This is a genomic window from Pseudomonas tremae (assembly GCF_023278125.1).
Taxonomy (GTDB): domain Bacteria; phylum Pseudomonadota; class Gammaproteobacteria; order Pseudomonadales; family Pseudomonadaceae; genus Aquipseudomonas; species Aquipseudomonas tremae.
Map to the genome: position 1 here is coordinate 3,365,448 of NZ_CP066270.1, position 57,671 is coordinate 3,423,118.

Consider the following 57,671-nt stretch of genomic DNA (forward strand, 5'->3'; position numbering starts at 1 on the left):
GCTTTCTTGACCCGTATCAACAGGGACTTCAATGAATGAGGCACCGTGACGGCACCTTGCTGCTATTTCACACGATCATCATAGAAGACCTCACATGGGCTCATGGCTTGGCAACCTTTCACTGAAATACAAATTCTGGGCCGTCAACGCGGTCGCCTTCGTCACCACGCTGTTGCTGGTGCTGTACGCCTTGCAGGTGGAACAGCAGGCGCGCGCGGAAACCTCACGCGAAGCCGCGCAATTGCAGGCCCGCCTGCTGGCTGTGTGGCCTGCTGAAACGCCGCTGCCTGCAAGCGACACGCTGCTGATCTACAACAAAGGGCAGGCCCCCGAGCTGAACTCGATCACCCTGCCGGAACTGGCCAACGCCAGTGACTGGGTGATGCTCGACAAGCGGCTGGGCGACCGCGTGCTGAGCGGCGCTCAGATCGTCTCTGCCAGCAATGGTCAGCACCTCGCGGTTCTGGCCTTCACTCCCACCTTCCTGGAGACGCTTGAGGCTCGCTTCGCGCATTACGCCGTCGCGGTTTTCGTGTTGATGATGCTGATGCTGTGTGCGTCGCAACTGCTGATCCGCTTTCTGCTCAGCCAGCTCAATGCGCTCAAGGACGTGATGCTGAATGTCGAGAAAACCGGCGACCTGGCGGCACGTGTCGCCAACCGTAGCGATGATGAGGTCGGGCAGATGGCCAAGGCATTCAACGCGATGCAGGCCGGGTATCAGCGGGTGGTCGATACCGTTTCGCAAACTGCCGGACGTCTGGATCTGGGCACCGCCCAACTGGCGGCGGGCATGAAGGATGTGCGTCAGGGCATGCTGGGCCAGCAAAGCGAGACTGATCAAGTGGCGACCGCGATCAACGAAATGACGGCCACGGTTCATCACATCGCTCAGCACGCCAGCACCACCCGCGATCAGTCGCAGACCGCCGATGCGCTGGCAGGCAGCGGCAAGGCAGTGGTCGATCGCGTGCAGGTGTCTATTGCCGGGCTTTCCAGCGGCGTGCAGCAGACCGCCGAGATGATCCAGCGCATGGCCGAGGACAGCCAGAAGATCAATGGCGTGGTCAATGTGATCCACAGTATTGCCGAGCAGACCAACCTGCTGGCCTTGAACGCTGCCATCGAGGCGGCACGCGCCGGGGAAATGGGCCGGGGGTTTGCCGTGGTGGCCGATGAGGTGCGCAACCTGGCCAGACGGGTACAGACTTCGACCGACGAAATCACCACGATGGTCTCGACCTTGCAGAACGGCACCCGCGATGCAGTGGATTTTATGCAGGACAGCTCGTTCAAGGCGGATGAATGCGTGCAACAAGCCAAAGAGGCAGGCGAAGCGTTGGCAGCCATCGCAAGCGCTGTGGCGAAGATGCGCGAAAGCAATACGCAGATCGCCGTTGCGGCCCAGCAGCAGAGTCAGGTGGCCGAAGAAATGAATCGTGCGGTCGTGAGCATTCGCGACGTCACCGAGCGCACGGTAATCCAGACGGTGCAATCCGCCACCACCAGCGATGAACTCGCCACCCTGGCAGGCGAGCTGAATGCCGCTATCGGCCAGCTCAAGCTGTAACAGGCTATCGACGCGATAGACAGGCTTGCCTCGTCAGTCAATACACGCAGGCCTATTCTTCAGGCATTGATTGAACGATGCGTTGAAGAGGACAGCATGATGAACAAACCACTTTCCGGTGTGCAGATGAACCCATGGCGTGATACCAGCGCCGATCAGGTGCATTCGACCAGCGTGGCCCTGTACCTGATCGCCGTGCCGCTGTTCATTCTGGCGACACTGCTGATCTTGAACGGCCTGTTCTCCGAAAGCCTGTCGTCCGTCGCAATCGGCGTGATCGGGATGGTTGCGGCGCTGGCCTTCCAGCGAAAGGACGCTGCCCGGATCAGCCAAACACAGTCACGGTCTGACGACTGATCGCTATCAGCTCACCCTCCGGGCTCCACAATGCAGCAGCGGTGTGACCATAGCCGTCACGCGCGTGCTCGATGACTGCGCGATAGCTGCACCACTGTAATGTGTCGAGCACCGGCTGCGGCTGCACGAACTCGATGGTCCAGGTCAGCGAACTGCCTGGCGCCGGTTTGTTCAGATGCGGCAGCACCGCTGGCGGCCAAGTATCGACCAACGCCAGGATGTGCGCCTCGCTCACAGGCTTTGCGTGTTCTTCACGAAACCGCACATAGCCGCCGATCGCAGGTGATTGCGTATTGCTGAACGGCATGCCACCCAGCGCCCAGCGAATGTCCATGAAGCGTAGATAATCGGGCATCACGCCGCTGGCAAAAGGCAGCTCCGGACATTGATCGACAGGTTTCAGGTCTGGTGCAGGCTCGGCGGCGACGGTAATCATCGACTCGCGGGACGCACCGAAGCTGCCCTGTATCAGCGTCATCACCTGACCATTCTGCATCGCGCGGCCCAACACCTGACTGACGGCCTTGCCATGGCGCAGAATATCGACCTCGAATGAAACCGGCACACCTGGTTCGGCAGGCCCCACGAAGGTGATTGCCAGCGAGCGAATCGGTCGCCCTTCCGGCACTTGGGCACGCATGGCTTCATAGGTCAGAGCAGCCATGAGCCCACCGAAGCAGGCACGCCCCTGCGACCACTCGGCAGGAATGGTCACAGAGAGCGGGTTGTCACGGATTGCGTCGATCAGTTCAGAAAAAGTCATGGTGGTTCCACCGGCTTGAAAGGCGATTGATGATAACCATCCTCTTACTGACTGACAGGGTACATATCGGCCATTCTTGCGGCTTGATGTTGCGCCGCGCCCGCAAACAAGTAACAGGCACGTGGCGTCAGAAACACGCTTTGGCAAGTCGCTTGAGCGAGGCCTCTGCCTTGCGCTCGGCACGCACGATACCGATCTGCCAGCCGGGTATGCACGGTGCCAGATCCGGCTGTTCTCCAGCCTGAGCAAGCCACTGCAGGTGATCGTGCCAGTCACCGAGTTCGCTCTGGGCAGACTTCAGCCGGGCCTGCATGTTTTTTGGCTGATGACTGAGTTCGGGATAGGCTTCGGCGGCATAACGCACGCGCTTGATCAGCAGACGCAGGTCGTGTCGATCATGGTCCGGTTCGGCTATGGCCACACGCAGCTTGCGCCATTGTTTGTCCATGCGCTTTTCAACGGTCTTGCGCAGCCCGCGCAACTGGCCTTGGCGCTGTTGCAGGCGCAATGAGGCGGGAAAGCCATCGATCAGGCTCAGCAGCCGGCTCAGCTCACCTGATGTAGCCACCTTCGGACAGGCATCGGCCAAGTGCTGGCTGCGTTTGAAGGCGGCTTCGTTCAGCCCCTGTTCTTCCAGAAAAGAAGCCAGTACCTGCATGTCGCGCAAGGGCGTGGTCAACTGTCCTACGGCCTTGGCGGCCTCTTCCAGCGCAGCGGCAGCCGGTATTTCTCGCAAGGGCCGCAATACACTGCGCAGACGGCGCACAGTGGTGCGCAGATCATGCAACGCTTCGCTGTCTGTCGACACCGCCAGACGCGCCTGACAAGCAAGCAGCTTGACATCCAGCGCGAGTATTTCGGCGACCAGATGATTCACCATTGACGACATGCTGTTCCCCTTCGACAAAACCATTCATGAATGCCTGTCCGTGACGGCTGACAACCGCCAGGGCAGACGACGGCGCAACGTCCTCAACGCTTGTTTCAAACGACTCGCAGAGGCAAGTCGCCCGGCGTAACGTTGCGCCTGAAACTCCAGAACGAAGCCTTCGATGGCTTCGGCATGCTGCGGAAAGAACAGCGCCGCACGACTACCGAAGGCCGCTGCGCCCTCGCCTGGCATACGACGCAGACCGTGGCGAGCCAGCAAGCGTTCAAATGTGTTGAACAGACGAAGCTGCGCATCGCTCTCGCGCAGCCACGGCTTGAACAGCCACAAGGCGATCAAGCCCAGCGAAAGCAAGGTTCCCAGCACAAAAACCGGCGCCTGAAAGCCCGAAAACCAGCGCCCGAGAATGTGTAACTGTTGTTGTCCCTGATAGCCAAGCACCCAACGCTGCCACCCGTAATTGAGGCTGTCCCAGCTCAGACGCACAGCATTGACCCAAGGCACATTGCGATAACGCAACGCTGAAAGCGGCGAGTCCTGGAGGAACGCCTCGTCAGCCGCCAGTGCCTGCTCCAGCCCTTGTTCAATGCGCTGTGGCGCAACCGCAGCGGTAGGGTCGACAGTGCGCCAGCCAACACCTGGCTGCCAATACTCGACCCAGGCGTGCGCGTCGAACTGGCGCACAGTCAGATACTGCCCGTCGGGGTTAAGCTCGCCGCCTTGATAGCCGGCCACCACCCGCGCCGGAATGCCTGCCGCACGCAGCACAAACGTCATGGCCCCGGCATAGTGGGCGCAGAAGCCTTGGCGGCTGACAAACAGGAACTCATCGATACTGTCACTGCCCAGCGGGGCCGGCTTGAGGGTGTAATGGAACGGTTGATCGCTGAAGTACCCGAGCATTGCCTCGACCAGCGCATCAGGCTTGGCGTAACGGCGGCGCAGATCATCGGCCCATTGGCGGGCGCGATCGTTGCCTTTGGCAGGCAATTGCAGGTTCTGGCGCTGAACCTGCTCGTTTGGCTGCGGGTCGCGAATGCTCTGCGGCCACGAGCTGACTGCATATAACAGCGACTGCTCTACGGGACGTCTGCGTTGCAGGCGGAAATCGCTCATCTGCCTTACGTCGGGCAAGGCAGTTTCGGCCACATCAAGGCTCAACAGCCAAGGTCGGCCGCTGGCTTCCATGACGATGCTGTAGGCCAGCGGATCGCCGCGTTTCTCCCACTGCGGGATCTGCACGGTCTGGGCACGTGCTGACTGTGACCAGCGGCGTCCGTCAAACTGCTCAAGGGTCAGGCCACGCCAGTACAACTGATTACGCGCCGGTATCGGCCCGTCAAAACTGGCGCGAAACACCAGCGCAGGTGACTTGCTCAACTCGGCCATATCGCCGGGCGCCATGTTGTCGGACAGGCCGGTAACGCCCTTGTTGCTCGGCTGCGGCAATGACCATAGCGGATCCAGCCTGGGGAAGAACAGGAACAACAAGAGCATCAGCGGCACTGCCTGGGCCATCAGTTTGAAAGCCAGCTTCAACGTGTCGTATGATCTGCCCGCGAGATCGGACTGCTGCAGACCGATCAGCGCCGCCAGCAGCGCGCCGACAGGCAGTACACTGAAGAGCGCCCACAACAGATTGTCTTCAAACAGATAACCAACTGCCACGCAAAAAAAACCGAGAAAAATCAACACCCGTGCATCGCGACGATTGTTCATTTCGAGCATTTTCAGGACGAACGCTGCGACCAGCAGCGCAGCGCCCGCGTCCAGCCCGACCAGGCTGCCGCGCGCCAGGTACACGCCACCCGCAGTGCCCACCAGCAACCCCGACTTGACCCAGGTGCCAGGCAACCGCACGCGCATCCGCATGGCCTGGATTCGCCATAACGTGCAGCCCAGCCACAGGATGATGATGGAAGCGGGCACATGCAGCGCGAACGGCAACACCACCAGTGCCTGCGCCAGCAACAGCCAGACAAGACTGGCCCGGGGGATCGGCGCAATCGGCGGCGCAGCGCCTGCCTTGCCGCTCATGATCGGTAGCCGTACAGCGCCAGTGCGCGCAGGCAGGCTTCGCGGTGTGCGTCACCGCTGCCCATCGTCGAGAGGAAGCCCGGCAGTCGCAAGGCGAACGGCTGACAGCGCCGAGACAGCTCAAGTACCCAGTAACACAGCCGCGACAGCCGGTCTTCGATATTGCCGCCAAGCGCCATGAAATCCAGGCAAACGTCATGGCCGCTCAGATCGGTGAAATCCTTGACCAGCAGGCCCTGGCCTCGCGAGTACGCTTTCCAGTGCAGACGATTGCGGTTATCGCCCGGCTGGTAGACGCGAAGGCCCTGGTAATCGTCTACACCCGCGCCTTGAGTCGCATGCCCCTCATTCTCGCTATGAGGCCGACCGCCCTTGAGCAGCGGCATGGCGCCAGCCAACGGCCGGGGATATATCAACGCACTCTGCTGCAGATCCAGCCAACTCCAGGCACGGAAGATGCCCAGCGGGAACACGCTTTCGACCCGCAACCTGGGCGCATGTAGCCAGCCACGTTTTTCGGCAGGCAGCGTCAGTTCCAGAGCAGTCAAGCCGCGCGGGAGTACGTCGCCCGGCTGCAGCGCAGTGGCGGTCCAGCCCAGACCAACTGCGTGATGAGCCTGGCCGGCGCTTTCCAGCCGCAAATGCAGCTGCACCGACTCGCCAACGAACACCGGGCGTGCGACACCTGCACTGAGAATCAAACCGCTGATGTTGCGGTAGGTATGCAAGATGGCCAGCACACCCACTGACAGCAGCAAGAACGTCAGACCGTAGGACAGACTGTTCTGATAATTGATCGCCACCAGCAGCATCAGTATCAACACCAGCGCAAAGGTCATGCCGGTCCGCGTCGGCATGATGAAGATGCGCCGGTGATCAAGTGCAATTCGCGACGCCGCAGGGATGCGTTTCACCAGCCAGCGTTGCCAGAGCGGTTTGAACGGCTGGATCAAAGCGCAGGCACCTCGCGCAGCAGCCACTGCACCAGCGAACCACCGCCATGCCCGGTCGGGTCACTGCGCTCGCGCAACCGGTGTCCGACCACCGAGGGCAACACCGCCTGCACGTCTTCGGGAATCACGTAATCACGTCCCGACAACATGGCCCAGGCCCGCGCCGCTGCCAGAATCGCCAGGCTCGCCCTGGGTGACAGGCCGTAGGCAAACTGCGGCTGGCTGCGTGTTGCATCAACCAGACGCAGCACGTAATCGACCAGCGCATCACTGGCCCGCACCTGGCGTGCCTGCGCCTGAAGCTCGCCCAGCAAGGCATGATTCAGAATCGGCTGCAGACGCGGCAACAGCTCGCGGCGCGACTCGCCGAGCAGCAAGGCTTTTTCGGCGGCTCTTGCGGGGTAGCCCATGGAAATGCGCATCAGGAACCTGTCCAGCTGCGACTCGGGCAAGGCAAAGGTGCCCCCGGAGCTGAAGGGATTCTGGGTGGCGATCACGAAGAATGGATCAGGCAACAGACGGGTTGCGCCTTCGATGGACACCTGCCCCTCCTCCATGGCTTCCAGCAGGGCGCTCTGACTTTTGGGTGTGGCGCGATTGATTTCATCGGCCAGCACAAGCTCGGCGAAGATCGGCCCTGGGTGGAAGGTAAACTGCCCACTGTCCCGGTCAAACACCGAAGTGCCGAGGATGTCGCCCGGCAATAGGTCAGAGGTGAACTGAATTCGCTGATAGCTCAGGCCGAGAATTTTCGCCAGCGCATGGCTGAGGGTTGTCTTGCCCATACCCGGCAAGTCCTCGATCAGTAAATGCCCGCCGCCGATCAGGCACGTCATCGCCAGTCTTACCTGCGCTTCCTTGCCCAGCACCACCTCGTTGATGGCACTGAGGCACGCATCGAGTTTTCTACCCATCGAAAAGCCCCTTCCGGCAACTGCTTCATAATTATGGGACTGCAAGCGATGCCAAACGTCCGAACACTCTACGTTGAGAGTAGGCCGTTTCGCTAAAGTTGGAAGGGATTTGATGTGATGCTGGATACTCTGCGTCAGCTTTTGATTCTGGCCGAAGGCCGTGGGAGCGGGCTTGTCCGCGATCTGCCGGGAACTGGCAGTAGAATCAGCGGATACGGTAAATCAAGTGCAACCGGGATGGCAGATTTCAGGCCCGCCTCGCCCTCATCGCGGAAAAGTTCGCTCCCACAAAAGTCAAAAGCGCTCTGCGTCCGCGATGAAAAGTACAGCGCGGACGCAGAATCAGCCATTAACGGCCAGCGCGGGATTCGCGGATGTAGAAGCGGGCTTTCTCGGCTTTCTGAGTGCAGCCTTCGAAAGCTTCGAACTGTTGCTGGGTCTTGGCGCCGGTCAGCAGCGACAGGGCTTTGGAGTAGCTGACGGTGCCGGCGAAGCCTTCGGCCTTGGCCAGATCAAGTTCGTGCCAGGCAGCGTCTATTTCAGTCGCGCAGCTGTCGCGATACCCGGTCTTGCCGGCACAACCTGCAAGAACCAAAACGAGCAATGGCAGACAGATCAGGGCTTTCATGGGGTGTTACCTCAAGAGTAAATACGGAGTGTGCGCCTTTGACGGTCCGGCGTATCAAAAGTGCCGTGCCACAAGGGCCGTAATCGTTGTTTTCATCTTCCAGCCGCTAGCCATCGGCGAGCAGTCTATACCCGATACCTGCCTCGGTGATGATGAACCTCGGCGCGGTCGGATCATCGCCCAGTTTCTGACGCAAATGCCCGACTACGATACGCAGATAATGGCTGTCTTCGGTGTGGGTCGGGCCCCAGATGTCCTTGAGCAACTGCTGCTGTGTAATGACTCGCCCAGGGTGCCGCGACAATTGCGCCAACACGGCGTATTCCTTGCGGGTGAGTGCTACTTCCTGCCCATCGAGCAATACGCGGCGGTAAGCCAGGTCGACAGTCAACGGGCCGAAGCGCAAGGCGGCGTCGGGCTTTTCACCGCCCGAGACCTGCCTGAGCAACGCCCGGACCCTGGCCAGAAACTCCTGAATGCCGAAAGGTTTGGTCACATAATCGTTGGCCCCGGCATCCAGCGCCTGAACCTTCTGAGCCTCGCTGGCGCGCACCGAAAGTACCAAAACCGGCACAGCCGACCACTCTCGAAATTCGCTCAGCACTTGCTGCCCGTCCATGTCCGGCAGGCCGAGGTCGAGAACCAGCAAGTCCGGTTTGCCCAGTGCAGCCTGAGTCAAACCCTCCATACCGGTAGCTGCTTCGAGCACTTTGTAACCCTGGGACACGAGGCTGATCCGCAGAAACTTACGAATCTGCGGCTCGTCGTCGATGACCAGAATCGTCGCGATCTGACTCATGCCTGAAGCGCCGTTGCAGCGCTGCAAAGCCGCACTGACGTAACCGATGTTCTCAAACAGTTTCCTCCACTTCACCGTCCGGCTGCGCCTGTAACGGCAGAAACAACGTGATACGCGTGCCCAGCCCGTCGATACCGTCCTCGACAGCCAGTCGCCCGCCATGCGCACCAATCATACCCTGACAGATCGCCAGCCCGAGCCCGGTGCCCTGCCCTCCGCGATCACCGCGCGCAGCGGTGTAAAACATGTCGAAAATCTTCGCCCGCTCATCCTCGGGAATGCCAGGCCCTTCATCACTGACCGAGAAAAACAGCTCGCTGTCGACGACGCCGGCCGCCACTTGCAAGCGCCCTTCGACAGGAGAAAAGCGTGCGGCATTCTCCAGAACGTTGACCAGTGCCTGCTCGATCAACGCTGCGTGGACGTACAACAACGGCAACTCGCCGGGCACCTGTGTGCTGACCTGCAACGGAGCCAATACCGCCCGCAGGCGATTGAGCGCGCTGCCTACGATATCGGCAGGCGACACCCAATCTCGAGCCAGCTTCAGCGCGCCGTGCCCAAGGCGTGTCATGTCCAGCAGGTTCTGAATGTAACGGTCCAGGCGCTCTGCCTCGTCGCGGGTGCCTTCCAGCAGTTCGCGACGATCTTCCAGGGGGATGGCCTCGCCCAAAGCCAGCAGGCTGTCGATGCTGCCGCGCATTGAGGTCAGCGGGGTGCGCAGGTCGTGCGACACCGACGCCAGCAAGGCGCTGCGCAGTTGTTCGGTTTCGCCGTGCAGGCGCGCCGCCTCGAGCTCCTGCGCCAGTTGCGCACGTGCCAAGGCCTGGGCGAGTGGCTGAGTCAGTGCGGCAAGCAGCCGCCTGTGCTGGTCAGTAAACGACTGCCCTTCCCGTGCACAAACACCCAGCAAGGCCAGCGGTCCTTCTTCTGCGGTAATCGGCCACCACCACCAGCGACCTGACGGCAAAGTGCCTGTACCGCTGCCTGCGGGCTGGTCGTGCTGCCACGCCCAGTCGGCAGCGGCGCGCTCGGCCTCGGAAAAGGTCAGCGGCCCCCCGGTTTCGACCAACCAGCCGCCCTGCCCGTCTCGCCCCACTAAACACAGGTGTAACTCTTTCCAGCCGGAAAAATGCTGCTCGGCGGCATTGAGTACTGCCTTGCGGTCAGTGGCTGCGGTCATTTTGCGCGACAGGTCGAGCAACTCGCTGGTCTGTTCCTGCGTATCACGCAAGGCTTGCAACTGCCGGCGCTGGCGTGCCGCCAGCTTGCCGGTCAGGGCTGACATAAGCAGGAAGAACAACAGCGTCAATACGTCCTCTTCGCGCTGGATGTTCAGCGAGAAGCTCGGCGGAATGAACAGAAAGTCATAGGCCAGAAACGACAGCCCGGCGCAGGCCAATGCCGGCCCCATGCTGCTGCGCACCGCCACCAGCAGCACTGCAGCCAGAAAGATCAGCGATATATTGGGCAGCGCCAGAACGCCTGCAACTCCCCAGGCCACCAGGCTGGCGATCAGCGTGGCAACGAAAGCCAAGCCGTAATCGAACCACACCACTTCGTGAGCCGGACGCGCGCGCGGCGGTTGATCAGGTAGCTCTTCGCTGTCATCGAGCACCGAGATTTCCAGCCCGTGCCCTTCGCGCAGCAAGCGTGCGGCGACACCGCCGCCAAATACCTTTCGCCGCCAATGCCGACGCGACTGGCCAACCAGCACCACGCTGGCGCGTCGCTCGATGGCGTGCTGCACCAGCGTCCTGGCGACCTCACCGGCACGTAACGATACCGCTTCGCCGCCCAGTCGCTCGGCCAGTTGCTGGGCACTTTGCAAGCGAGCACGGGATTGCTCGTCGAGAGTTTGCCCGTCATCCACGTGCACCGCGCTCCACGGCAGATGGCGACGCTGGGCCACTCGGCTGGCATGGCGCACCAAGCGCTCTGCATGGATATCGCCATCAATCCCTACCAGCATTCGCCCGCGCACGGCCGGCGCCGACTGACCCAGTTGTCGGTAGCCTTGCGCCAGATCGTTATCGACCTGCGCGGCAGCCGTCTGCATGGCCATCTCGCGCAGTGCAGTGAGGTTGGTCTGGGTAAAAAAGGCGTCGATGGCCGCGCGTGCCTGCTCCGGCACGTAGACCTTGCCGTCGCGCAAGCGCTCCAGCAGCTCGCGCGGCGGCAAGTCGATCAGGACCAGGTCGAAGGCTTCCTGCAGCACCCAGTCCGGCAGCGTTTCGCGCACCTGCACGCCAGTGATGCCGCGCACCTGATCATTCAGACTTTCCAGGTGCTGGACGTTGACCGTGGTGTAGACGTCGATGCCAGCAGCCAGCAGTTCCTGAATGTCCTGCCAGCGTTTGGTGTGCCGGCTGCCAGGCGCATTGGTGTGCGCCAGTTCGTCGACCAGCACCAGGCTCGGCGCGGCCTTGAGCAGAGCGTCCAGGTCCATTTCTTCGAGGGTCATGCCGCGATATTCAGTGCGCAGCAAGGGCTGCTGTGGCAGCCCGTTGAGCAATGCTTCCGTTTCCGCTCGGCCGTGAGTTTCCACCACGCCCGCCAGCACCCTAACACCCTGACGCAATTGCGCATGGGCTGCCTGAAGCATGGCGTAGGTCTTGCCGACACCCGGCGCAGCACCGAGAAAAACCTTCAGCCGCCCACGGCCTTCGCGGGGTAATTGGGCCAACAATGCATCAGCTCGACCGGAATCACTCACGTGGCTACCACCCTCTCTAAGATCAGTTACAGCGTAGCGACGCTGCTGCAATCAATGCGCAATTTGTTACAACTGCGCGTTGCGCGGTGCAGACGGTAACTGATTCAGGCTCATATTCAAGGTCAATACGTTGACCACCGGCGGACCGATGAGCGGGCGCTGGGTATTGGCCTCGATCAGCGCCTGTATTTTATCCATCGGCATTTGCCGGGCCGCTGCCACGCGGCTGGCCTGCCAGGCGATGGCTTCGGGTGACAAATGAGGGTCAAGACCACTGCCTGACGTCGTCAGCAAGGCCATCGGCACAGGCCCGGCAGCGGGGTTGGTCAGTTTGGCGGCGTCCTCCGTGACGCGTGTCGCCAGCGCCGGGTTGCTCGGTGCGAAGTTGCTGGCGCCGCTGGCCACGGTCGCAAAAGCACCTGCCGAGGGACGCGACTGGAACCACTCATCGCCGGTAAACGCCTGGGCGATCAGTGAAGAACCGCGCACCTTGCCCGTTTCGTCATACATCAGACTGCCATTGGCCTGCGCCGGAAACGCCACTTGCGCCACTCCGGTGACCAGCAGCGGATAGGCAACACCGGTAATCAGGCTCATCAACACAATCAGGCTCAGGGCCGGACGCACTACACTGGACATCTGCATTTCCTCAATAAGGTGAAGCTGCACGCCACCCGGCGTGCAGCACAGGCTTCAAACCAGGCCGAGTCCGACCAGCAGCATGTCGATCAGCTTGATGCCGAGAAACGGCACAATGATCCCGCCCAGGCCGTAGATAAGCAGGTTGCGACGCAGCAAATGCGCCGCGCTGGCGGCCTGGACGCGCACGCCGCGCAGGGCCAGGGGGATCAGCACCACAATGATCAGCGCGTTAAACACGATGGCCGAGAGAATCGCGCTCTGCGGGCTGGCCAGATGCATCACGTTGAGCACGCCCAACTGTGGGTAGATGGAGGCAAACAATGCAGGCAGAACGGCGAAGTATTTGGCCACGTCGTTAGCAATCGAAAACGTCGTCAGCGCACCGCGTGTAACCAGCAATTGCTTGCCGATCTGCACCACGTCCAGCAGCTTGGTGGGGTCACTGTCGAGGTCGACCATGTTGGCCGCTTCGCGCGCCGCCTGGGTACCGTCGTTCATGGCCATGCCGACATCCGCCTGGGCAAGTGCAGGTGCATCGTTGGCGCCGTCGCCGCACATCGCTACCAGACGCCCTTCGCCCTGCTCCTGGCGAATCCGTTCCAGCTTCTTCTCTGGCGTGGCTTCAGCCAGCACGTCATCAACACCTGCTTCGGCAGCAATCGCTGCGGCGGTCAACGGGTTGTCGCCAGTGACCATCACGGTGCGAATACCCAGCTTGCGCAATTCCTCGAAACGCTCGCGAATGCCCGGCTTGACCACGTCCTTGAGGTGAATCGCACCCAACAAACGACCATTGGCGCAGACCAGCAGCGGCGTGCCACCGGTCTTGGCGATCTTGTCGACTTCCCGTGCCAGTACCGGTGGCAGATCACTGCGCTGCAGGTTGACGAAAGCCAGCAACGAGTCCACCGCGCCCTTGCGGTAAACATGGCCTTGGTAGTCCACGCCGGACAAACGTGTATCCGCACTGAACGGCACAGCGGTGACCGAACCGAGGGTCGGCTCGTTCATCGGGTGCAGATTGCGCAGGAACTCGACGATGGATTTGCCTTCAGCCGTGTCGTCGGCAAGCGAGGCCAGCAAGGCGCCCTCGCCCAACTCCTTCGGGGTCACGCCAGGCGCTGCGTAGATGGCGGCACAACGGCGGTTGCCGAAGGTGATGGTGCCGGTCTTGTCCAGCAACAGCACATGCACATCGCCTGCGGCTTCCACAGCACGACCGGACTTGGCGATCACATTAAGGCGCACCAGGCGGTCCATACCGGCAATACCAATGGCCGATAACAAGCCGCCAATGGTCGTCGGGATGAGCGTCACCAGCAGCGCGACCAAAAACACCAACGGCAGGCTGCCGCCAGCAAAATGGGCGAACGGCTGCAAGGTGATGACCACCAGCAGGAAGATCAGCGTCAGGCCGATCAACAGAATGTCCAGCGCCACTTCATTGGGGGTTTTCTGGCGCTTGGCGCCTTCGACCAGCGCGATCATGCGGTCCAGCGTCGACTCACCGGGGTTGCTGCTGATGCGTATCAGCAGCCAGTCGGATACCAGTCGAGTGTTGCCGGTGACCGCCGAGCGGTCACCACCAGACTCGCGAATGACCGGCGCGGATTCCCCGGTAATCGCCGCCTCGTTGACCGCCGCGATACCTTCGATGACTTCACCGTCACCGGGGATCATTTCCCCGATTTCTACGCGCACCACATCACCCTTGCGCAGCTCACTGGAGTTGACCGTTCTGAAGCTGCCGTTCACGTCGCGGATACGTGCCTTGAGCCCTTCGCTGCCAGCCTTCAGGCTGTCGGCCCGCGCCTTGCCACGGCCTTCGGCCAGTGCTTCGGCGAAGTTGGCGAACAGCACGGTGAACCATAACCAAAGGGCAATCTGCACGCAGACCGAGGTTGGCACCTGCGGGTTGGGGATGACGCACAGCACGGTGGTCAGAATGGCAGTCAGTTCCACCACCAGCATCACCGGCGAGCGTTTGAGCTGACGCGGGTCGAGCTTGACGAACGCCTGTACCAGCGCCGGGCGCCACAGCGCAGCGATGCCGGTTCTGGCGGACTCGCTGGCGACCTGCGGTTCAGCGGCTTTTGCAGCATCACTTCTTACAGTGTCAGTAGTGCTCATGATCGGTTCCTCAGAAACCCAGGCTCAGGTGTTCGGCAATCGGGCCCAGTGCCAGGGTCGGCAGGAAGGTCAAACCACCCACCAGCAAAATGGTGACGGTCAGCAGGGTGACAAACAGCAGGCCATGGGTCGGGAAGCTGTTCTGGCCCTGCGGTGCGGTTTTCTTCATGGCCAGGCTGCCGGCCAGTGCCAGCACCGGCACGATATAACCGAAGCGGCCAATGAATATCGCAAGGCTGAGCATCAGGTTGTGGAACACGGTATTGGCACTGAAACCGCCGAACGCCGAGCCGTTGTTGGCCGTCGCCGAAGTGTAGGCGTACAGCAACTGACTGAAACCATGCGGGCCGGGGTTGCTGATCGCACCCGCCGGGCCCGGCAGGCTGGCGGCGATTGCGCCCAGCACCAGCACGCCCACCGGCATCACCAGCAGGGTCGCGACCAGCAGCCGGACTTCCTGCGCCTGGAGCTTCTTGCCAAGGTATTCCGGCGTGCGGCCAATCATCAGCCCGGCGAGGAACACGGCGATCAAGACGTTGAGCAGCATGCCGTTGAGGCCGACACCGACGCCGCCGAAGATCACTTCGCCGACCATCATGTTGACCAGTGCAACCATGCCGGTCAGCGGGTTGAGGCTGTCGTGCATGCCGTTGACCGAGCCATTGGACGCCGCCGTGGTGGCAACCGACCACAACACAGTGCCGGTGGTGCCGAAGCGGGTTTCCTTGCCTTCCAGCGGGGCGGTCTGTTCAACACCGGCTATGTTCAGCATCGGATTGGGCTGGTACTCGGCCCACAGAGACACCGCGCCGCCGATGAGCAGCAACGCCAGCATGCAGCCCAGAATCGCACGGCTCTGGCGCATGTCCTTGACGTAGTGGCCGAAGGTGAACACCAGCGCTGCGGGAATCAGCAGGATCGACACCAGTTCGAACAGGTTGCTCCAGGCAGTCGGGTTCTCAAAGGGGTGCGCCGAGTTGACGCCGAAGAATCCACCACCGTTGGTGCCCAGTTGTTTGATCGATATCTGGCTCGCCGCAGGCCCCATGGGAATGCTTTGATCGGTGCCTTGCAGGGTGAGCGCGTCGATGTAATGGGCAAAGTTCTGCGGCACGCCCTGCCAGACCAGAAACACCGCCAGCACGATACTGATCGGCAGCAGGCCATAGAGCGTGGCGCGGGTCATGTCGGCCCAGAAGTTACCCAGGCTTTGCGAGGAGCGACGACTGATACCTCGGCACAACGCGACCAGCACTGCCAGGCCCGTCGCAGCGCTGACAAAGTTCTGCACGGTCAGGCCGACCATCTGGCTCAGGTAGCTGAGCGACGCTTCGCCGCTGTAGGCTTGCCAGTTGGTATTGGTCACGAAGCTCATGGACGTGTTGAACGCCAGTGACCATTCCATGCCAGGCAGTTGCTGCGGGTTGAGGGGCAGCACACCTTGCAGCATCAGCATTGCAAACAGCAGGACAAAGCCTGCCAGATTGAACGCCAGCAAGGCCCACATGTATTGCTTCCAGGATTGCTCGGTTTTCGGGTCGACGCCGGAGATCCGGTAGCAGGCCCGCTCGACCGGCCCCAGCACCGGGCTCAGCCAGGTGCGTTCGCCTTCCATGACCCGATAATAGAAACGCCCCAGCAACGGCGCAGGGGCCAGCAGCAGGACCAGAAAGGCCAGAATCAACAGATAATCGTAACTGTGCATGATCACTCCTGACTCTGGTCGGCGCGCAACAGCGCCACCAGCAGATAGATGAACAGCCCGACTCCCATTAGCAGAGAGATACTATCCATAACGCTCATTGAATTTTCCCCATCAGGCAACAACCGATTACGGCGCAGGCCGCGTGGGTGGATTGTCCGCAGCATGGGTGTAAAGGCGCGAGAGCGACTGCACGCGCCGGGCGTAAAGAAGCTGTAAAGAAGCGCTGCAAGCCTGACGGGGCCATGCATGCGCAGGCATCAGCGCTGTCATTTATGTCAGGTTCGCGATAGGGGTTGTGGGGGTATCGTGAGGCAGCGATCTTCAGGAAAAGGACTTCATCATGCTTCGCGACAAGGGCAAACCACCCGGCTCCATCCCGCCCTCCCCCGACACTTCTACCGTTGTCCAGTTGACGATCAAGGAACGACAAGTCCTGGAATGGGTGGCGATCGGCAAATCTGCATGGGAGATATCACGTATTCAAGGATGTTCGGAGGCAACCGTACACTTTCATACCAGCAATATTCGCCGCAAGTTCGGGGTGACGTCGTTGAAGGCGGCGCTGGTGATGGCGATCAGGCAGGGGGTTATTTTGGTGGAGTGAATGGGTGCGTTGTCAGTCGGCGCATAGCGTTCAATTTTGCCCATTCTGACTAACAGACCAAGCCGCACGGTTGAGTACATGCGGCAGGTCAGAAAAGCCTTCTACATTCAAATACGCTTTGGAAGTGGGGATGGACGCGCAGCTCAATATAAAAAATCGCGACCCCTCACTTCAGAGGCATTCGGCAGATCTAATGTCCTCATACCAGTCATTGCATTTCTGCGTCCCATGTCAGACGGCTCAAGGATTGGCGACAATTTTCCAGAAACCTCCCTCATCTCGAGTTCAGAGTAATTCCTGTTGGATAATTCACGTGCTCTATACTCAGTTGCAGGTAGTTGTTCGGATCTCGAGCCTTTTACTAATTTCCTCACCTGCGTACCCGAAAGTTTATCTTTCCGTGTACCTAACCGCCTAGAGTTTTGCAAGACACCAGGTCTCTCAGCACTTTTGGATGCCGCTACCTTTGGGGGCTCTAAAACGTCTTTGCTTTTGTTCACTATCGGACTGTATTTATTTGCCACCACCGGTTGTTTTGGAGGCTTTTTTGCACTAATCCCAAAAACCCGCCTGAAAAACTTTCCTATGTTTATATGCCCCGTCGGATCCACCCGATTCACCGAATCCCCCTCACCATACGCATAAGCATTCAACCCACCCTCGCCAAACGGGCTCAAACTGTCCTGACTATGAAAGCGCATCAGCACCGGGTTATACGCCCGGTAGCCATTGCCCAGCAGCTGCCAGCCGGTATCGTTCTCGGTCAGTTCGCCATTGAACCCCAGGCCACCGGGAGGTTCATCGGAGCTGCGATGGCCGTAGGCGGTATAAGCGCTGTCATGCTTTGTGCCGCCCACCACTTCGCTCAGAACAGTGTTGCTCAGGGTGGTTGCCAACAAGCGCGTAGCCCCTGCGCCCTCGCCGCCTTGTAGCTCGGCCAACAGGCTAGCGCCGCCGCGCATGAACGTGCGCTGCAACTTATCGCTAATCTGGTTGGCGGGCTTGCCGTCCTGATAGAAACGCTGCTCGACACCCTGCGCACCCTCACGCGCGGCGAGTACATCCAGCGCGTCGTAACGGTAAGCGTCATCACGGTGTTTACCGGACATCGACGGACCACTGACTTCCAGCAAGCGACCCAATGCGTCGTAACGCAGGGTTCGACCCTGTTCATCCTGAGTCAGATTACCATCAGCGTCGTAGCTCAAGATCAACTCTGGATAATCTGCATGAGTGTTGGTAACACTCAACAACTGAGTAGGGTCGATCTGTGGGTCTGCATAGCAATACGTCGCTATATTGCTGCTGTCCGGAAACTCGGTCAGGACGCGGCTAAGATTGTCAAATTCGTCGAAGCGAAATACTTGGCGCTTTATCGACTTATGGTAGAAGTCCACAGGCAGTTGACTGCCTAAACATGTGTACGAGGCCAGCCGTCCATGTCTGTCATAGTCAAAATCTTCTTTGCGCAGCAGCACGCCACCTTCAACCAGCATGCGCTGTGTCATATGGTCATTCGCGTCATAGGCCTGAGTCATGACCTGCTGTACATCGCCAAGATCGAAGTCACGCTGCGTCTCACGGCCAAACTCATCGTAGGTGAGTCTGACCGCAACCTTGTTTGCGCCTTCCAGCGTTTCGATGTGACACGTCTGGCCCAGCGAGTCGTAAAGGAACGTCGACGTAATTTGCCCAAGCACGGTCTTGATCAGACGCCCTGCGTTGTCGTAAGTACACTTCTGGACCTGTCCGAGCACATCGGTGTATTCCATCAGCAGCCCCATCAGGCTGTAGCGGTACGACATGGTCCGCGTCTGCGTGTCAACGGTGCAGGTTTCGCTTTTCAGTTCGCCGGTGGAATAATAATCTCGCGTCAACGCCTGTTTCTGTTCCTCACAACTGCGCAGGCGCGCATCTTTTACATCGTATGCATAAGTGGCAGAAACCTCGCTACCCACTATCCTGCGCTGCATTGGCTGATCGCTTAATGAAGGAAGGTAGACATACTCGATGGTCTGATCGCTGGCCGTGAGCACGGTTTTAGGCTGAGTCTGCCCCGATTCAAATGTAAACACCTGTTCACGGCCTCCGGTTACCGCCTTATATCGGCGCTCAAGCCCGTCAAAGGATTGCAGCCCCAGAACGCAGTCGTCGACGCTGATTGCCGTCGGCAGGTCCTCAATGCTGTGCGAGGCGTACTCGCGCCGGATCACCGTGTCGTCTGGCAAGGTGTTTTCGATCATGCGATCAAACGCATCGTACCTGTACCGATTGACATGCCTCAGCGTATCGATTTCCTCGACAGTACGACCAAGCCCGTCGTAACGATAAAGCTGTCTACTGACAAGCTCCCCTTCCTGGGGAATACGCTCGACGCTTTCCGGTTGTTCAAACAAATTAAGCTGAGTGACCGTAAGACCGTGTTTTTCGGTCTCGGTGTGACTGGTCTGCCGCCATTCGCGCAGCACGGGGCCTGAGCTGCCAAGCTGCAGGTCTGTCTGCTGAAATGCCACCACCCCGTCCGGCCCTGTTTCACTGACCTGCTGACCCCAGTCGTCATAGCCAAAGGTGCTGGTCAGGGTCAGCTTCTTGTCGTTCTCGTCCAGCCAGTCGTAGCGCGTTTCTTGCTGCAACTGGCCACGCGCGTCGTACCTGGCTGCGTAGGTATCACGCATGCGTTTGTTGCCATCGGCACCATCGGCATTCTGACGCGTTTCGCGAAACACCCGACCCAGCCCATCCAGGTAGCTGCAGGTAGTCACGCCCTTGACGTCGGTGATCTGCTGATGCGCCGTCTCGCCTTCGGTGGCCACCAGTGTGTAGGCATAACGACGCGTGGCCTCATAATCGCTGCCCGGCGCAACGGTTTCGCTGGTGACCCGCTCCAGGGCGTCGTAGGTGTAGCGAATCTCCACTTTGGCGTCGTCGACGGTCAGCAGCGGCTCGCCATTGATCAGCGAGTGCTCCAGATTGAGGGTCCGGGTGTGGCTGTCCAGTGTGCTGCTCAGGGTCTGGGTGGTCTTGAGCACGGTTTCGGCCCGGCGAGCGTTCCTGCCCAGGCTAGCTTTTCTCAACGCTCTGCATGCTCTGCACTTTCTGCATGCTCTGCACTTTTTATGCGCTTTACCCTTTTTGCCGCCTTCTGCGGCGCGACTCAGGGACTTGCTGTAGGCAAAGCTGGTCAGGGTGCTGATGCCGTTGAGTGTGAACGTGTCCAGCAAGGGGCGACCGTGACTCAACACATCCTCCGGCTGCTGAATATAGAGGTGGCCGGTGGCGTGCAGGGTCGTTTCCGAGTCGCCCTGCACGCTGAGCAGCGTCTCGCGGGTGAGCACCAGCCAGGGTTTTGATGCGCCGCTGACCGGCGCCATCGCGTCATAAACAAAGCGGTTACGCAGCACCGGCGCGGGCTCGCCATACTTGGACTGCGCGGGGGTGACGGTGCGGGTCCGGACGTGACGCACGAAGCCTTCCGGGTCTGGCGGGCACTGAAACTCGCCCTGTGTTTCGCCTTCTGCGGGGTACCAGGTGCTGGTTTCGAGCACGCCGCTGGGCTGGAGCTGACGCGTCAGGTTGCCAAAGTTGTCGTAGTCGCTGCTGAGGGTTTCGTAGCGCACCTGACTGGCGTTGCTGCGCAGCGACCATCTGTTGGTGACGTTTTTGGGCTGCTGAAAATAAGGCGGCTGCTGATCGAAATCGGATTGCTCCAGAGCGTGATAGACCGTGCTGGTCTTTTTCACGTTATCGCCCTGGGTCGTGGTCTCTTCGGTCAGCAAATGAAAGCGGTTGAAACTGCGCTCGACAGTGCGTACGGGCTCACCGCTGACGATCAGGCTTTGCGTGGTGCCGTACTGGTAGTTGCCGCTGACCTGGTACAGGTTGTCTTCGCCGTTGTCTTCCCAGATCAGCCCGCTAGCGTTGTTGCCCAGAAAATTGTTGGTCTGGCCCGTACCGTGGGCACTGTAGCCATAATGGGTGCTGATGGTCGACTGACCGTTTCCGGGGTAGGTCAAATGCTCGGTGACCCTGCGCAAGGCCGGACGTGCGTCGGCATGGGGGAATGCATGTCCGGCATCGTGATAGCCCACGGTTTCCCGGGCACCGCTCGGGGTGTAGGCCTCAGTGATGCATAACAGCCCGTTCAGCTGTTGGTAAACGAAACGCCAGCAGGCCCCGTCGGCGGTGGGCAGCACTACCTTCGCCACACGAAAGTCAGACCCGGCCAGCTCCATTGTAAAGCGTGCGGGCAGCACCCCCGGGTTCAGGATGATTTCAATCTGCCACTTGGTGCGTGCCAAACTGATCAAGGTGCGCTGGCTGTCGCTGACGGACGCCAGGATCTGCTGGCCGTTGAACAGGTCGTAATCAAGGTAGACCGAACGCCCGTCGGGCGAGCTGATTTCGTATGGCAGGGCCAGGCGGTTATCGGTACTGCCGCCGGTACGTAGCCGTTCGACCAGCCCGGACTTGTGAACGATCCTGAAGGTTTCGTTACCGGTCTGATGAAGGTGAAAGCTGTCGAGTTTCTGCTCCTTCATCAATAGCCTGTCGCTGGTGCTGTCGGAACCGGTGACCTTGAACGACTCGCCACTGCTCAGCGAGAGCATGCGCGTGACGGGGTCGTACTGGGAAAGTTGCAGGTTCCAGCCAAAACCGTACCCGGAGTCGCGGGTATTGAGGGGGCTGAACGCCAGGGTGATGGGCACGAGGGGGCCGGCCAGGTCATTGGCCTTGAGTTCGGGCAGGCTGATGGAGGCGGTATACAGGCCGGTACGCGGATCGACCCCGCTGTTGAGGAAGCTCATGAAGTTGAAGGCGTTGGAGTGCAGTGAGGTGGTGGTGGACATGGGAGAAGATCCTGAATTGAGTATTGACATCAATGTCTTTTCACGGGGAGCAGTGGTGGAGCATCCACTTGAATCTGTACGCAGGACGTGCGCTTCTTCATGGACTCTCCAGGCTTTTTATAGCGTTCCATCAACCTGATCCCGGGGGCAACTACCGAGCCGATCGGTGCCGTAGCGATGTCATCAAGATCGATCAGGCTAACCGTCGATACGTCTTCTTTTATAGTTCGAAGGTAGACCCAGAAGTAATTACCGTCATCGTTGCGGTCGCACGAGTAATCATCGAACAAGAGGATGTTTGAGGCGGAAGGTGCGTGTTCAAGTTCAAGCTTTATTGCTTCATCATTATTGCAATGAGCATTACCTTTGAATACGTAGTTTTGAGTTTTAAAGTCAAGGGTGCAATGATGTTCACCGTTAGCACCTTCAAGTGTAAGTTTTGCGGGCTCTGCAGTGTTTGAGTCTGATGCCGCATTGGCCAAAGGAGATACCTCAATAATCAGACAGCTTATTCTGTCGGGCTCAGGATGGGTATAAGCGTCAGCCCCCACTAGTCTTACCCCGGGAGTGACTACGCTGCCAACACTCAATGTTTTAAGGTCTTCAATTCGGATAAGTCCATTGTTCATCTGAGGGTCAGTGGTTGTGGGGTTTTTTATAGTCAAAAGCTCCCACCAACCAAAAGCGACATCAGCACCTGGAATACACCTTAAGGGTAGAGTCTCTAGTTGGCCAGGCTTAGGCTTTCCATTTAAAAGCCATAGTTTTGTAGCAGAAGGAACATTATTGAGTTTGAAGAAACCTCCGCCGCGGAGCTGCTTGCAAGGGTAGTCGTCGGTTGATTTGTTAGGGAAGTGAAAAGTACCTGAGGCCGCTGGAAAGGTGCATTGCGGGGTACCATTTGGTAAGTACAACGTTATAGTCCCGTCTGCTTTTACATTGGGGTTTTCTTGCTTGACCAAGGCACCCGAACACCCTGCTAAAAACGCAAAAATGATAAAAAAGCTCAGGAGTTTTATTGGGGGTTTCATAACGTGCCTCTGGTGTTTAAATAGGTCATGAGGAAGTGTGCGAGCTTTAAGTTAACACTCATATTGAATTATATGACCTAGCACTTGTACTAGGTTGGCAGCGTGGGCTTTCAGACCTATACCTTGATGAATGCTTTGATTATCAAGAATGGTGACGCGTACCGAATGTCGGTGCGCCGTAAATATGGATGGAACCAAGCATATGGACAGCTCTCTACCCGTCGTACAACTAAAAGAATCACACGCGCTTGCGCTGGACACCACAGATAAACCTCTCGGAGGCAGCTATACGCTCGTCGTCGCACCTTCCGCGCGCACGAGCCCAGGCGGTAAGGTTAAAGTTGCCTGGCAGGGATTTTCTTCTGACGGCTTTCGCGACGAGCTTTTTTCCGACGAGCATATTGTGACGGCCAGTGATCAGATACTCAGTTGGGTGCTGGACCCGACGCATGTTTCATTTATTGAAGGTGGCACTGCACAAATGAGTTACCGGGTAGAGTACTCGGATGATCCGGGTGAATTTTTTGACTCCGACATACAGACAATCGATATTAACCCCACTTCTGCCCCACGCCTGACAGCCTTTAGTATCGACAATCACACAGGAGGTCCTGTTGACCCTGTGGACTACCCGCAAGGTATGAATCTGAACGTTGATGTGTACCCTGACATTCAGGTCGGTGACTGCGTGTTGTGTTATATCCAAGGCGGGCCGGGCGAACCGCAAGTCATTGACTATCTGCTGATCGACCAGTCGATTATTGATAAAGGCACGTTCCAGTTCACTGTGGAGCAGCCTTGGCTGGAAAAAATATAAACGAGAGAGCTGTCTTTGAATATCAATACGCTCGTTACGGAAAAGCTGAATCCTCGTACGCACTGAACATTGAGATTAAAGAGGCGTATCTCTCTATGCCACCCATTATTGAAGGCGCAGAACCAGGGGCGCCAGGGCCCCCTGTTCGGTCGCACAAAAAGGTACCCTCGCAAGGCTACATTAGTGCTATGTCGTTAAGGGCCGGAGCACGTGTAAGGATTCCGCCCAGCGAGGAGTTAATGGACGGCGACACAGTCGAGGTTCAATGGCAAGGGTTCGGCACCAGTGGACAGTACGTTACGAGCGTTTCCGAGCCAGAGGACGAGGGTCTGTTTTTGATTCCAGCCAGTGCGGTGCCAGCCAACATGGGCAAGCACGTTAATGTGCTCTATCGGATCAACCGGCCGGGCAAAACGCTCATCACCTCTGAAGTATTTATTCTGCTTATTACCCCTTTGCCCACCCACAACTACACCACCGTACAGTGCAGCTGTACCGACATCGGTAGATTGCTGTTGAATTGCGTGCCGGAGTCCGGAGCAGTCGTGACGCTGCGAAAGTGGGTATTCATGGCCCCCGGCCAACGCGTTACCATTGAAGCGAACAGTGGGACAAGCGAGTGGCCGTTGAGCGATTTCCCGATCACACAAACGCATATTGACCAAGGCCAGATAACGGCAACCCTGAGCAAGTCTTTTCTGACGCAGCTGGGTGTCGGCGCACGTCTAATACTCAATGTGTCTGTCAGTTTTGATGACGGGAATTCGTTTACCAGGTTTCCCGCTGTGTCATTGGTGCTGGCAATTAAACAACCCGACAATCACGATGTTGAGTCAGACGTTTGTGTTCAACCACCCGCTGTAGACTACGCCACGACTGGCATGTCTAAAAAACAAATGATCGAATGGATGCAGGTAAAGCCGAGAACGATGGGCTGGGGGGCAATCCTGGTATTTAACCGAAAAGACACTAACACTGTTTTATTGCAGGAGTATATCAGTCGCTTCAGCACAGGCGACTACCTGGACCCTATTGAAAAGTATATCGCCACGACCGCGACAACTGGCCAGTTTATCACGGGCTACCAGATGGACTGTCCACGACTTTCATTTGAAACGGCCAACATTGATCGTGAAACAGCAGACGCCAAACTGACGATGAACGTCGTCGGTGGTACTCAGGTGACGTTTAACCACATCCCCGGCGGTAAAGAACCGACACGCATAGGTATCATCGACCCGCTTAACGGACCAGTCCTGACAATGGACCTGGAGCTGGTTGACGTACCGGGAAGCATTGACAGTGCTGGGAAGGTCGTCCTGGACCTGAGTAAAAGCAGCAATTTCAGCCTGAGCTTTTCCGATTTTATATTAGAGCAAGAAGCCGGAGGGATTTTTTTCAAAGAGTATTTCGAAAGTCTACCCGACAGTAAACGTGTGGTAACAATAAGTGAAATTACAAAGCATTCGGATGACGTCATAAAGCCCGAGACTTTCAAATTGCGTACCCAAGCCGCACCAGGGAGCAAAGAGCGCAATGCGGGCAATTATGGTGATGGATCAGTGTTGGTATTGGTTGCCATGGAAAACGAAAAATCCGGAGGCAACCCTGGTGCAGACTTTCCCTATCTGATTCCCAATGATACGCAGAACAGCGCAATACTCTTGATGAGTAACAAGCTGTTGTTGGAGGCCACTATTGGTGAGGCCATGGTGATGGTTGGACTCATTAATCCTGGAGCGTGGACAATAGAGCCAGAAAGTGCGGAATCATTTAAGATAATTCATCCGCAAGCCCCTCACTTTCACACATCCATCTCGTTTTTTGAACATGGGCAGTTTAATTGTAAAACAGAAACAACCTACAATACGTCGGATGCGGGAGCAGACAGAAGCGCGGTAGGGCGTATACAAAACGGCAAGATACATCTCGGGCTTAATATATCATCCCCCAAAGGTGTCAACACAGCCATTGCAGCTGAAGGCTGGCCTGCCAGCAAACACGCCTATAATGATGTAAAGACTGATATCTCCAAGAGCTGTGGTTATGAGGTAGACCGCGCATCGCATATGATAACGCCCACAGGGCTGACATCAATGAGTTCCGCGGTTTCCTTTCCAATTCATAAGCCACCTCCCGTTAATGATGGGGACGCTCAACAAGCATTTAGACAAGTCGAATCCCAATTTGTGAGTACATTGAAATCAATGTATGAAGACGATTTAGACTGGATACTGAAAAAACTGCCAGACATTAATATATTTGCCCTTCAATCTATTCTGTTCAAGAGCGGTGACTCTATCGCGTTCGATGAGGTAGCTCTCCCAGGCGATATGGCCGTCTTTGGTCATTTGGGACCCACCGTTACGCATTTCTCGATCAGCCCACTTGAAGCGGTGGTGGGTTTAGGCGACACGTTACCATTCACCACCACCCCCTCTACTTCAGGCGTGGCCTGGACGGTTAAGAGAATTGCTGGAGAGACAGGCTTCCCTGGGGGTGTGAATAAAGACGGGGTTTATGAGGCTCCACCCAGCCTTGGTGGAGCGCCCTTCATTCGGGTCAAGGTAACTGCGACGGTAGGCAGCTACAGCAGCTCGGCCCTTGTATCGGTAGTGGTCAGCGATATTACCGTCAATCCGGTTATTCAAACGTGTGGCGCATATCAAAAACGCTCACTGTCGGCAGGCAGCCGAGGCGCCGACACACTGACATGGACGCTGAAGACGCCGTCCAATGGCGGACACCTTTTAAATAAGGTAGGGTTTGAAAATACTTACACTGCACCTACGCCCGCTCCAGACGTACCTTACTTTGTTGAAGAAGTGGTAGTCGAAACTGAGGCCGGGAAAAAGAGGTCGAGTTACCTCGTGGTATTAAATGCCCCATCGGTGCTCAACATCACGAGAGACTTTTCCTACTCATCTGTAGAGCGTACAAAGTTAATTGTGAAAGCAGGTGTTACACTTCTGAAGCCTGAGGAAGTTACGTGGGAGATAATACTTGGCTCAGGCAGTATTGATAATGGCGTCTACACCCCGCCGTCGCCGCTTGAGCATAACTTTGTTTTAATAGTTGTCAGGCACACTGTGCTCACCAGCTTCATTGGTTCTATACTGATCCCTCTGCCGCTATTCGACTACCCGGAGGATACCGCACCCTTGACGCCTGAGTTTATGCCAGCTTGCCGCCCTATTTAAAGTAGCCGCTTTATTAATACAAGGAGTTTATCATGAGCCATTCAAGGGACGAGCTGTTAGTGTCCATGCGAGACCGCCCTTCAACATCCGACTGGGGGGCTATTTCTATTTTCGGTCGTGCGCGACTGAATAGATTGTTGGAACAGCAATTCGTCGCTGGTTTCGACGAACTCAGCTTCCTGCCGCCCTTCAATTTGTCGTCTATTTTTCTGACGGAGAAAGAAGATGAGTGGATGGATATCGAGGCCGTTATTCTGAGTCAGCCGTTGCTATCGTTTGAAACCGCCTCTCTTGATAATTCGCAGGCCACACTGACAATGTGGTTCATCGCCGGAACGGTGACGTCATTTTCAGCGTTGGCCGGTCAGCCGACACTGTTGACCTCCAGCTTCAAGCTCTCCGAGCAGCAAGGTTTCAAGCTGGTCATGACTATTAATCTGACCGTGGTGGTGGGTGAGGTCGACAAGCGTGGACGAGTCACTCTGGATTTGAAAGACGGATATGAATTCACGACCAATCTCTCAAACCAGCTCAATGTCCAGCATCGTGTTGGCCTGGCATTTCGGTCGGTGATACAGAACCTGCCACGTCACAAACGGGTATTCGAGCTTGGCATGCTGGACTTGAAAGGCTACAACCCGCTAACCCCGACAACCTTCCGTATCCTGACCCAGGCGGCGCCGGGCGCCAAGGACGCGAAGTCCACAAACTACGGCGAAGGTGGCGTGGTTATTTTCATCGCGTTGAGAGGTAAGGCTTCACCCGGCTATCTTCCAGGCGAAGGCAGTGGCTTTCCATATTTTATTCCGGATGACAAGGACGCTGCGGGGCAAGACCTTTACTCGGCAGCGCTGGTGCTGTCCTACGACATGCTTCAATACGTAGAGCAGCAACGACTTGACTTGCTTAACAGCCTGTTGTTTCCCGGCCAGAACGTATTTGTAGAAAGCTCCCGGCACGAACCGCACGATATGATTGTGTTTGGCAACATTGATCCGACGCTGACGACCGTTACGGTGGAGCCATTATTTAAAGTCATACAGGCAGGTCATACGCAACAATTTCAACTGGTACAGGGCAGGACAGTATTCAATGATGCCTCCGTCACCTGGAGTGTCTACAGCATCAATACCACTCACAGTGCCGGGCGTATCTCTACATCAGGCCTCTACGGAAGTGTCGAACCTCAAAATCTTGGCAAGGAAACAGTACGCAATATTGTAACGGCCAGTTATTACGACATAGTCGCAGGCAAGAACGTTCAGGCATCTGCTCTGATTGCTGTTGTCTTTGAAGGGATGACGGTCGCACCTCAATCATGTTTCAGATCTGCGGAACGTAACGCTAACCCGGTTGCATTTTCGGCGTCAACGCTAGGTGGGGGCAAGCTGAAGTGGTCGCTGCTGGGAGCAGAGTACGGCAAGTTGGACGTGACTGGTAATAGTGCCATTTACACACCTCCGGGGACATTGCCCGACGGCGAAGTCATGGCAGTGCAGCAAATCAAGGTTCTGGACTGTGACACTGGCTCGAGCACGCTGGCCTCTGTGGTATTGCTGGCAACGCCTCCGACTCTGGATGTTCATCCCCCCTTCAGCGCGGGTATAAACCGCTCCGCGGAGGTTCAACTTTCGGTCAAAAACACCTCTCCGGAATATATTCGCTGGAGCATACTCAGTGGTGGCGGCGGTGTCACGCCACAAGGACTGTTCTCCGCCCCTGCCCAGATTGAATCGCCGCTCAGTGTGGTACGGTGTGAAGTTATATACGGCGGAACCATATGGATGACTGGCTACAGCATCGTGCAACTGTCTGACTTCATCGCCGAGAAATCCTGGTCAAGTCTGTGTGAGTTCACTTTGACTGCACTTAATGACCAGCGCTCGGCATTTGCCAATGGCTATCAGCAAATAGCCGTGAATGTACAGATTGAGACCGATAACCAGGATTACCCTGTAACACTCGAAGAGATGAGCAGTCTGACCATTGTGTACAGGGACAGTGGGCAGGAGCTTGACTACCTGCCCGCGGGTAAGGACGGCATTGAAAGTGATGACCATTATACCTGGGTGGTCAATGGCGCGGAGAACCGTTTCAATCAATATTCCCCGTCCCTGAACACCTCCGATGAGCCCGTCAATGAAGCCCGTAGTAGCATTACCCGTAGAAGGGTGTACGTACAGACGCGCGCGAAGTCTGCCGAAGTGTTCTTTGCGAAAATCGTCGACCAATATGCGGTGCCGCATGTGTCGAATCATGAAAGCCAGTATGCGCCTTATACGATCGTGCTCAGTCCCCTGGAACCGCCAAGATTTCCGGTGACCAATTATAGATTTGCACTTCAGCGCGTTTCCGGCGGCGGCAATAACCCGCCGCAACAGGCAGACTACGATTATTTTCTGACCACCACCGATTACTGGACACTCGAGTTCGTCGGCACTAATGGACTATCTGTACGGTTTGTGAGATGCGAGTTCGAGGACAGTCAATCGACTGTTCAGTGGGAAAGTCGCAGGGTTAACGAAACGATGTTCAGCTACACCGGTTACCTATTCAACGATATGGCCGTTGAGGGTGATCAGGGAACTGTGAACTATGATGAACGGCTTGCTGAGGTTATACCCAGCACCTCGCTGGAAAGCAATATTGTTCCTGGATACGGCGTGGGGGCAGGGCAATTGATGATCTGTTTATTCCGGGTCGACAATGTCAAATATAATCAGGGCAGTACTGCGCGTTTACTGGAAGCCCCTCTCAAGCTACGAATGCTGGATGAGAATGGCAATCATCATGCGCTTTCAATCGGTTTTCCTTCAATAGAAGTTACTGACAGCCGGAACACATTGCTGATCAACGTCATTTGAATCTCTCAGCAGTCTGGGCGCTCTCGTGGTATCTGGTTCGCCGCGCCCAGTGAGTTGCCCTCCATAGCAACCGAGGCATGCCCCATGTCCACCACCACCTCACTGCACTCCAACGCCTTCAACTTCATGAGCTTCCTCAACAGCGGGGTCGATCCGCGTACCGGCCTGTATACCGCCTCCATCAGCCTGCCCGAACTCAAGGCCAATGACCTGGCCGGCCCCCTCGTGCCCATCACCCTGGCGTTCAGCCCCCTCAATACCCGCGACTCCGGGTACGGTTTTGGCTGGAACCTGCAACTTTCCCAGTACGACCCCGTCACGCGCATGCTCTCGCTGAGCAGTGGCGAGTCGTTCAAGGTCACCGGTTCCGACAGCACCAGCGACAGGCTATTGATGAAGGAGCAGAAACTCGACAGCTTTCACCTTCATCAGACCGGTAACGAAACCTTCAGGATCGTTCACAAGTCCGGGCTGGTCGAACGGCTACGTACCGGCGGCAGTACCGATAACCGCCTGGCCCTGCCATACGAAATCAGCTCGCCCGACGGGCGTTCGGTCTACCTTGATTACGACCTGTTCAACGGCCAGCAGATCCTGGCGTCCGTCAGCGACAGCCAGCGCACCTTGATCAGTTTGGCACGCACCAAGTGGCAGATTGAAATCATCCTGAACCCGGGGGTGCTGCCCGCACGCTTTACAATGGAGCTGGCCGGGTCTGACTTTCGTGTGGCGAAGGTAGTGCTGCCCACCGCCGACGGGGCCTGCTGGCGTTTCGTTTACCAACAGCTGAACGGGCTGTTATGCATCACTGAGGCCTACACCCCGAGCGGTGCCCGGGAAACCGTGGGCTATCACGATGCCGGACATGCATTCCCCCATGCCGACGCACGTCCGGCCTTGCGCAGGGTCACCGAGCATTTGACCTACCCCGGAAACGGTCAGTCGACCATCAGCACCCATTATGGCTACAGTGCCCACGGTACGGGCCAGACCAACAATTTTCTGGGCAACAACGCTAGCGGGCTGATCTGGGAAGACAACGGCGAAGACAACCTGTACCAGGTCAGCGGCAACTACCAGTACGGCACCACGCAAAGCCTGATCGTCAGCGGTGAGCCCGTACGCACTGTCGAGCGCAGTTTCAACCGCTTTCATTTGCTGACCGAAGAGACCACGACCCAGGGCGATAACGTGAAAAAGACCAGCACGGTCTATCACGCTCTGGAGCAATCCGATTTCGATCAGCAGCCGCCTTATTTTCAGCAGCCCAAAAACGTCACCAACAGATGGTCGCTGCGCAGCAACGCCAGTCAGGTGCGCTACGAAACCCTCAGCAGCGACTACGACAACTTTGGCAACCTGACGCGTCAGCTCCAGCCCAGCGGCGTGCTCGAAACCAGCACCTGGTACCCCGCAGAAGGCGAAACACAGGGCGAGTTTCAGTGCCCGCCAGACCCGGAAGGCTTCGTGCGTCACGTCCGGACCCGCACCGTCACCCCCGCGCAGTCCAAGTATGGCGAGCCCGCGCCGGTGCTGCGTAACCGCTTTGTTTATGACGCGATGGCGCCGGTCAGCGGCGCATCAAAACCCTGGCTGGTGCTCACCCGCGAGACGCTGCTCAGCGTGCAGGGCGACTCGGAAACGACCCTGCACGCCACCGGCCACCTCTATATTCAGCAGCCGGAGGATGTGTTGAGTCACGGTCGCCCCTTGCTGGACACGTTCACACTCAACGGCATCAGCACCCTGACCAGCTTTGCCTACAGCAAGTCCCTGAGTCGCGCCGCAGAAGGCGGCAAAAAGGGTAAAGCGCATAAAAAGTGCAGAGCATGCAGAAAGTGCAGAGCATGCAGAGCGTTGAGAAAAGCTAGCCTGGGCAGGAACGCTCGCCGGGCCGAAACCGTGCTCAAGACCACCCAGACCCTGAGCAGCACACTGGACAGCCACACCCGGACCCTCAATCTGGAGCACTCGCTGATCAATGGCGAGCCGCTGCTGACCGTCGACGACGCCAAAGTGGAGATTCGCTACACCTACGACGCCCTGGAGCGGGTCACCAGCGAAACCGTTGCGCCGGGCAGCGATTATGAGGCCACGCGTCGTTATGCCTACACACTGGTGGCCACCGAAGGCGAGACGGCGCATCAGCAGATCACCGACGTCAAGGGCGTGACTACCTGCAGCTACCTGGATGGGCTGGGTCGGGTGTTTCGCGAAACGCGTCAGAATGCCGATGGTGCCGATGGCAACAAACGCATGCGTGATACCTACGCAGCCAGGTACGACGCGCGTGGCCAGTTGCAGCAAGAAACGCGCTACGACTGGCTGGACGAAAACAACAAGGTGCTGACCCTGACCAGCACCTTTGGCTATGATGACTGGGGTCAGCAGGTCAGTGAAACAGGGCCGGACGGGGTGGTGGCATACAGCTTGATGAACCCGTTTGGCTGGCGAACCGGAGATGGCCACTATATGCCGACTCAAAGCAGTTGGCAGCAAGCACGTAACGACCCCGACAAGCACTACGGTCGGGTAGAGAGCAAACTCAACCTGCTCGGCAAGCCTGACGCAGTGGAGCGCTTTGATCTGGACAGGCAGAGCATGGGCAAACAGCTTTATCGCTACGACGGCCTGGGTCGTATGGTTGAGGAAGTCAGTGTCTTGGGCCATATCGGCAGCTATCGCTACGATACTTTCGACCGTATGGTCGAGAGCACACTGCCTAATCATGACAAGGTTTTGCGCAGTTATGCCGCGCACAGCATCGCCGAACTGGCTAGTGGAGTAACTGTTCAGTCTGCCTACGCTCGCCTTGCCGCAGTCATTGCCGGAGAGCAATCGTTCGACGGACTCGGCCGCCTCATCCAGCTCCGGACGGGTGGGCGCATCGAAAATTATCGCTACAACAGCAGCCACCTGAGAATCAGCGAGCGCATCACGCCCAGCAATGCCTCCATTCATTACACCTATGATTTGGGCCTGACCGAAGAGCCGATCCGCACGCAGTCACCCGATGGCGACGTCAGCTTTGAATATGATGAAAAAAGCGCACGTATGCTGAAGTCAGTCAATAGAGAGGGGGAACGCAGCTATACATACGACGCCGCAGGGCATCTGCAGCAGAATATCTGGAAGGCAAGCGGGCAAACCTGGGCCACCCGGTACACCAACTCGCTACTTGGCAGGCAACTGCAACGCACGGATGCCAGCGGCATCAGAACTGTTTACAGCCATGACAACTTCGGGAGAGTAAGCAGCGTCATACAAGGGCAACTGCAAGCAGCATTCAGGTACGACTCGCTGAGCCGCACCACTGGCACACGAACCACCGACATGATGTCCGAGGCCTATCTGGACACCGTTGTCGAATACGATGAACACTCGCGGGAAACACTGCGCACCCTGAACATGAGCGGACGCCCTGCCCGCACTGTTCGTCAGGTATGGAGAGCTGACGATCAACTGCTCAGCCGACACCTTCAAGAGGCTGGCAAAAGTCTGTTACTGGAAGAGTTCACCTACGACAATCGTGGAAGGCTGATGCAGTTCAGCTGTTCGGGGGCGACGCTGCCGCGCAACAGGCAGGGGCGTAAAATAATCAGTCAGCTGTTTCGTTTCGATACGCTGGATAACATCGTTGCCTCCATTACCCACTTTATCGACGATTCCAAAGAAAGGGCGGATTACCAATACAACGCGCCCGTTGATGCCTGTCAGTTGATGCAAATCAGCTACTCACTCACGAAAGGCATACACACTATTCGTGACTATATTCCCAAGATCAGCTTTGTCTACGACGACGACGGCAACATGCTCAATGATGAGCAGGGTCAACAGTTGATTTATGACAGCCAAAACAGACTGATGAGTGTCAGAAATAGCAGCGGTCTTTCGGTCAACCGGTATGACTATGACGGACACAATCACCTTACAACAGTCACGCAAGGCAGTGACGCTGCCACGTTACGTTTTTATGAAGGAGATCGACTGAGCAACACGGTACAGGGTCAGGCCAGAACTCACTACCTGAGCGACGGCGATACACCCCTTGGCCAGCAACAGGTCGGTGACACGGCCAGCACAGCATTGCTATTGATGACTAATGCGAGCAACAGTGTCATCGGTGAAATCCAGCAATCGGAATTGCGCACGGCTGTTTATAAAGCTTATGGCGAACGCAGCAGTAATGACGGTGAGTTGCAAAGCCTTCTGGCATTCAATGGCGAAGTACGCGATCCGTCCTGCGGCTGGTATCTGCTGGGCAAGGGCTACCGCGCTTACAACCCTGAACTGATGCGTTTTCACAGCCCGGACTCGATGAGCCCGTTCGGGGCGGGCGGGCTCAACCCTTATGGTTACTGCATAGGCAATCCGATTGCCTTTCAGGACCCGACCGGGCATAGCGTGGGTCAGCTTTATTACAACCAGCACGAGACCGATGGACTTGCCATCGCACTTACCTGGGGTTTTGCAGCGATGGGCATTGCCTTCTCGGTAGCCTCATTTGGTTCGCTTTCGCCTGTCATGATGGCGGTCGTGGGTGTAGGGATAGCCACTGAGATCGCATCCGCAAGTATGATCACTGCCAGCCTGGCAACTAGCGACCCGGAGAAGGCCAATAAACTTATGAACACCGCTTTAATAATGGGTACGGTCAACTTTGTAGCTGGTGTTGGGGTGATGAGCAAGTCAAGTTTTAAAGCCGTCGCCAAAACGGCTAACGGCTCATTAAACAACATCGGAAAAAATACTGGGAGTTTGGCTCGCAGACACTCCGCCCCTGCCCGTCTTAACAGCACTGCAAGTAAAGGGTCTGCAATCGACAATGCCCTTCCAGCCCCACCTCTAACTCGAAGTAATAGCGTGTCCTCAGGTCTAATTAAAGTTAGCGTAGATGTTCACCCTACCCCTGCCCCGCCGCCGCCACCGACTCCTGCTCGCCCTGCGTCACCTCGGATAGACTACGACTCGAAAACCAGCAGACGTTCCTCATCGTCTTTATCGCTTTCATCAGATAACAGCTCGCCCCCTGAATTGAAAAAAAATTGGCCACGGTCATACATAGACATTGTAGATGATAGCCCCCCTGACGACGCATCAAAACTTAGGGGAACAGGAATTCTCAACCTCCCCACTTGATAATTTCTGACAACGCCATCTCACGCCTTGGCACGCAAGTAACCAAGGCGTAAGACCACTAAATATGCCGTCGCAGTTTCAAAAAACCATCAAGAATAATACTCGGATCACTGCTTATTTCGCCAAACCCTCATCCTACGTAACAAAAGGAAAAATCCCTACACAAACAGGGAATCCTCCTATTCTCTCAGCCCGCCAACCCGCCTAACCTGCACGCCGCCTGTAGGACCAAACCTACAAATGTTTCACATCATCCTTACAGGCGCTGCTGCGGTTTACTCAAGCAATAAGTAAACCCGTAAATACGTCTATCGACTCGGTAACGCAGATGACATGCGCTATCCCGAGACATTCATTTACAAAGGAATTACAAATGAAACGCACTTTGCTCGCCCTGCCATTGACCCTGCTGATGGCCGCTGCTGCTCCTGCTTTCGCCAATACTGGCAATATAAGCTTCACCGGTAATATCACGTCGGCCACGTGCAGCATTCAGATAGTAGACCCGATCACCGGTATGCCGGGTAATGGCCAGATCAACATCGGCACTGTCGCCGCCAGCCGCTTTACCGCCGCTGACCAAGAGGTTAGTGGCAAAGATTTTGCCCTGCGATTCACTCCAGGTTCAGGCTGCAACTATACAACCTACGTCGCCAATGTGACGTTTACCGGGGCTGCAGATTCATCGGGCCAATACTTCAAATTCAAATCGCAAAACGGTTCCGCAACCAATGTCGTTGCGGTGTTGAAAGACAATACTGGCACAGTGATAGAAAACGGCAAACCATCCGTTGATTACCCGTTGAGCGCCACCGTTGCTACCGACATGAAGTTCTCCGTCATGTTCCGCTCTACAGATGCAGCAGTAACCCCTGGTTCAACAGAAGCAGACGTGGGTTTCTCCGTCGCCATAAACTGACACACGTCCCTGCTCCCTGCCCTCGCCTGAGGTGCAGGGAGCACGCTTGATGACACAGGTATTACATATGTTTTCGGAAAGACTGACGGTTCACGCGCGAACCTTATCATTTGCCGCTCTGAGCAGTCTGTTAATGCTCGGCTTTCAACCGTCCAGCCATGCAGCCCTTGTAGTCAGCGGCACCCGGGTGATTTTCGACAGCGACAAACGCAGCGTGTCGCTGATCATTTCCAACCCCAGCAAGGATCACTATGCGGTGCAGACCTGGGTCAACACTGCGGCAGACGACACCACCACCGCAGTGCCCTTCCTGACTTCCCCGCCCCTGTTCAGGCTGGACCCTAAGAAAGAACAACAGCTGAAGATCAGCGGCTTGCCTAACAATCTCCCCAGAGATCGGGAGTCGCTGTTCTACTTCAACGTTCAGGAGATCCCTCAAGCGGATACACAGGGGTCGGGCAACGTCCTGAACATCGCATTGCGGACCCGGATAAAGCTGTTTTACCGGCCCACCGAGCTCAAGGACAACCCGGTTGCACGCCTGAAAGATCTGCAATGGTCTATCAGCCAGACCGATGGCAAGACACAGTTACGAGTGGAAAACCCTACGCCATTCCACGTGTCCTTCACACGCTTTGAGGTGAAGGCCGCACTCACAACCCTTCGACTTAACAGCCCGACAATGGTGGGGCCATTTTCCAGCCAGTCCTATCTGCTCGACGGCCTCAAGCCAGGACCTGACATACAGGTGACCTTTGCCGCCATCAATGATTACGGCGGCGTCACTCCGGATATAAACGCCACGGCCCTGCTCAAGCCATAACCCCGCCGCACACTGCCAGGAACACCCCAATGCTTTTCCACATCGGACCATCGCGTCCGGGTAGCCGCTTGCGCCTGACTTTCCTGTTTATTGTCAGTAGTGGCGTGCCCGCGTTGCAGACAGCCGCCGCGCAGGCAGCACAACCCGTCAAGTTTCAGTCCGGCTTCATGCGTCAGGACAGCATGCAGAACAGCGCCACCGCAGAAATGGCGCTGGCCAGCCTGAGCAATGAGCGAAGCCTGGCACCTGGACGCCATCTGGTCAGCCTGTTCGTCAATCTTAAATACGTCGACGAGTACGAGGTCGAGTTTCTGGCCCACCCCGAGGATGGTCGCCTGATGCCATGCCTGTCGTCCCATTGGCTGGGCGAATGGGGCGTGCGTCTGGACGGCCTTTTGGAGCCGCTTGATACGCAAAATGTCTGTTTTGACCTGCTGTCACGCATACCCGGTGCATTGATCGACTTCGATACGAGCAGGATGGCAGTGTCGTTATCGATCCCGCAAATTGCCATGCGCCGGGACGTGGCGGGTCACGTCGACCCTGCGCGCTGGGATTCAGGTATCAACGCTGCTTTCGTCAACTATCAGGTCTCAGCGCAGCAAGGCAGCAGTCGATATGGCGGCAGCCAGACCAGTGACGATATGTACCTCAACGGCGGAATCAATCTGGGCGAATGGCGACTGCGCAGCAGCCAGTCTCTGCGTCAGGATCCGGATGGCAAGCGACAATGGACGCGCGCTTACACTTATCTGCAACGCGATCTGCCAGGCACTAGCGCCAACCTGACAATTGGGGAAACCTCCACGCCTGGCGAGGTATTCAAGAGCCTGCCGCTCAAGGGCATGGTCGTTGCAACCGATCTCGGCATGCTACCGGATGTGCTGCAAGGCTACGCGCCGATCATCCGCGGCGTCGCCCAGACCCGGGCCAAACTTGAAATTCTGCAAAACGGGTATCCGGTCTACTCGACCTATGTCAGCCCTGGTCCTTATGAGATCAATGACCTGTCGATTACCGGCGGCAGCGGCGAACTGGAGATTGTCCTGACCGAAGCTGACGGCCTGGTTCGACGGTTTACCCAGCCGTATTCCACGCTGAGCAACCTGCTGCGCAAGGGCGTCTGGCGCTACAGCGCTGCTATCGGGCGCTACAACGCAGCCAATGGCACGGCCGGCCCGCCACTGTTACAAGGCACGCTGACAATGGGCCTGGGTCAAAAAATCACCGTGTACGGCGGCGTGCTGACGAGCGACTTCTACCGCGCAGGCAATATCGGCATCGCCCGTGATCTTGGCGCGCTTGGAGCCTTGGCGATTGACATGACCCACGCCAGCACCGATATCGACACCCAGCCCGACGGCAGCGTCAATGGCATGAGTTACGCCATCAAATACGGCAAGGCATTTCAAACCGGAACCAGTCTGCGCTTCGCCGGTTATCGCTATTCGACTGAAGGCTATCGTGACTTTGACGAGGCGGTTCGGGAGCGCAGCCGTGATTCAAACTATCGTGGCAGTCGACGCAGCCGTCTGGAAGCTGCTGCGTTCCAGAATCTGGGGAATGCCGGCTCACTGAGCCTGTCCTTGTCTCAGGAAGACTTCTGGAACACTACTTATCAGCAGCGCCAATTCCAGCTCAATTTCAACACGCAACTCAAGGGTGTCAGCTACAGCCTGTACGCCTCGCAGTCATTGAGCGATGAGCGCTCAGGCTCCGAAAATGACCGCCAGGTCGGCATCAGCGCTTCGTTCCCTCTGGATCTGGGGCACTCCAGCTCCGCCAGCATGAGTTACACGGACAGCGGCGGAAAACATAGCCAGACAGCGCGCTTGAGCGGCAGTGCCAGCCACGGCCGCCTCGGATATAGCGCGGCCCTGAGCAATGATCAGGACAGCAGACAATCAGCGTCCCTTTCGACATCCTGGCAAGCGCCCTTTGCCAGCGTGGGCGCTGGCGTGACTCAAGGCAACGACTACCGCAGCGTCTCGATGAACGCGAGCGGTGCGATATTGCTGCATGAGGGCGGTTTCGAGTTGGGGCCTTATCTGAGTGACACGTCAGCGCTCATCGAGGTGTCCGGTATTTCCGGAGTCGGTGTGACCAACGCGCCCGGAGTCAAAACCAATGAACGCGGCTTCGCACTGGTGCCCTATATGCGTCCGTACCGGGTCAATTACCTGGCACTGCAAACCGACGACCTGGGTCCGGATGTGGAAATCGACAACGGCGCCGCTCAGGTCATCCCGCGACGCGGGGCAATCGTCAAAAGCACCTTCGCCGCCCGAACGGTCAATCGACTAGCACTGACGATCTCATCCGCAGAAGGTTTACCGCTGCCGTTTGGCGCACAAGTCACTGACCTCGACGGCATTCTGCAGGGCGTCGTCAGTCAGGGCGGGCAACTCTTGCTTTCCATCGACAATGAGCCACAGACGCTGAATGTCCGCTGGGGCGAGCAAGAAGATCAGCGCTGCAAAATTGCCCTGGACCCGCAGGGCATGGAGCAGAAGCAGGGTTATCGCCTGCAATCACTGGTATGTCGCTAGGGCCGCAACACGAAAGCAGCCTATTTACGCACCGTTTCAATACAGGTTCTCATGCATGAAATCATTATTACGCACGGGGTGGGCTGCGCTCGCCCTGATTGCCGGGGCACACACGGGACTCGTTCAGGCACAAAGTTTCTGTGCGATCCGGCCGGCGGTTGGTACGCTCAATTACCACATCAACGTCGGCACGTTATATGCCCCTAAAGACGCAAAGGCCGGGGCGGTAATCGGCATGGCTGATCTACCGTTTTCCATTAGTTCCAGCGAAAGCGGGAACGTTTATTGCGTTAACGACGGGCACACATTGACCTTCAACAGCAGAGCGATCAACCCGCCCTTTGCGGGAACGCTACCTCCGGTAAACGGCGAGGATGTCTCGGGAAAAGTGCTGGATACCGGCATCCCGGGCATCGGCGCAATCATCAAGCTCGAGCACCCTTTCGACGGGGTGGCCGCTGGCTCTTTCATTCCGCTGGGGAAGCTGCCCACTGTGCCCTTCAACGCTCAGATGCAATATAACCTGCCCGCACCACTGATCATGCAGAATTTGCAGGGCAGCGTGACACTGGTCAAGACGGGGGTGATTGCACCTGGCCCGCAGGTCATAGGCAATCAAATGTTCTATGCCGCACTCTCGGCAATTTCTGGCCGGGCTTTTGAAGTCCGCCTGTCCGGAACGGTGATGCAGGCCCAATGCGGTGCGTCGGCGGTCAGCGATGACCCGGTGAAGCTCGGCGACTGGCGTGTTTCGGACTTCAAGGGGCCGACCAAAGGGACGCCGCCCGTATCATTCAACATTCGACTGGGAGCGTGTGAAGCGGATCCGGGAGACGTCAACATCGCATGGGCGAACATCCGCCTCGATGGCGTCAGTGGCTCAATGCCCGTGCCCGGCACTCCAGGCGGCTTTACGCTGACCAGCGATTCGACGGCTGGCGGCGTAGGCATTCAGATCATGCGCAGCGATGGACTTACACCGGTTGCGCTAGGCGCAGATGTACCGATTGCGCCGGTAGCCTCGGGCACGACCATGCTGGACTTCAGTGCCCGCTATTTCCAGATTGACGACACCGTCGCTATTCAGGCAGGTGAAGCAAAAGGCGCGCTGAGTTTTACCATCAGCTTCCAATAAAACCAGCAGTTATCTGAATACCGGGTCGTCAAGAGCCGGTTCAGCTAACAAGTGTCAAACTCAGCGACGGGAAGTTAGCTGGCGCTGCACCACTGGCAAAGCTGACGCTCACCCTCACGTCAAGCGCCTGATCGATCGTAAAGGCCTGAAAGACATTTTTCAGCACATCCACTGTCACTTTCGAGGCAGTTATGTCGCCCGCCTGAACCGGATAGTCGTCAAGGATCACCTGCGTGTTACCGACGCCCAGCAATGTGATAGTTACACGCTGGCCGGGTGCCATGAACGCCCATTTTTCCAACGAAAACGTTGCATAGCCTTCGATGAGGGTCAGACTGAGTTGCCGGACGACACCCACAGGCCGCGTGCACTGAACAGTCGGCCACTTGTTGTTAGCCATAGACTGGACAGTCAGACTATGCAGCTCCGATGTGGCAGGATCACTGCCGGCGACCTGATAATAAACCGGAATACACTTGCCCATATGCTGAACGATGCAGGTCGACGGAATGCTGAACCGCAGACCGCTCGCATCGGCAACTGTGGCGTGAAACGCCCCCTCGGTACCGGGAGTCGCCCACTGCACGGACAACACGTCTTCTGGCCTGATAATCGCATCGGATATGACCACAGTTGCGCCTCGCACGGCACGTGAAGGGTCCAGCGTACTGCTGGAGGGCAAGCCCGACGCCTCTGCAACGCTGGGGCTGGGCAGATAGCGCGGGAGCGGCTGAACCTGCACCTGAAGCAATACTACATAGGAGAAAGGAGACGAGTTGCCTGCACGGTCGGTGATTTGATAAAAAGCATAGCGCTCACCATCTCCACGCGCCCGGATTACACTGCCAGGAAAACTCAGGACAACAGAGCGATCGAGATCCTCTCGGTAGAGCGTGCGCCTCGAGACAATATTGTGTTCGCCGACATCGAACTGACCCTCGGCCCAGTACCAGGTAACGACATCTCCCGGCTTGCCGCCTAGATAAGACTCGATCAACCCGTCTGCCTCATCGCCGTTGTTTTCAAGATATTCAGCGGTAATCTGAGCGGTCTCGAACTGCAATTGCCCCTGATTATTGCCTAGTATCGGTCCAGTCAGATCGATGTTGACAGTCTGGTATTCCGAAGAGGCGAAATTGCCTAAATACTCCGTCACCTCATAATATAGTGAATGGGTTCCAGCAGTGAGATGAGATGCAGGAAAATCGAACAAAAGGTCGTCAACGGGAAGTGTCGGGTAAGTTGCCCCTGGCCAGGTTTTCTCATAGACCAATGTAATGTCGTCCCAGTAAACCCGAAGAACGACATTATAAGAAGCCATATTTTGGTAATCCCACGCGGGAATCTGTACCGGCAGTGGCTTATATGCATATTCCAAAGGTAACAACCCTTTTTCGTCCCATTTAGCATCGTCGGGAAGAAGAAAGGCAATGACAGGCGGTGGATATTTGAGATTCTGCCTGAAGAGCGTTTTGAATACGCTCCTCAGCCAGTGGCTAAGACGTTCATGCAGTCGAGTCGTTATCATGTCCAGATCCTTGAAATCTGCTTCCGCTTCGTGAACATCCATATTCACACCTGCGTACTTCAACACGTACGTGCCATTGCCGCGACTCGCAAAACTGCTAGTTGACAGTCCTGCCAATAAACTGATGTCTATAAAAAAGGAAGGTCATTATGACCTTCCTTTCGCCCTTCCTTTTTGTTTACCAGTTGTAGCGAATACCTATGCTCGCGCCCCACGGTTGCTCGATTTTATCGCCATTGCTGTGCTCGAAGTCGGCATGCACCTGCAAACGTTCCGACAGCGATGCAGCTACACCAAAACCCAACTCGCCACGCGAACCCGATAAATTGTTGTTGAAGACGTTGTCGTTGACGTGCACTTCGTTGTTTTTGGCGAACTCGTGAGCCCAGGCTGCACGCATATAAGGCTGTACCGTCCTGCTTTGGCCAAGATCGAAGTTGCGCCCGATCGTCGCACCGAGCTTGCCCACCAGCGAACGCGTCAGGTCGTTTTCGGCACGCATGCCGTTGTCCAGTTCATAATCCTTGCCTGCAACGACCACGCCGGCCAACTGGCTGTAGGGCTCGACAAAGTAACCCTTGTCCAGCTTGATATGGCGTCCGAACTCCAGCGACGCGCCGACACCCGAGTTGCTGTAATCGCCTTTTGTACGGGTGCCATCGCTCAGATTGACGCGGGCCTTGTTATTGAAACGGTTGAACTTGAGCACGCCGTCAAAGTAGTAGCCCGTGTCGCTGTCGAGCCACGTGCTGTAGGCACCGACATAGTAACTGTCTACTTCACCACTGGCGCCACGGTCCAGACTCAGGTCGGAAGTGCTCTGGCCTGCCATGACACCCGCCAGCCATTCTCCATCACCCAGCGGCAGCCTGCCATCAGCCCCCAGCGAAAAGCCCTGCTGAGTTTGCTGATAACCGAAACCCGATGCATCGGAGACATTCAGTCTGTTGCCATAGGTACGCATCCAGACACCCGCCTCTCCACCGCTATGACGCAACTCGCCCATGCGCGTACGCAGCGACGTCAGCTCGCCATACCATACAGTCGGTGCCGTGTTGAACAGCGCGACGACCGTTGCCGCAGCAGGGCTGACCTTGCGGGTCTGCGCGTCGAGATACCAGTCATTGGCACCCTGCTTGACCAGGTCGTACGACCAGGCACCCAGATCCACTGCCCCGCCCACCAGAGAAAAGTCTGCATCACCGGCAGCAGCGCGCACCACATGCAGGCTGGTGTCGGCAGACGGATCAGTGCCGGTGCTGCCAATCAGCAGCGAGTGACTACCGGTTGCACTGCCGGTGATGTCGAGAAAGTCTGCGCGCCCCGCGCCAAAATCCACATCCATGATGAATGTACCGTTGCCGGAAAGATTGGTTACCGACAGTGTGTAGAAACCGGCGGCATCGCCAAAGCGGACCGAACCGCTATTCATGGTCAGATCGGCCAGTGCGCTACTGCCGATCATGGCCCATTGGGCACCCTTGTTGATGGCAACGCTGCGGGTGTTTTCCAGGCGCCCGGTCAGTACGGAGTTGTTGTCGAGCAGCACATCGGCGAGCGCACCCGACTCGGCAAGTACATCCCCCGCCATGCTGCTGTTGTCGAGATTTAGCGTGACGGTGCTCCCCGATTCGACCTGCACGTTGCCATTCAGACTGCTTGTCGACACATACATTACGGCAGTAGAGGCGCCGGTAACTTCCAGCATGTTGCCGTTGCCACCCGTAAGGCTGGAACCGTTGCTGACATCAATGGCCACAACGGAGCCCGGCAACCTTGAAAACACTGGGGCAATCCGGACAGCGGCCCCCGTCTGTCCGACCACCTGCGTGCTGTCCAGCTTCAGTGAAGCTGCTGTGTAGACGTCCTCGGAGCTGATGGCAACACCATTCACAGTGCCAACGATGCTGCTGGCACTGGCCTGCGCTGCACCGGCATTAAGGCGCAAACCTACGCCGTTTACGCCAGTGCCCTCCAATTGCGATCCCGTAAGCCCAAGCTGACTGAAATGCGTAACCAATGCACCGGCCAGTGCGCCAGTGCTGGAGCTGTCGGTCAGGCTTACGCTCGAACCAGTTGTCAGGTTCTGCTGGCGATTTACAAGCAGGCCATTGCCGACGGTATTGGCAATAGTGCTGCCGGAGATTGTCGCAGTGCTGTTATTAACCTGCAGGCCATTAATGATTACTGCTCCATTCACGGTCATCCCGGAGCCATTGCGAACGGCGGCAGACGCAATCGTAGACCCGGCTGAAATGTTCAGCGTGGAGCCTGTCGCGGTTATTCTGCCGTGCTGGCTTCCGCCATTCACATTCAGGGTTGCGCCATTGGACAAGGCGTAGTCGTTGAGAAGACTGGACTGATCAATGTTTACCACCTCATCTATGACGGGAACAGGCGCAGCGATCAGGGAGTTACTCATCAGTAGCAGAGCGGCAAGCGATGTGCAATGAATGACGACGGGTAAAGGGCGTCGTGGTGCATACAGGTTTCGAGGCAACATCGTGCGCTTCCTTCATTCAAGAAATCGTGTAGATCAAATCGACATACTTGGCATACATTTGCCGAATACATACGAAGAGGCTGCGCATCCTACAAGCATATCTCTTTGCCTAATGCAGGCCTCTTCCGATAAGGCTGTAGGACCATTCCTGCAGCCTTATCACGCTTATCAGACTTCGTAGCAGCCAACTGTAATAGTCTATCCTTCTGATAAACACGCGTTTCCCGGTTACCCTCCGCTCACACACACCTGAATAAAACACGAAACCAGAGAGCCCATAGCATCAGAACCATTGCCAACAATGCCCCTGTAACTTATGGCCGCCTTATCAAAGTTTGCTACTTGAGTCCTTGCCAACAATAGCTCTACAGACTCCAGGAAACGCCTCCGAACACAACCCGGTCCCCGACACTCTAGTGATGATAGTCAATGTCGAATGCTTGCCCACTTGCCCACTTGCCTTTTTCAATGCGTAAATCACTCGACCACTGCCAACGGTAATAACCGGTTCGACAAGGTCCACATAGGGAATAATGAAAGAGATATCGTCCTTCGCATTGTCTGATGATAAGGTGACAGGGGGGAACTCATGGTAAGTGCCATCAATGGGGCGTGTCCCGTTTTGGGATTCGTAAGCCTGCCACTCAATCGTCATCTCGTCGCCAACCTCCATATTAGTCGTGTCGAAGGGAATTTTGATTTCGATCCCACTCCACGGCAACGAACAGCAATTGATAATCGGAACAGGAGTCGCGCCCGTCGAAGGAAGATAGCGATCCGGAAACTCGACCTCGGGCAGCCCGTCTATATCGACAATTCTGACATCCACTTCGATATGCATAGATTCCTGCTCATTCACGCCGTTCCAGGTACTGTAATAAACAGGCAACCTGTCACTATAACCACCGCGTTTTATGTCATCCCAAGGAATTATAAACTCGATAACGTCGTTCTGCCCTTGCGTTGAAATTTGAAACTCAGCGACGTGAGGCGTCAAATCTCCCCAGTAGAGCCGCAGAATATCCCCTGATGCAAACGGGTTGTTGGGCAATTGAGCTGTAGCGGCCTGGTCTTTATCGGCATCACCCAACACATTGTCTACCGGTTGCCCTTCGCGACTTTTCACGACGAGAGCGGGAAGTGCTGAATTTATCGGACCTGGGTTCGATGGATCCGGTGCGGGGCCTGCCACGGTAAAGTCAACCGTGACATCAACCTCAGGTGAAGGTATCGATAAGGCACCCCGCAGAACATTGTAACTCACTTTGAAAGTACGTTTATCCAGCGCACCGTTCGCCGAAAGCGTAAGCCAGTCTATGGGGACATACATGGGCAAAACTTCCAGCGGGACGGAGGGGACCGTCGTGCCTTCCCAGATAACTTGTATCTGGTCATCCTCTCGGACGTTGTTATAAATGGGTTCAGGTATCTCGACTTCGACGCCTAACTGAGCATCGGCCCGGTCGATTTCGCCATCTGCGGCCAGAAGAACATTTGGAGACTGAAGGCCATCTGGCGCAGGCACCAGTTCAAACTGTAGTACTGCGTCGGTTGAGATCTGCCCCAGATTACCGGTCCGGTCGACATAACGATAAGAGATCCCGATTTTTCCTTGCGCCAGCGTTCTTATAAGCGCGGATGGAATACGGACGTCCAAGTCAGCGTTGGGCATAGAAGCCTCTGTTACTTTGACCTCCCTGCTCATTATCGGTGTAAAGTCTTGTCGTAAAGACTTGGCAACTACCTGACCCCAAGAAATCGTGATCGTGTCTCCCGCGAGCATGTCGCTAGAGCGAGGCACTTTGATGTCCAGAAATTCATGGGCATCCAGATATTGCTGTGTCAAACCATCGCGTACCACGTCCTCTGGAATCACAGCCGGTGCGCCTATCTGGCCTCGATTGGGTGCCTGATAATCCACCTCAAGCACAAGCGGTATGGACGACATGGTATTTCCGAGCGAACTGCCATAGTCGTACGACAACTTGTACGGTTTCCCGCTACTGATAAGACCAGCCGCGATGGAATAACTTAGATCATCAGTCGATTCAAGTAAGTTTGTGGCCAAGTCCATCTCGTCGAGAAAAAATGTAATCGTGTCCCCAAACCCAATCTCCACAGGCGGTAAATTCGGGACGCTAACCTCGAGGTTGTTGTCCCACTGGCTCACCGGCCAAAGGTATCTCATGTCGCCTTTTACCGGGCCCAAAATACCCACAGCCTCCAGAACAGGCATTCTCGGATCGTCCTGGTCTAGATGCACCTGGCGCTTTGCGAGCCAGTCTTTACGGGTCTGCCTGGCAGACTTTTCCTTGGGTGAATACATGTCTCGTTCTCCATAACGATAGGTTGCGGCCAGCGCTGGCCGTGATGTGCAGAACCTGATCAATAACAGGCATCAAGGTGTTGCGTCCTGTAAGTACCCTAGAGCCTTATTGACGTGTCGTGTTACTAGTAGAAGTACTAGCTGGACAAGCATCTTTTTATGGCGTACGGATCATTGCGGGTGCAATGGCCTTTCATCTGTATCAGTCTCGATACATTCATGACATCCGTCAGACATCGGCTACCGTCAACCTACCGCCGAGCCTCACGGCGAAGTAGCATGAGGGGCGGCGTTGATCTTCAACGGCAGCCACACGATGGCGACACAAGCAGGCGACAGACGCACCATGCAAGCACTTCCCGACAACACCCTCGATGCCACATCGACCGATCAACGCTGGAGCGTGCGGGCGCTGATTGTCGATGACGACGTAGCCATTCGCGAACTGCTTTGCGATTACCTGACGCGCTTCAATATCAATGCCCGCGGCGTAACCGATGGTGCGCAGATGCGCCAGGCCCTGAGCGATGAAACCTTCGATGTGGTGGTGCTGGACCTGATGTTACCCGGCGAAGACGGCCTGTCCCTGTGCCGCTGGTTGCGCAGCACCTCGGACATCCCGATCCTGATGCTGACCGCACGTTGCGAACCGACTGATCGGATTATTGGACTGGAGCTGGGTGCCGACGATTATATGGCCAAGCCGTTCGAGCCACGCGAGCTGGTCGCGCGTATTCAGACCATCCTGCGCCGGGTGCGCGACGAACGCAGCGATCAGCGCACTACCATTCGCTTTGACGCCTGGCGCCTGAACAGTGTTCTGCGACAGCTGACAGCAGCCGACGGGCTGGTCGTGCCGCTGTCCAACGCCGAATTTCGCCTGTTGCGCGTGTTTCTCGAACGACCGCACCGGGTGCTGAGCCGCGAGCAATTGCTCGATGCAGCCCGAGGCCGTTCGATAGAGGCATTCGACCGCAGTATCGATTTGCTTGTATCGCGCCTGCGCCAGAAACTCGGCGACGACCCGAAGAATCCGCAGTTGATCAAGACCGTACGCGGTGAAGGCTATCTGTTCGATGCCAGGGAGCTGGGTTGATTCGCCGCTTCGACACACTGTTTGCACGGCTGTTTGGCGGCGCACTGCTGGCCATTCTGCTCGCGCACCTGCTGGCCTTCATCTGGTTCACGCAATACGGCATGCGTCCTGCGCCCAACGAACACCCCGACGCGCAACACGCACAGGATGATCGAGGGCAGCGTCACCGGCCGCCACCAGGTGGTCCGCTGGTGCTGCTGTTCTCTCAGTTCGTCACCCTTATTGTTGCTGCCTGGTACGGCGCCAAGGCGCTGGCCCGCCCGGTCCAGCGCCTGAGCGAGGCCGCCGAGCGCCTGAGTGAAGATCTCGACAGTTCGCCTCTGGAGATCAGCGGCCCCAGAGAAGCCCGCCAGGCCGCGCAGACGTTCAACTTGATGCAGCGCAACATCCGCGAACAGATGCAGCAGCGCGGACGCATGCTGGCGGCGGTTTCCCATGACCTGCGCACCCCGCTGTCGCGACTAAAACTGCGCGTCGAGCAGATCGAGGAGCCCAGGCTCCACGGGCAGATGACCCAAGACCTGAACGACATGATCAACATGCTCGACGCCACGCTCGCCTACCTCAATGAACATCGGCGCACCGAAGGCTTGCAGCAGTTTGACCTGCAGGCGTTGATTGAGTCCCAGGCCGAAAATGCTCAGGACAACGGCGACGACGTGCAGTACTCGGGGCAGTGCAAACCGCTCAGGACGCAACCGATGGCACTGCGTTCGTGCCTGCAGAATCTGGTCGACAATGCGCTGCGCTACGCCGGCAGCGCGAACATCGTGATTGAAGACAGCGCAGATCGCGTGCGTGTGTCGGTGGTTGATCATGGACCGGGCATTGCGCCCGAGTTTCACGAGACTGTGTTTGAACCGTTCTATCGCCTGGAAAGTTCGCGCAATCGTAATTCAGGCGGTATCGGCATGGGCATGAGCATCGCGCGTGAGGCTGCGCGACGCATCGGTGGGCAATTATCATTGGCGCAGACCCCGGGCGGTGGCCTGACGGCGGTGCTGGACCTGCCGCGCCTTTGACCCACTGTGCCATACAAACCCTGCATCACCTCGACAACTGACGTATTCGCAAACAAGCAAAGCGTCGCCCGGTTCGCTGCCACGCCCTGCAGGCAGAACCCTGAAAGCCCTGTCATCCGGGCACCTGGGCTCTGCAAGACTTTTATGAACGCCAAGGGGCTAGCGCGGGTTGCGTGCCCGCTCGCTGCCGACCCAGTCCGTCAACAGGCTATAGGCTACCGCCAGCAGCGTAGGACCGATAAACAAGCCGATGAAGCCGAATGCCAGCAAGCCGCCAAACACGCCCAGTAATACAATCACCAGTGGCAGGTTGCCGCCGCGGCTGATCAGGTACGGCTTGAGCACGTTGTCTACGCCGCTGATGATGAACATACCCCAGATGCCGAGAAAGACCGCCATGCCGTACTCGCCCTGCCAGACCAGCCAGGCGGTTGCAGGCAGCCAGACCAACGGCGGCCCCATAGGGATAAGGCTGAACAGGAAGGTCAGAATACCCAGCACCAGTGCGCCGGGAATGCCAGCGATCAGAAAGCCGATCAGCGCCAGCAGCGCCTGTGCCGCAGCTGTGCCAATCACACCGTTGACGACCCGCTGTACCGTGCCTGCCACCAGGTCCAGGTAATACTGCGCTCTGTCACCGATCAAGCGTTCCAGCAGGCTCAGCACGAACGCCGCCAGACGCGGACCGTCGCGATAGAAGAAAAAGGCGAAAATGATACTCAGCGTCAGTTCCAGAATGCCGCCACCAATCTGCGCGCTGCGCGCCAGCAACCAGTTGCCGACCTCACCCAGGTACGGCTTGACCGTGGTCATGAACGCTGCGCCCTGCTGATCGATAGTGGTCCAGATGCCGACCAGCCGCTCGCCTACCAGCGGAATCCCGGCCAGCCATTGCGGTGGATCGGGCAACCCGTCGACCTGAATGTTCTTGATCAACCCCGTGGCGTCACGCACATGGTCGGCGAGATTGAAGCCCAGCCATACCAGTGGCGCCGCGACCAGCAGCATCCAGCACAGGCTCATCACCAGCGCAGCCAGCGACTCACGCCCTTTGAACCAGCGCGTCAGCAAACGCATCAGCGGCCAGCTGGCAAACGCCAGCACTGCACCCCAGACCAGCGCCGACCAGAACGGCGCCATTACCCAGAGGCAAGCACCGAATAGCGCCAGCAGCAGAATCTGCACCAGCAAGCGATCATTGTTGAACATGCGGCATCCATCAGCAGGGATCATAGGTAGCGAGCATAAAGGCGAACAGGGCTGGCGTCAGCCGTTGTTCGCCTACGTCGCAAATCAACAGTTAGCGGATGACTTCGATTTTCAGCCCTTTGCCATCGAGAGCCCCGGTCTCCAGCCGGGCAGCGCGAACGCCTTTGCCGATCAGCGCGTCACGCCAGGCACTTGCGCTGGCCCCGGATACAATCAGGCGCAATGAACTGTCAAGGTTGAGACCGCGAGAAATCAGGGTGATCCAGACGTCCTGTGGCTCTCCTGCAAGCCGGGGCAGTTCCAGCTTGCCGGTGCTTTTCAATTGACGCAGCAGCGTCGCCGAGGTCGGCAGCAACTCGCCCAGCGGTGCAGCGGCTTCAAACTGCTCGACGTGCAGATAGGCCCGACGATTGCCACGGGTAATGCTGTAGAGCGCCACCAGGGTGTCACTGCGGGGCTCTGCCATGCGCAACAGCAGGTAGGCCTGCCGGTCATCCGCGCCGTACAGTTTGGCGTTGCCAAACACTTCGTTGGCCCACAGGCTGCTTTCTCCGCAGTCGCGTGCCTGGCACCAGAACAGCAGTTCAGCGCCCTGCTGCTGCAAAGCCTCGCGCGCGGCGGTAAAGGCATCATCGGAAGTATGTTCGGCAGGCAACTGATAGGTAACCGAGGTCAGGTTGCCCCGCGCGCTTACCTGACCGTCGAAACGCAACTGGCCACTGATCTTGCGGATCGAGCCCATCGGGTAGACACGCTCCAGCTCGGCGGCGGGACGATAGTCGACGATCTCGGCATCGGCCATACGCGGCACAACGTCCAGATCACGGCTGCCCTCCATATCGGCGGCAGTGACTGCACTGCTGAACAGGCCGCTGAAAATGACTGCGCACAATGCGACAGCTGGAACACGGGTTAAAAGCATGAGTGTTCTCATCGGCTGGCAGGCGTAAAGAAAGAATGAGGGTAATCGCCTGCAAGGCGATCATGGCGGGCGGCTTGATCCATCACGGTTGACTCCTGTTTCAACCCGCCCAGCGTCGGCAGTTGCCGGCCTCAAGTCAAGAAGCAGCGAAAAAGCGATTGATACAGTGTGCAACAGAGCGCGCACCGTCCTCGTCGTCCAGGTGCAAATGATGCCCTCCACTCAGCCGTGCAACGTCGAAAGGCAGACCAGACAGCAGCTCATGTTTTTTCGCCAGCATGCCGTCCGACGCAATCACCAATTGTGTCGGACAGCGAATGCCATGAACGAACGCCATTGCCTGTTGCTCTGTAAAACGTATCGCGGAGGGCAAGGTCAGGCGGCTGTCGCTGCGCCACGTGTAACCGCCCGGCACTGGCATCAAACCACGCAGAGCAAGCAACTCTGCCGCCTCGCGACTGACCGCCAGCGCGCCTTTCATGCGCGCCTGAACGGCTCGTTCCTGACCCTGATAGACCGGTTTTTTCTTGTTCGACAGCGCCAGTTGCGCCTGCAGGGCTGCGCCCATGCGCTCGGCGGCGGACTGGGGTTCACCGGTCAGCGGCACAAGCCCGTCAATCAGTGCAAGACGCGTAACCCGCTCGGGCAACGAGCTTGCGAGCAACACCGAAATAATCGCCCCCAGCGAATGCCCCAGCAGGGCAAAGCGTTGCCAGCCCATGTGCTCGGCGACCTGCAACACGTCAAACACGTAGTCGGCCAGAGCGTAGGCAGCACCTGCCGGGCGATGGTCGGAGTAGCCATGCCCGGCCAGGTCCAGCGCCACGATCCGCAACCCTTCAAGGCGCGGGGCCAGCCGGGCAAAACTGTTAGCGTTGTCGAGCCAGCCATGCAGCGCGATGACAGGCTGGCCGTCTTCAGGACCTGACAAATAAGCAGCCAGTTCGATATGGCCCAGGCTCAAGCGCACTTCCTCGACAGCCAGCCTCATGCGCCAGCCCGCTGCACATGTCGTGCGTCCCAGCGGGCGAACAGCGACTTGAGTAATTGCGCCGTCTCATCGGGGCGCTCCAATGGAAACATGTGCCCTCCGGGCATCGTCAAGTATTCCCCTTCGCGCATGCGGCGGGCCAGGTAGCCATGATGCGGCATGATCACCCGGCTGTGCTTGCCGCGCACCATCGCCAGCGGCACCTTGAGCTGACGCGAAGGCAACGGGCTGGTATGCGGAATGCTGCGATAAATGCTGATCTCTGTCGCCGGATCGAAGCGCAGCCGAAGTTGTTCGCCGTCATGTTGTAAGCCGTGCTGCAGGTAAGCAGCGAGGCAGTCGGGGTCGAAGCGGCGAAACAGGCTCTTGCTGGAAAAATAGGTACGGGCGGCATCCATGTCGACAAACGCTTCGCGACGCCCCAATGTGCGACCTGCAGGGGTTATACGGTCAATGAAACCCAGGCGCTTGGCCGCACGAATGAACAACTGATCGGCCAGCCCCAGCACTGGCGAGTCCAGCATCACCACCCCCCGATAGAGTTCCGGGCAACGTAACGCGGCATGCAGATGCAGCACACCGCCCAGAGAGTGCCCGACACCCCATACCGGGCCCGACTGCTCGCGCAAATGATGAATCAGTTCATCGACCAGACTCAGCCAGTTGTCGTCCACTGGAAAACGCGGGTCATGCGCGTGTTGTTCAAGCCGCGCCACCTTGTATTCCGGGGCAAGTGCCGAAAAAAGCTTGCTGTAGGTCGCCGAAGGAAAGCCATTGGCGTGAGCGAAGAACACCGGTTGCGACATGCCGATACTTCCATGGGCGGGCGAGTCAAGATTGTGCGCAGCCTCTTTGCAGAACGGCAATGACCGGAACCGCCATCGCAGGTGACACTCCGGCCATCCTCGGTGCCCGAATGATGACAGGAAGAGCGCGGTCAGCGTGCAGGTGGCTCCTGGCCATGAGGCACCACTGCAACTGTCAAGCGTGAAATGCAGCTCAGCTTGCCTTCGTCAGTGCTGATGCGAATATCCCAGACATGAGTAGTACGACCGATGTGTAAAGGGCGTACGACCCCGGTCACGCGTCCGGTGCGCACCCCACGCAAATGGTTGGCGTTGACCTCGAGCCCGACGCAGAAATGCGTCTTCGGGTCGACCATCAGGTAACTGGCCATCGAGCCAAGCGATTCAGCCAGCACGACCGAGGCACCGCCATGCAGCAGACCGAACGGCTGGTGAGTTCGTTGATCAACCACCATGCTCGCCGTCATGGAGTCTTCGGTGAACGACTCGAAACGAATGTCGAGCACTTCGCCGATGGTGTTTTTCTGGGCCGCCATAAGGGTTTCGATGTCGGGAGCCTGACGCCACATGCTCATTTCAAATCCTTTTATAAAAGGTTGCACTTGCTTCACAAGCGCGAGGTCGATGTTCGGACAGCCCGTTCAGACGTGCCGAACGCTGTTGAGTGTCATGGTGCCGGCCGCCACGAACTCGCCTTCCAGCTCGGCCAGGCTGGCAGTACTCATGGGCTCGGCCTGCTGCGCGCTACCATGCGCCAGCACGCCGATCAGCTCACCCACCAGAGGCTGATGGCTGACCAGCAGCACTTCGCCAACGCCGAGTGTCTCGAGCTGTGCCAGTACCTGACGCGGGCTGCCGTCAGGCGTCAGCCAGGGCACTGTCACGACCGGCGCGTCGAAACCCAGAGACTGACGCACCAGCTCGGCGGTTTGCTGAGCGCGAACATAAGGGCTGGCAAGAATCCGCTGCACTGGCTTACCCGTCAGGTGCATGGCGCTTTTCTGCACTTCCTCACGACCATGGGCCGTCAACTCACGCTCTGCGTCACTGCGCGCACGCGACCGTGCTTCGCCATGGCGCAATACCCAGACCTTCATGACTTGGGCTCCTCATCACGCACCGGGTGCGTTGCTGGCGCAACGTGATGTGCGGCCTCGCCATCCGGATCCCGAGGCGCAGGCCAGTCAGCGAACGGCCAAGGCTTCTGGTCACTGTGAAAGCTCCCGAAACGACCGATCTGCGCCAGATACTGGCTGAGGCTGTCACCGAAATTCATCAGGCTGCCGCTCGGCGCGCCATAGATCAGGCGATACCCCAACTGCACCAGTACCACGACCGCCAGAACGATCTGAGCCACGTGCCATACGCCCAGGAACAGCAGCATCCATAGAACGCGTAGCAGAATCGACTCGTTATGCTGGATCTTCGACTCGTTCAAAACCTTCTCCCTGAGCAAACTGAATTCAATTGAAACCGGTGATCGAAATGAAATCGACGTCTGTCTTGGGTTCGGCGCGCATCAGTGCCTCAATGACCTGGCTGAGCGTGCGACCTTCAAAAAGAATCGCATGCAGTCCGGCGACCAGCGGCATGTAGACCTGCACCTCCTGAGCCTTGACCTTGAGCACCTTGAGCGTGTTTACACCCTCGGCCACTTCGCCAAGGCGAGTCACCGCCTCCTCCAGAGACAGGCCCTGCCCCAAGGCAAACCCGACCTGATAATTACGGCTTTTGGGCGAAGAACAGGTCACGATCAGATCGCCCACCCCCGCCAGCCCCAGAAAGGTCATCGGATTGGCGCCCTGACTGACGGCAAAACGGGTCATTTCCGCCAGCGCACGGGTAATCAACATGCTTTTGGTGTTTTCGCCCATCTCCAGCGCAACGGCCATGCCGGCAATGATCGCGTAGACGTTCTTCAAGGCACCGCCCAGCTCGACGCCAAAACGGTCATTGCTGGCATAGACGCGAAATGTCCTGCCGTGCAAGGCAGCCTGAACCTGCTCACACAGCGCCTCGTCTTCGCTGGCCACCACGGTGGCAGTCAATGCATGTTCGGCGATCTCGCGGGCCAGATTCGGACCGGACAAGACCCCGATGCGAGCCTGTGGGACGATCTCTTCCAGAATCTGGCTCATGAGCTTGAAACTCTGCGCCTCGATGCCTTTGGTCAGGCTCACCAGCATCTTGCCGCTCAGGCACTCGACGTGAGGCGACAGTACCGAGCGCAGGGCACTTGATGGCAGTGCGACGAAAATGAGTTCGCTGCCTTCGAGTACCGCGGTGAGGTCAGTCACCGGCTCGACTTCAGGGCGAACCTTGATGCCTTTAAGGTAACGAGGGTTCTCGCGATTGACGCGAATGGCCTCCGCCTGCTCCGGATCGCGCATCCACTGGCGAACCTGATGACCGTTCTCGGCCAGCAGATTTGCAATGGCAGTACCGAAACTGCCACCACCAAGAACCGCAACTGGTTGCTGTGTGGTCATAGAACTATCCATCCAGTGCCATCAAGTGGCGATCTCTGCATTATACGGAGCGGCGGAGCATCGGCCAGCAGCAAACGCTGACAACGCATGCATCACTGACACCTTGTCCGGGATAACGTGCCACAGAGAAGTACACGCACACTGGCAACCGACGTCATCTCGGTTAACATGCACGCACACCATTTGCACATTCTGCAATCAACAGGGACACCGAGCGCACAGGCATGGACGCATACACCGGATTCAAGCTGCACCGTCTTGCCTGCAGGGCGTCCAGCCGATGACGTTTCGGCATTGGGACATCAATACCCGCACGCAGATCATAAGCCTCGGGCCTGCCCTGCTGCTGACGGCTCTACTCATAGGCTTTTTCACCTTCGTGCGTATTCAGGACCTGCGTGAGGAGCTCAACCACACCGGTCAATTGATCGCCAATCAACTGGCTCCAGCGGTAGAGCCAGGCGTTACAGCTGGCGATATCGAGGGCCTGAAGCCCCTGATGCGTGCGACCCTGTCCATGCCCGGCGTGCGTTATGTGGAAATCCAGGACAGTTCCAACACGGTCATGGTGTACATAGACCAGCCACGCGAACAGGAGCCGCAGGCCAGGCAGATGGAAATCTTCCAGGCCCCTGTCCGTGCGTCGCACGCCTTGCAGCATGGCAAACCCGCCACTGTGTCTCAGGACTACCTGGGCAGGGTTCTTGTAGGCATGTCCAGCGAGGCGTTCAGCCAGCGCCAGCAGGAAATACTGCTCAAAGCCGCAATCCTCGCGTTGTGCGCACTGGCGTTTACCTTCCTGCTGGCCCGGCGGCTGGCCTTGAGCTTGTCGAGCCCGATCAGTCGGATGGGCGAGGCACTCAAGGCCATTCAGCAAGGGGATTACCACACGCCCCTGCCCGTGAGCGACGACGCCGAACTCGGTGCGCTGGCGCGGCACATCAATAATCTGGCCGAAAACCTCCACCGCACCAGCCTCGAACAGCAACGTTCTGTGGCCCAGTTGATCCAGACGCGCGAGGAAGCCGAGCAGGCCAACCGCGCCAAGTCGGATTTTCTGGCGATGATGAGTCACGAGCTCCGCACGCCCATGAACGGCGTGCTGGGCATGCTGCAACTGCTGGAAACCACGCGCATGACCGATGAGCAGAGCGAATATGCGACATTGGCAACCGAGTCCACTGAACACCTGCTGCGAGTTATCAACGATATTCTCGACTTCTCGCGTATCGAGCGTGATGCCCTGCAGATGGAGGGCATTGCGTTTAATCTGGTCGAGCTGATCAACGCCTCGACGCATGCGTTCAATCACAGCGCCCTGCAACGCAAACTGTCACTGGAGCTGAAGATAAAGCCGGGGCTGGAGGCACTTGCGGTCATCGGCGACCCGACCCGGATTCGTCAGATCCTGGTGAACCTGATAGGCAATGCACTGAAATTCACCGAATACGGCAAGGTCTGCGTCGAGGCCGACTGGGCGATGCTCGACGAAGATCATCTGAGGTTTACCTGCAAGGTACACGACAGCGGCATCGGCATAGATGCAGAGCGTCTGGAGTCCATGTTCGACGCTTTCAAACAGGCCGACAGCTCGATCTCCCGGCGTTACGGCGGGACCGGGCTGGGGCTGCCGATTGCACGCACCCTGGCCGAACGAATGGGTGGAACCTTGCATGCCCAGAGCGAAGAAGGTGCGGGGTCGGTCTTCACGCTGCAAATTCCCCTGCTAGTCTCGCGCAATGCCCCGGTCGATATCATCGAACCGCTGTCAGTACTTGATGCGCAGGGCAAGGCGCGCCGCATATTGCTGGTCGAAGACAACCCGGTGAACCGAACCGTGGTTCAGGCCATGCTGCATAATCTGGGTTGCGAGGTCGAAGTCGCGGTCGATGGCGTCGAGGCGGTGGCGAAAGCCGGGGTGGGAAAATATGCACTGATCCTGATGGATTGCCGACTGCCGGTCATGGATGGATATGAAGCGACACGCAGAATCAGGCAACTTTCCGGGCTGGAGCGAATCCCAATCATCGCGCTGACTGCCAATGCGTTGCAGGGTGATCGGGATGCCTGCCTGCAGGCCGGCATGGACGATTACCTGCCAAAGCCTTTCAAACATGCTGATTTACAGCAGGTTTTACAGCGCTGGTTGTCTTTTCAAGCATCTGCGACTGGCGATAAATGTTAAATTGCGGCAGTCTTGACACCCATATCGGCCCGTAAAATCGGCTGGCCGATAAAATTCAGTGTACAGGTGTACCTTGATTTCACCTGAGCTGTGACTTTCATTACAACGCAACAGTCTATGAGTAGGCTGCCGGACAGGGTCCTGGCGAATGAGTGCGCCAGAACCGACGTTCGAGCCAGTGGCGCCACAACCTGCCGCACAAGATTATTGAGGAGCTCGCATGACCAAACAACACGCCTTTACCCGGGAAGACCTGCTGCGCTGCAGTCGCGGCGAGCTGTTCGGCCCAGGTAATGCGCAATTGCCCGCCCCCAACATGCTCATGGTTGATCGCATCACCCATATCAGCGAAGAAGGCGGCAAGTTCGGCAAAGGTGAATTGGTCGCAGAGCTGGATATCAATCCTGACCTGTGGTTCTTCGCCTGCCACTTCGAAGGTGATCCGGTCATGCCCGGCTGCCTCGGACTCGATGCCATGTGGCAGCTGGTTGGCTTCTATCTTGGCTGGCAGGGCAATCCCGGCCGCGGCCGTGCTCTGGGTTCGGGCGAAGTCAAATTTTTTG

Annotated in this window: 41 protein-coding genes (2 of these 41 cut by a window edge); 16 read left to right on the forward strand and 25 right to left on the reverse strand. The window is 57.5% G+C overall.

Going from position 1 to position 57,671, the window contains the following annotated elements:
• From I9H09_RS15400 to I9H09_RS15410, 3 genes are all read left to right on the forward strand, one after another.
• On the forward strand, window positions 1–10 hold the 3' portion of the coding sequence (locus I9H09_RS15400; RefSeq protein ID WP_122324679.1) for a TatD family hydrolase. The gene continues 827 nt to the left of window position 1, outside the view; only the last 10 of its 837 coding nucleotides appear in the window; its start codon lies beyond the left edge, outside the window; the stop codon is at window positions 8–10.
• 84 nt (window positions 11–94) lie between these two features.
• Entirely contained in the window at window positions 95–1,570 is a 1,476-nt protein-coding gene (locus tag I9H09_RS15405; RefSeq protein ID WP_122324678.1) for a methyl-accepting chemotaxis protein, read from the forward strand.
• Between the two features lie 99 nt (window positions 1,571–1,669).
• A complete protein-coding gene (locus I9H09_RS15410) occupies window positions 1,670–1,927 on the forward strand; it encodes a hypothetical protein (RefSeq protein WP_024669757.1) in 258 nt (85 codons plus the stop codon).
• Here the strand turns inward: I9H09_RS15410 and I9H09_RS15415 are convergent.
• The 12 genes from I9H09_RS15415 to kdpF all read right to left on the reverse strand — a co-directional run bounded on the left by I9H09_RS15415 (window position 1,896) and on the right by kdpF (window position 16,201).
• The gene (locus I9H09_RS15415; RefSeq protein WP_024691217.1) at window positions 1,896–2,690 is read right to left on the reverse strand and encodes an acyl-CoA thioesterase; all 795 of its coding nucleotides are present in this window, start codon (window positions 2,688–2,690) and stop codon (window positions 1,896–1,898) included. The two genes, I9H09_RS15410 and I9H09_RS15415, sit on opposite strands and share 32 nt — an antisense overlap.
• A gap of 127 nt (window positions 2,691–2,817) precedes the next feature.
• The gene (locus I9H09_RS15420; RefSeq protein WP_183130694.1) at window positions 2,818–3,570 is read right to left on the reverse strand and encodes a CHAD domain-containing protein; all 753 of its coding nucleotides are present in this window, start codon (window positions 3,568–3,570) and stop codon (window positions 2,818–2,820) included.
• Between the two features lie 33 nt (window positions 3,571–3,603).
• Window positions 3,604–5,616, reverse strand: coding sequence for a transglutaminase TgpA family protein (locus tag I9H09_RS15425; protein ID WP_122346461.1), 2,013 nt, complete (start codon window positions 5,614–5,616; stop codon window positions 3,604–3,606).
• The gene (locus I9H09_RS15430; protein WP_122324676.1) at window positions 5,613–6,596 is read right to left on the reverse strand and encodes a DUF58 domain-containing protein; all 984 of its coding nucleotides are present in this window, start codon (window positions 6,594–6,596) and stop codon (window positions 5,613–5,615) included. The genes I9H09_RS15425 and I9H09_RS15430 overlap by 4 nt, the downstream gene beginning before the upstream one ends.
• Entirely contained in the window at window positions 6,566–7,483 is a 918-nt protein-coding gene (locus I9H09_RS15435) for an AAA family ATPase (protein WP_024691213.1), read from the reverse strand. Before I9H09_RS15435 ends, I9H09_RS15430 begins: the two co-directional genes overlap by 31 nt.
• Window positions 7,484–7,832: 349 nt before the next feature.
• Window positions 7,833–8,111, reverse strand: coding sequence for a hypothetical protein (locus I9H09_RS15440; RefSeq protein ID WP_024669754.1), 279 nt, complete (start codon window positions 8,109–8,111; stop codon window positions 7,833–7,835).
• Between the two features lie 106 nt (window positions 8,112–8,217).
• Complete coding sequence (locus I9H09_RS15445; RefSeq protein WP_122324681.1) at window positions 8,218–8,910, reverse strand: response regulator; 693 nt, start codon at window positions 8,908–8,910, stop codon at window positions 8,218–8,220.
• Window positions 8,911–8,962: 52 nt separating this feature from the next.
• Entirely contained in the window at window positions 8,963–11,626 is a 2,664-nt protein-coding gene (locus tag I9H09_RS15450; protein ID WP_122324675.1) for a sensor histidine kinase, read from the reverse strand.
• Between the two features lie 66 nt (window positions 11,627–11,692).
• Window positions 11,693–12,265 (reverse strand): potassium-transporting ATPase subunit KdpC, encoded by a 573-nt coding sequence (gene kdpC / locus I9H09_RS15455; RefSeq protein WP_122324674.1) that lies wholly within the window; start codon window positions 12,263–12,265, stop codon window positions 11,693–11,695.
• A gap of 54 nt (window positions 12,266–12,319) precedes the next feature.
• On the reverse strand, window positions 12,320–14,398 hold the full coding sequence (gene kdpB / locus I9H09_RS15460) for a potassium-transporting ATPase subunit KdpB (RefSeq protein WP_236502504.1): 2,079 nt from the start codon (window positions 14,396–14,398) through the stop codon (window positions 12,320–12,322).
• A gap of 10 nt (window positions 14,399–14,408) precedes the next feature.
• Complete coding sequence (kdpA, locus tag I9H09_RS15465) at window positions 14,409–16,103, reverse strand: potassium-transporting ATPase subunit KdpA (protein WP_024669751.1); 1,695 nt, start codon at window positions 16,101–16,103, stop codon at window positions 14,409–14,411.
• Window positions 16,104–16,105: 2 nt separating this feature from the next.
• Window positions 16,106–16,201, reverse strand: a complete 96-nt coding sequence (gene kdpF / locus I9H09_RS15470) for a K(+)-transporting ATPase subunit F (protein ID WP_020357697.1) — start codon at window positions 16,199–16,201, stop codon at window positions 16,106–16,108.
• A 242-nt stretch (window positions 16,202–16,443) separates the two neighbouring features.
• On the opposite strand from kdpF, the gene I9H09_RS15475 reads away from it, so the two are divergent.
• The gene (locus I9H09_RS15475) at window positions 16,444–16,707 is read left to right on the forward strand and encodes a LuxR family transcriptional regulator (RefSeq protein ID WP_024669750.1); all 264 of its coding nucleotides are present in this window, start codon (window positions 16,444–16,446) and stop codon (window positions 16,705–16,707) included.
• A 143-nt stretch (window positions 16,708–16,850) separates the two neighbouring features.
• Here the strand turns inward: I9H09_RS15475 and I9H09_RS15480 are convergent, their stop codons facing one another.
• Together I9H09_RS15480 and I9H09_RS15485 are read right to left on the reverse strand one after the other, a co-directional pair.
• On the reverse strand, window positions 16,851–21,554 hold the full coding sequence (locus I9H09_RS15480) for an RHS repeat-associated core domain-containing protein (protein WP_236535061.1): 4,704 nt from the start codon (window positions 21,552–21,554) through the stop codon (window positions 16,851–16,853).
• A gap of 29 nt (window positions 21,555–21,583) precedes the next feature.
• Entirely contained in the window at window positions 21,584–22,585 is a 1,002-nt protein-coding gene (locus tag I9H09_RS15485) for a hypothetical protein (RefSeq protein WP_122312117.1), read from the reverse strand.
• 202 nt (window positions 22,586–22,787) lie between these two features.
• Here I9H09_RS15485 and I9H09_RS15490 point away from each other — a divergent pair, with 202 nt between their 5' ends.
• From I9H09_RS15490 to I9H09_RS15525, 8 genes are all read left to right on the forward strand, one after another.
• Window positions 22,788–23,402 (forward strand): hypothetical protein, encoded by a 615-nt coding sequence (locus tag I9H09_RS15490; RefSeq protein WP_122346464.1) that lies wholly within the window; start codon window positions 22,788–22,790, stop codon window positions 23,400–23,402.
• A gap of 239 nt (window positions 23,403–23,641) precedes the next feature.
• Window positions 23,642–26,602, forward strand: a complete 2,961-nt coding sequence (locus I9H09_RS15495; protein WP_248972576.1) for a hypothetical protein — start codon at window positions 23,642–23,644, stop codon at window positions 26,600–26,602.
• A gap of 32 nt (window positions 26,603–26,634) precedes the next feature.
• Window positions 26,635–29,466 (forward strand): hypothetical protein, encoded by a 2,832-nt coding sequence (locus I9H09_RS15500; protein ID WP_147458940.1) that lies wholly within the window; start codon window positions 26,635–26,637, stop codon window positions 29,464–29,466.
• Window positions 29,467–29,550: 84 nt separating this feature from the next.
• Entirely contained in the window at window positions 29,551–34,605 is a 5,055-nt protein-coding gene (locus I9H09_RS15505; protein ID WP_248972577.1) for an RHS repeat-associated core domain-containing protein, read from the forward strand.
• 373 nt (window positions 34,606–34,978) lie between these two features.
• On the forward strand, window positions 34,979–35,524 hold the full coding sequence (locus I9H09_RS15510) for a fimbrial protein (protein WP_122323477.1): 546 nt from the start codon (window positions 34,979–34,981) through the stop codon (window positions 35,522–35,524).
• A gap of 67 nt (window positions 35,525–35,591) precedes the next feature.
• The gene (locus I9H09_RS15515; protein WP_397417048.1) at window positions 35,592–36,347 is read left to right on the forward strand and encodes a fimbrial biogenesis chaperone; all 756 of its coding nucleotides are present in this window, start codon (window positions 35,592–35,594) and stop codon (window positions 36,345–36,347) included.
• Between the two features lie 29 nt (window positions 36,348–36,376).
• Window positions 36,377–38,896 carry a fimbria/pilus outer membrane usher protein gene (locus I9H09_RS15520; protein WP_122347790.1) on the forward strand — a complete coding sequence of 840 codons (2,520 nt, stop codon included), beginning with the start codon at window positions 36,377–36,379 and terminating at the stop codon, window positions 38,894–38,896.
• Window positions 38,897–38,951: 55 nt separating this feature from the next.
• The gene (locus tag I9H09_RS15525) at window positions 38,952–40,031 is read left to right on the forward strand and encodes a fimbrial protein (protein WP_024669592.1); all 1,080 of its coding nucleotides are present in this window, start codon (window positions 38,952–38,954) and stop codon (window positions 40,029–40,031) included.
• 40 nt (window positions 40,032–40,071) lie between these two features.
• Here the strand turns inward: I9H09_RS15525 and I9H09_RS15530 are convergent, their stop codons facing one another.
• From I9H09_RS15530 to I9H09_RS15540, 3 genes are all read right to left on the reverse strand, one after another.
• On the reverse strand, window positions 40,072–41,601 hold the full coding sequence (locus I9H09_RS15530; protein ID WP_053931291.1) for a hypothetical protein: 1,530 nt from the start codon (window positions 41,599–41,601) through the stop codon (window positions 40,072–40,074).
• Window positions 41,602–41,737: 136 nt separating this feature from the next.
• Window positions 41,738–44,062: an autotransporter outer membrane beta-barrel domain-containing protein gene (locus tag I9H09_RS15535; RefSeq protein WP_122347791.1), complete on the reverse strand. Its 2,325-nt coding sequence runs from the start codon at window positions 44,060–44,062 to the stop codon at window positions 41,738–41,740.
• Between the two features lie 328 nt (window positions 44,063–44,390).
• Window positions 44,391–46,388: a hypothetical protein gene (locus tag I9H09_RS15540; RefSeq protein ID WP_122347792.1), complete on the reverse strand. Its 1,998-nt coding sequence runs from the start codon at window positions 46,386–46,388 to the stop codon at window positions 44,391–44,393.
• Window positions 46,389–46,734: 346 nt separating this feature from the next.
• Between I9H09_RS15540 and I9H09_RS15545 the strand changes: the two genes are divergently transcribed.
• Window positions 46,735–47,484, forward strand: coding sequence for a response regulator (locus tag I9H09_RS15545; RefSeq protein ID WP_122311838.1), 750 nt, complete (start codon window positions 46,735–46,737; stop codon window positions 47,482–47,484).
• Window positions 47,481–48,506: a sensor histidine kinase gene (locus I9H09_RS15550; RefSeq protein WP_122323471.1), complete on the forward strand. Its 1,026-nt coding sequence runs from the start codon at window positions 47,481–47,483 to the stop codon at window positions 48,504–48,506. The genes I9H09_RS15545 and I9H09_RS15550 overlap by 4 nt, the downstream gene beginning before the upstream one ends.
• A 159-nt stretch (window positions 48,507–48,665) precedes the next feature.
• Here the strand turns inward: I9H09_RS15550 and I9H09_RS15555 are convergent, their stop codons facing one another.
• The 8 genes from I9H09_RS15555 to I9H09_RS15590 all read right to left on the reverse strand — a co-directional run bounded on the left by I9H09_RS15555 (window position 48,666) and on the right by I9H09_RS15590 (window position 54,923).
• Window positions 48,666–49,715, reverse strand: coding sequence for an AI-2E family transporter (locus I9H09_RS15555; protein ID WP_024669588.1), 1,050 nt, complete (start codon window positions 49,713–49,715; stop codon window positions 48,666–48,668).
• 91 nt (window positions 49,716–49,806) lie between these two features.
• The gene (locus I9H09_RS15560; RefSeq protein ID WP_054989507.1) at window positions 49,807–50,637 is read right to left on the reverse strand and encodes a DUF4892 domain-containing protein; all 831 of its coding nucleotides are present in this window, start codon (window positions 50,635–50,637) and stop codon (window positions 49,807–49,809) included.
• Between the two features lie 136 nt (window positions 50,638–50,773).
• Window positions 50,774–51,628 (reverse strand): alpha/beta fold hydrolase, encoded by an 855-nt coding sequence (locus I9H09_RS15565; RefSeq protein WP_122347793.1) that lies wholly within the window; start codon window positions 51,626–51,628, stop codon window positions 50,774–50,776.
• Window positions 51,625–52,434 carry an alpha/beta fold hydrolase gene (locus I9H09_RS15570; RefSeq protein WP_024691019.1) on the reverse strand — a complete coding sequence of 270 codons (810 nt, stop codon included), beginning with the start codon at window positions 52,432–52,434 and terminating at the stop codon, window positions 51,625–51,627. Before I9H09_RS15570 ends, I9H09_RS15565 begins: the two co-directional genes overlap by 4 nt.
• 131 nt (window positions 52,435–52,565) lie before the next feature.
• On the reverse strand, window positions 52,566–53,009 hold the full coding sequence (locus I9H09_RS15575; RefSeq protein ID WP_122311822.1) for a hotdog fold thioesterase: 444 nt from the start codon (window positions 53,007–53,009) through the stop codon (window positions 52,566–52,568).
• A gap of 66 nt (window positions 53,010–53,075) precedes the next feature.
• On the reverse strand, window positions 53,076–53,531 hold the full coding sequence (sixA, locus tag I9H09_RS15580; RefSeq protein ID WP_236502235.1) for a phosphohistidine phosphatase SixA: 456 nt from the start codon (window positions 53,529–53,531) through the stop codon (window positions 53,076–53,078).
• Window positions 53,528–53,872: a DUF4389 domain-containing protein gene (locus I9H09_RS15585; protein WP_024669585.1), complete on the reverse strand. Its 345-nt coding sequence runs from the start codon at window positions 53,870–53,872 to the stop codon at window positions 53,528–53,530. The genes sixA and I9H09_RS15585 overlap by 4 nt, the downstream gene beginning before the upstream one ends.
• Before the next feature lie 25 nt (window positions 53,873–53,897).
• A complete protein-coding gene (locus I9H09_RS15590; RefSeq protein WP_024669584.1) occupies window positions 53,898–54,923 on the reverse strand; it encodes an NAD(P)H-dependent glycerol-3-phosphate dehydrogenase in 1,026 nt (341 codons plus the stop codon).
• Window positions 54,924–55,203: 280 nt separating this feature from the next.
• Between I9H09_RS15590 and I9H09_RS15595 the strand changes: the two genes are divergently transcribed.
• Both I9H09_RS15595 and fabA read left to right on the forward strand, forming a co-directional pair.
• Window positions 55,204–57,108, forward strand: coding sequence for an ATP-binding protein (locus I9H09_RS15595; protein ID WP_122347794.1), 1,905 nt, complete (start codon window positions 55,204–55,206; stop codon window positions 57,106–57,108).
• A gap of 220 nt (window positions 57,109–57,328) precedes the next feature.
• A protein-coding gene (gene fabA, locus I9H09_RS15600) for a 3-hydroxyacyl-[acyl-carrier-protein] dehydratase FabA (protein WP_005897017.1) crosses the window boundary here: on the forward strand, window positions 57,329–57,671 show its 5' portion. It continues 173 nt past the right edge of the window; the window shows 343 of its 516 coding nt (coding positions 1–343); the start codon lies at window positions 57,329–57,331; the stop codon falls past the right edge of the window.

Excerpts from the sequence above, each read along its gene's own strand:
- I9H09_RS15545 (WP_122311838.1), top strand. The coding sequence starts at position 46,735 with ATGCAAGCACTTCCCGACAACACCCTCGATGCCACATCGACCGATCAA.
- I9H09_RS15535 (WP_122347791.1), bottom strand. The coding sequence starts at position 44,062 with ATGTTGCCTCGAAACCTGTATGCACCACGACGCCCTTTACCCGTCGTC.
- I9H09_RS15415 (WP_024691217.1), bottom strand. The coding sequence starts at position 2,690 with ATGACTTTTTCTGAACTGATCGACGCAATCCGTGACAACCCGCTCTCT.
- I9H09_RS15565 (WP_122347793.1), bottom strand. The coding sequence starts at position 51,628 with ATGAGGCTGGCTGTCGAGGAAGTGCGCTTGAGCCTGGGCCATATCGAA.
- I9H09_RS15420 (WP_183130694.1), bottom strand. The coding sequence starts at position 3,570 with ATGGTGAATCATCTGGTCGCCGAAATACTCGCGCTGGATGTCAAGCTG.
- I9H09_RS15440 (WP_024669754.1), bottom strand. The coding sequence starts at position 8,111 with ATGAAAGCCCTGATCTGTCTGCCATTGCTCGTTTTGGTTCTTGCAGGT.
- I9H09_RS15575 (WP_122311822.1), bottom strand. The coding sequence starts at position 53,009 with ATGAGCATGTGGCGTCAGGCTCCCGACATCGAAACCCTTATGGCGGCC.
- I9H09_RS15485 (WP_122312117.1), bottom strand. The coding sequence starts at position 22,585 with ATGAAACCCCCAATAAAACTCCTGAGCTTTTTTATCATTTTTGCGTTT.
- I9H09_RS15475 (WP_024669750.1), top strand. The coding sequence starts at position 16,444 with ATGCTTCGCGACAAGGGCAAACCACCCGGCTCCATCCCGCCCTCCCCC.
- I9H09_RS15595 (WP_122347794.1), top strand. The coding sequence starts at position 55,204 with ATGACGTTTCGGCATTGGGACATCAATACCCGCACGCAGATCATAAGC.
- sixA (WP_236502235.1), bottom strand. The coding sequence starts at position 53,531 with ATGAAGGTCTGGGTATTGCGCCATGGCGAAGCACGGTCGCGTGCGCGC.
- I9H09_RS15425 (WP_122346461.1), bottom strand. The coding sequence starts at position 5,616 with ATGAGCGGCAAGGCAGGCGCTGCGCCGCCGATTGCGCCGATCCCCCGG.
- I9H09_RS15445 (WP_122324681.1), bottom strand. The coding sequence starts at position 8,910 with ATGAGTCAGATCGCGACGATTCTGGTCATCGACGACGAGCCGCAGATT.
- kdpA (WP_024669751.1), bottom strand. The coding sequence starts at position 16,103 with ATGCACAGTTACGATTATCTGTTGATTCTGGCCTTTCTGGTCCTGCTG.
- I9H09_RS15530 (WP_053931291.1), bottom strand. The coding sequence starts at position 41,601 with ATGGATGTTCACGAAGCGGAAGCAGATTTCAAGGATCTGGACATGATA.
- I9H09_RS15435 (WP_024691213.1), bottom strand. The coding sequence starts at position 7,483 with ATGGGTAGAAAACTCGATGCGTGCCTCAGTGCCATCAACGAGGTGGTG.
- I9H09_RS15520 (WP_122347790.1), top strand. The coding sequence starts at position 36,377 with ATGCTTTTCCACATCGGACCATCGCGTCCGGGTAGCCGCTTGCGCCTG.
- I9H09_RS15500 (WP_147458940.1), top strand. The coding sequence starts at position 26,635 with ATGAGCCATTCAAGGGACGAGCTGTTAGTGTCCATGCGAGACCGCCCT.
- kdpB (WP_236502504.1), bottom strand. The coding sequence starts at position 14,398 with ATGAGCACTACTGACACTGTAAGAAGTGATGCTGCAAAAGCCGCTGAA.
- I9H09_RS15505 (WP_248972577.1), top strand. The coding sequence starts at position 29,551 with ATGTCCACCACCACCTCACTGCACTCCAACGCCTTCAACTTCATGAGC.
- kdpF (WP_020357697.1), bottom strand. The coding sequence starts at position 16,201 with ATGAGCGTTATGGATAGTATCTCTCTGCTAATGGGAGTCGGGCTGTTC.
- I9H09_RS15490 (WP_122346464.1), top strand. The coding sequence starts at position 22,788 with ATGGACAGCTCTCTACCCGTCGTACAACTAAAAGAATCACACGCGCTT.
- I9H09_RS15560 (WP_054989507.1), bottom strand. The coding sequence starts at position 50,637 with ATGCTTTTAACCCGTGTTCCAGCTGTCGCATTGTGCGCAGTCATTTTC.
- I9H09_RS15540 (WP_122347792.1), bottom strand. The coding sequence starts at position 46,388 with ATGTATTCACCCAAGGAAAAGTCTGCCAGGCAGACCCGTAAAGACTGG.
- I9H09_RS15570 (WP_024691019.1), bottom strand. The coding sequence starts at position 52,434 with ATGTCGCAACCGGTGTTCTTCGCTCACGCCAATGGCTTTCCTTCGGCG.
- I9H09_RS15515 (WP_397417048.1), top strand. The coding sequence starts at position 35,592 with ATGTTTTCGGAAAGACTGACGGTTCACGCGCGAACCTTATCATTTGCC.
- I9H09_RS15555 (WP_024669588.1), bottom strand. The coding sequence starts at position 49,715 with ATGTTCAACAATGATCGCTTGCTGGTGCAGATTCTGCTGCTGGCGCTA.
- I9H09_RS15590 (WP_024669584.1), bottom strand. The coding sequence starts at position 54,923 with ATGACCACACAGCAACCAGTTGCGGTTCTTGGTGGTGGCAGTTTCGGT.
- I9H09_RS15405 (WP_122324678.1), top strand. The coding sequence starts at position 95 with ATGGGCTCATGGCTTGGCAACCTTTCACTGAAATACAAATTCTGGGCC.
- I9H09_RS15510 (WP_122323477.1), top strand. The coding sequence starts at position 34,979 with ATGAAACGCACTTTGCTCGCCCTGCCATTGACCCTGCTGATGGCCGCT.
- I9H09_RS15495 (WP_248972576.1), top strand. The coding sequence starts at position 23,642 with ATGGACGGCGACACAGTCGAGGTTCAATGGCAAGGGTTCGGCACCAGT.
- I9H09_RS15525 (WP_024669592.1), top strand. The coding sequence starts at position 38,952 with ATGAAATCATTATTACGCACGGGGTGGGCTGCGCTCGCCCTGATTGCC.
- kdpC (WP_122324674.1), bottom strand. The coding sequence starts at position 12,265 with ATGTCCAGTGTAGTGCGTCCGGCCCTGAGCCTGATTGTGTTGATGAGC.
- I9H09_RS15480 (WP_236535061.1), bottom strand. The coding sequence starts at position 21,554 with ATGTCCACCACCACCTCACTGCACTCCAACGCCTTCAACTTCATGAGC.
- I9H09_RS15410 (WP_024669757.1), top strand. The coding sequence starts at position 1,670 with ATGAACAAACCACTTTCCGGTGTGCAGATGAACCCATGGCGTGATACC.